A 54,028-nucleotide genomic window follows, 5' to 3' on the forward strand; every position below is an offset into this window, starting at 1 on the left:
CGGTGCGGGCCGTTGCGCTGCGGCAGGCGCGGGGGAAGGTGGCTTCACCGGCTCGGGCTGCAGCAACAGGGCCGGGATGATCTGCTCCTGTGCCGGCGGCCACGTCACCTCATGGCTGCGCGCGATCCAGAGGACCGCGATGCCGTGCAGCACAAGCACGGCGAGCAGCACGAGCGCGAGCCGGCGAGAGCGGCGTCGGCGGGTCTGCGTACGGTCGGTATTCAACGCTTCAGGCGGGGGCGGCAACGTATCCAAGATCGGCGGAAAGCTGTTGTGCGGCCAGCCGCAAGCGCCGCTCCAGCGGCCCGCTCCAACTGGTGTCGAACGTGCTTTGCGCGCCCAGGGCAATCAGGACGAGGCACAGCTGGGCATTCGCATCGAACACCGGCAGCGACATCGCGTTGATGCCCGGCAGCACGCCGCCATGAATGCGCGCGGCGCCATGTGCGCGCACTTCTGCGCAGATGGCGTCGTACGCCTCGAGCGTGCGCGGCAGCTCCGGATCGGCCTCGCGCGCGGCGGCCCGTTCCAGCTCGCGCTGGATGAACGGCAGCGTCTGCGCGCGGGGCAGGTAAGCGCCGAACACGCGGCCGGTGGCCGAATTGAGCATCGGCATGACGTCGCCCAGGCGCAGGCTGACGGTGACCGGGTGGCTGGCTTCTTCCCAATGGACGATGGCCGGCCCCAGGTTGCCCCACACGGCAAGGCCGACGGTGTGGTCGATCTCGTCGCGCAGCGCGGCGGCGGCGGGGCGTGCGCGACGCATCGGGTCTTGCCGGTTCAGGCTCACCAGGCCCATTTCGAGCGCGAAGGGGCCGAGGTCATAACGGCCTTCGGGCGTTTGCGTGACCAGGCCCAGGCGCGCAAAGCTCACCAGGTAGCGGTGCGCCTTGGCGGGGTTCATGGGGGCGGCGCGCGCCAGGTCGCGCAGCATCATCGGGCCGTTGGTGTGCGTGAGCACCTCCAGCAGCCGGAAGCCGACTTCGATGGACTGGATGCCCGAGCGCGCGGGCGCATCCGGTTCGCCATCGGCATCAGGCTCCAGGTCGAGGTCGGTGTCGGCGGGCAGCGTCGGCATGGTCGGGCGTGATGGGTCGGTTCAGCCCAGTTTAGCCGATGCTGGTGTAGCATCCGCGCAGCTTTTCTCTGCACAGACGCCCATGAAACTCGCCACCCTCAAGGATGGCTCGCGCGACGGCCAGCTCGCCGTGGTCTCGCGCGACCTGAAGACCGCTCACTTCGCCACGCACATCGCCGGCACGCTGCAGCGCGTGCTGGACGACTGGGCCTTTTACGCGCCGCAACTGCAGGAACTCTACGCGCAGCTCAACGCGGGCCGCGCGCGCCACCCGTTTGCATTCGACCCCGCCAACTGCATGGCGCCGCTGCCGCGCGCGTACCAGTGGGCCGACGGCTCGGCCTACGTGAACCATGTCGAACTCGTGCGCAAGGCGCGCGGCGCCGAGATGCCACCTGAGTTCTGGACCGACCCGCTGATGTACCAGGGCGGCTCCGATGACCTGGCCGGCCCGCACGACCCCATCGTCTGCCGCAGCGAGGCGTTCGGTATCGACTTCGAGGCCGAGGTGGCCGTCATCACCGGCGACGTGCCGATGGGCGCCGACCCGGCCGCCGCCGGCGAGGCCATCCGCCTGATCGTGCTGGCCAACGATGTGTCGCTGCGCAACCTGATCCCGGCGGAGCTCGCCAAGGGGTTCGGCTTCTTCCAGAGCAAGCCCGCGACGGCGTTTTCGCCCGTGGCGGTGACGCCCGACGAACTCGGCGACGCCTGGCGCGAGCGCAAGGTCCACCTGCCGATGACGGTGCACTGGAACAACAGGAAGGTCGGCCAGCCCGATTGCGGCACCGACATGGTGTTCGACTTTGGCCAGTTGATCGCGCACATCTGCAAGACGCGCAACGTGCGCGCGGGCAGCATCGTCGGCTCGGGCACGATCTCGAACGTGGACCGCAGCAAGGGGTACTGCTGCATCGCCGAGAAGCGCATGCTGGAGACGATCGAAGGGGGCGCACCCACGACCGAATTCATGCGCTACGGCGATACGGTCAAGATCGAGATGTTCGACGCGAACGGCGTGTCGATCTTCGGGGCGATCGACCAGGAGGTCATCGCGCCAGGCACGCAGGCGTAAGCCTTAAGCCGATTCGGGGGCGGCTTTCGCGCGGCGCCCGCGCTTGGCCGGCGCGGAGCCGGTCGTCAAGGCCTGGCCGTGGTAACCGAGGCGCAACGACAAGGCCCGCCCTGCCTCGCGCAGCAGCCGCGAGGGGGCGCCTTCCAGGCTGGAATCGAACACGCTGGACAGCCCCAGCGCCGTAATGGCGCCGGCCAGCTTGCCCTGTGAATCGAGCACCGGCACCGCCACCGAATCGATGCCGTGCACGAGCGTCCCGGCGATCCGCGCCACGCCCTCGTGCCGCACCGTCTGCCAGCGTGCGCGGCAGTTCAGCCAGTCGGTCAGCCCCGCCTTGCCGGCGCCCGGGCCGCGCAGTTCGCGGTCGATGAGCGGGACGATCTGGATTTCCGGCACCCACGCGGCGCAGGCCTGGCCCGTGGCGGAATTCAGCAGCGGCATGACCGAGCCCACCCGCACGTTCACGGTCACGGGGCGGCCGCCGTCTTCCCAGCGCACGATCACGGGGCCGCGGTTCGTCCACACCGACAGGAACACGCTTTCGTTCAGCCGCTCGGCCAGCTTGGGCAGCAGGTTGCTGCCTTCACGCACGAAATCCACGTCGGACAGCGCCGACAGCCCCACCTGCAGCGCCTGCGTGCCGAGCCGGTAGCGGGCGGAGGCGGAATCCTGCTCCACGAAACCCATGCGCTCGAGCGAGACCAGGTAGCGGTGCACCTTCGCGCGCGGCATGCCGAGCTGCCGGCCGAGTTCAGATACGGCATGCGCGCCGCCGGTGCGCGCCATCGCCGAGAGCACCGTCAGCGCAATTTCGGCGGACTGGATGCCGGCGCTGGCGCGTTCGGGCGCGGCGTCTTCCACGGGCGGTTCGTCGGGCGGCAGGCTGTCTTCGATGGCCATCTTGAAGTCTCGGATGTCGCTTTATAAGATACGCGTTACGCAAAAAGATACAAATCGGCGCGGCGGCCTGCGCGCTGAAAGGACCAGGAGACGCCATGAAGCTGTCGATCTTTTCCGTGCAGGACCACTATCCGGACCGGCATCGCAGTCTGCCGCAACTCTACGCAGACGTCATCGGCCAGGCCCGCCACGCAGAGTCGCTCGGCTACGACACCTTCTGGGTGGCCGAGCACCACTTTCACGAGTACGGCGCGGTACCGAACCCGGCGGTCTTTCTCTCGCACCTGGCCGCGCAGACGCAGCGGCTGCGTCTGGGCACCGCCATTTCGATCCTGACGTTTCATCATCCGGCCACGGTGGCCGAGAACTATGCGATGGTCGACGTGCTGTCGGGCGGGCGGCTGTCGCTCGGCGTGGGCTCGGGATACCTGAAGCACGAGTTCGAGGGCTACGACGTCGACCCCGCCGTCAAGCGCGAGCGGTTTGACGAGGCCCTGATGCTGGTGGAGCGGCTGCTCTGCGGCGAGCGCGTGCATCACGAAGGCCAGTTCCACACGCTGCGCGACGTGCGCCTCAATGTGCTGCCGGTGCAGGCCCGCGTGCCGATCCACGTGGCGATCCTGCGGCGCGAGGTGGCGTATCACATCGGCCGGCAGGGGCGGCGCATGCTGTTCGTGCCATACGCGTCGGTGGAGCGCTTCGAAGACATCCGCACGTTGATGGACGACTACCGCCGCGGCCTGGCCGAGGCCGGCATCGCCGATGCGCGCGGCATGGCGGCGGTCGCCCTGCACACGCACGTCGGGCCTACGGAAGCTGCCGTGCGCGCCACCGCGGCCGATGCGTTCGACCTCTACGTCGCCACGCGGCTCTATGCACGCCGGCAGACCTATGACGACGTGCTCGCCAGCGGCCTGTCGCTGTTCGGCACGCCCGATGCGGTGGCCGACAAGCTCGCGCGCTTGTCCGACATGGGCGTCGATCACGTGATGGCGCTGCACAACTTCGGGCTGATGCCGCAGACAGCCGTGCTCGAATCGATGCGCGCGCTGATGGAGGACGCATTGCCGCGCGCCGGCATCGCGGCGCTGGCCGCCTGAACGCCAGCTGCCCGGGCTGGCCCGCATCGCCAAACCGCTGCAAAACCGCTACGCTCTTCGCCAAACCACGGGAGACACCCATGCAGCGACAGGTTGGCGTACTGGTTGGTCTGGCTTTGCTGTCTTGCACCGCGCTGGCGGATATCCGCATCGGCGTGACGGTTTCGGCGACGGGCCCCCAAGCTTCGCTGGGCCTGCCCGAAAAGAACGCCACCACACTGTGGCCACGCGAGATCGGCGGCGAGAAGGTCGACGTGATCGTGCTGGATGACGCGTCCGACACCACGCGCGCCGTCACCAACACGCGCAAGCTGATGAGCGAATCCAACGTCGACGTGATCGTCGGCTCGTCCACCACGCCCAATACGCTGGCGATGATCGATGCGGCGGCCGAGGGCAGGACACCGGTCATCTCGTTGGCCTCGTCCGCCCGGCTGGTCGAGCCGATGGATGCGCGGCGCCGCTGGGTCTTCAAGACGCCGCATTCCGATTCGCACATGGCGTCGCTCATTGCCGAGCACGCCGCCGCGCACGGCGTGAAGACCATCGCGTACATCGGTTTTGCCAACGCGCTGGGCGAGGCGTTTCTGGCCGAGGTGCAGCGCTTTGCCGACCTCAAGCACATCCGCGTGACCGATACCGAGCGCTTCTCGCCCACCGACAACAGCGTGACGGCGCAGGTGCTGCACCTGCTGGCCGGCAAGCCCGATGCGGTGGTGATCGGCGCTTCCGGCACACCCGCCGCTTTGCCGGCCCGCGCGCTGGCCGAGCGCGGCTACACCGGTAAGATCTACTTCAACCACGGCGTCTCGAACAACGATTTCGTCAAGCTGTGCGGCAAGGACTGCGAAGGCGCGTACGTGCCGACCGGGCCCGTGATGGTCGCCGCCGAACTGCCGGATGCCGACCCGGCCAGGAAGCAGGCGCTGGATTTCGCACGCCGTTACGAAGCCGCGTTCGGCAAGGGCAGCGTGTCGATCTTTGCCGCGTACACGGGTGACATCGGCCTGCTGCTGCAGCGCGCCGTGCCCGTGGCGCTCAAGCGCGCCAAGCCGGGCACGCCGGCTTTCCGCGAGGCCCTGCGCGACGCGCTGGAACAGGTGCGCGACCTGCCGACCAGCACCGGCGTCGTCAACATGAGCCCGCAAGACCACGTGGGCCTCGACCAGCGTGCCCGCGTGATGGCGCAGATCCGCCGCGGCCAATGGCACCTGGCCGATCGTCCGAACTGACGATGCCGCGCTTGCCGCGTTGCGCGCGCGAGCGCATCCGCTATGCTTGATCCACACACGCCGATCTCATGACCTCTCTCGCTCCCCGCTTTGCGCGCTACCAGGCGCTCACGCTCGTCCAGCACGGCCCCATCCTCGAGATCGTGATGGGCGCGGCACAGTCGGCCAACCGCAAGCTGTCGACCGCTGACGCCGGCCTGCACCGTGAACTGGCCGAGATCTGGCGCGACGTGTCGGCCGAGCCCTCCGTGCGCGTGGCGCTCATCCGCGGTGAAGGGCTGGGCTTCTCCGCCGGCGGCGACCTTCACCTCGTCGAGCAGATGGCCGAAGACTTCGACGTGCGCACGCGCGTCTGGCACGAAGCGCGCGACCTCGTCTACAACGTCATCAACTGCGACAAGCCCATTGTCAGCGCCATGCACGGACCGGCGGTGGGTGCGGGCCTCGTGGCCGGCTTGCTGGCCGATATTTCCGTCGCCGCCAGGGACGCACGCATCGTGGACGGCCACACCCGCCTGGGCGTGGCGGCGGGCGACCATGCGGCGATCGTGTGGCCGCTGCTGTGCGGCATGGCGAAGGCCAAGTACTACCTGCTGCTGTGCGAATCCCTCAGTGGGGAGGAGGCCGAGCGCATCGGCCTGGTGTCGCTGGCGGTGGACCAGGCGGACCTCGTCAACCGCGCCTTCGAGATCGCGGAGCGCCTGGCCGCCGGTTCGCAGACGGCCATCCGCTGGACCAAGTACGCGCTGAACAACTGGCTGCGCCTGGCCGGCCCGAGTTTTGATACGTCGCTGGCGCTGGAATTCATGGGGTTTGCAGGCCCTGATGTGCGCGAAGGCATTGCGAGCCTGCGCCAGAAGCGTCCACCCACGTTTGATGCGACCTGACACCGATTTCGTAGGAGACACCATGTTCACCCAGATGCCCAACTTTGCCGAAGGCGGTTTCGAATTCCTGCGCAAGCTCTGGGGGGGCGGCTTTGCCGGCATGCCCGGTGCCGGGATGCCCAACATGGCGAGCTTCGCGGCGCCGCCGATGGATCTGGAGGAGCTCGACAAGCGCATTCACGATCTGCGCGCGGTGGAAAGCTGGCTGCAGCTGAATGCGAGCCTGCTGCGCACCGCGATCCAGGGCCTGGAGGTGCAGCGGGCTACGCTGGTTGCGCTGCAGACCTTCGGCGCCGCGCTGTCACCGGAAGCCATGAAGAGCGCGTTCGATGGCTTGACCCCGGCTGCATCGCCGCCGGACGGCGAGCCCAAGCCGACCTGGCCGCACACCGCCGCCACCGCCAAGCCCGCGCAGCCTGAGGCCCCCGCGCCTGAAGACAAGGCCGGAGCCGAGGCGGAAGCCCAAGCCGAAGACACCGACGACGATCAGGCCGAAGCCCGCGCGCAGAGCGCCCGCTCGGCCGAGCATGCCCAGGCCGCGGCACGTGCCGCCGCCGCGGCTCTGGATCCGTCGCCCTGGTGGAACATGCTGCAGCAGCAGTTCAACCAGATCGCCAGCTCCGCGGCTGCGGCCATGCCGATGCCGCAACACTTGATGCCGGGCTTCCCGGGCGGCTTCCCGGGGTTCGGCGGCGCACCCGGCGCGGAAGGGCTCGATACGGCGCCGGAAGACATCGAAGCGCCGTCGGCACCGGCCAAATCGAAGCAGGCGGGCAGCAAGCCGGCGCCGAGGTCGGAGGCCAAGGCGCCCGCGGGCAAGGCGGCAAAGCCGGCTGGCAAAACCGCCGCCAAGAAGGCTCCGGCGAAGGCCGCACCGCGCAAGCCGGCCAACGGCAATTCCTGATCGATGCCGATGTCGCAAGACTGCACCGCGCTCCTGATGATGGGCGGCGGCGCGCGCGCGGCCTATCAGGTGGGCGTGCTGCGCGGGATCGCCGCACTGGCGCGCGAGTACGCGCCCGGCGTGGCCCGCACTCCGTTCGACATCATCTGCGGGACTTCGGCAGGCGCCATCAACAGCCTCGGCCTGGCCCGTGGCGCGCAGGATTTCACGCAGGCCGCGGAAGCGCTCACGCAACTGTGGGGCAACCTGCATGCCGACCGCGTGTATCGCACCGACGTCGGCCGCGTGGGCTCGAGCGGCGCACGCTGGCTCACCGCGCTGGCCTTCGGCTGGATGACGGGCCGCACGCCGCGCGCGCTGTTCGACAACACGCCGCTGCGCGAGCTGCTCGACGCGCAGCACGACGGCCGGCAGGTGCAGGCTGCGTTCGAGGCCGGAGCGCTGCGGGCGCTGGCCATCACGGCGCTGTCGTACACGACGGGGCGCCACGTCACGTTCTATCAGTCTCCGCACGTGGTATTGCCGTGGCGGCGCTCGCAGCGCATTGCGGTCGCGGACCAGATCGGCGTGGCACACATGCTGGCGTCTTCGAGCATCCCGTTCGTGTTTCCGGCCGAGCCGGTGCAGATCGAGGGCAACGATGAATGGTTCGGTGACGGCACGATGCGGCAGATGTCGCCGCTGAGTCCGGCGATCCATCTTGGGGCGAGTCGCATCCTGGTAGTGGGGGCCGCATCGCGTTCGCAGCCGGGGTGGTACGACACGGTCCCGGCGTCTGGCTATCCGTCGCTTGCGCAGATCGCGGGGCAGGCGCTGGCGAGCATCTTCCTCGATGGACTGTCGGCCGACATCGAACGGCTGCAGCACATCAACGCGATGGTCAGCCGCAACCCCGAGATTGCCGACGCGCGCGACGGCTGGCGCAAGATCGAGGTGCTGGTGATGGCGCCGTCCGAGCGCATCGAGTTGATTGCCTTGCGCCACGTGCAGCGCCTGCCGGGCACGGTGCGCGCGCTGCTCAAGCCGCTGGGCGGCACGGAGGCCCGCGGCGCGGCGTTCGCCAGCTACCTGCTGTTCGAGCCCGAGTTCACGCAGGAGCTGATCGCCCTCGGCGAGCGCGACGTGCAGGCGCGCCGCGACGAGCTTGCCGCGTTTCTCTACGGCGCGATGCCCGACACCATGCGAGCGGCGTGATCAGCGCGATGCGCGTGCCGGTTCGGCGAGCAGCGCCTCGATGCGTTTGACGAGGGTCGGGTCGGTCGGCTCAACGCTGCTCGGGAACACGGCGGCCACGCGGCCGTTGCGGTCCAGCAGATATTTGTGGAAATTCCATTTGGGCGGCTGACCCGTCTGCGCCGCCAGCCATGTGTATAGCGGCGACACCCCTGCGCCCACGACGGCGGTCTTGGAAAACATCGGGAATTTCACGCCGTACGTGTTGTAGCAAAAATCGGCGATCTGCTTGCTGTTGCCGGGTTCCTGCTGGAAGTCGTTGGACGGAAAGCCGAGCACGGTCAGCCCTTTGTCGCGGTACCTCGCATACAGCGCTTCCAGCCCTTCGTACTGGTGCGTGTAGCCGCAGTAGCTTGCGGTGTTGACGACCAGCACCACGCGTCCGGCGTACTGGCAGAGGTCTTGGCGGGCGTCGTCCTGCAGCCGGTTGACGCGAAAGTTCAGGCTGGCCGGGCAGGCCGGTGCCGGGTCTTGCGCCGTGGCCGCAGCCGGGGCGGCGTGGCCCGTGCGCGGCAGCAGCAGCGCAATGACGCCGATCGCAATGATGATGGCGATCATCAGCAGCTGGTGCCGGCTCAGCACGCCGGCCATATGCCGCTGCAGGTGACGTCGGCGTGCTGGAACGATGGCGGAATACAACATCTCAGGCCTCCGAAAGCGGCAGTGCGTCGATTGTCTTCAGTCTAGGGTATAACGCCCCGGGGCCGCGGCGGCGGCCGGGCTTCCTATACTGAAGACCTCGCCGGCACCGACCGGCCCGCCCCACACAGGACGACGGCAGCGCATCGTCGATCACATCGCGGCACGCCGCGGGACAGTCGCGCGAAGCGCACGGCGCGCTAAGGGGGTCGCCAAGCCACGCCGCATGCGTGGACGGGCAGGCCTGTTGTGACAAGGAAACGGGCAGACGCAGAACTTTGCTCCGGCAAGCACGAAAAACCGGGGCAGGTCAAGCATGTCTGCTAGAATCCGCCTGCAAATTCAAAGGCTTACCATGCTCTATCCCGAATTGTTCAAGTCGTTGGAAGCGGTCCGCTGGAATATGGAAAAGGATATTCCGTGGGACCAGTTCGACGCGTCGCTGCTGACCGACGCGCAAGCGCAGACCATCAAGATGAACGCCATCACCGAGTGGTCTGCACTGCCCGCCACCGAGATGTTCCTGCGCGACAACCGCCACGACTCCGATTTCTCGGCGTTCATGAGCGTGTGGTTCTTTGAGGAGCAGAAGCACTCGCTGGTGCTGATGGAGTACCTGCGCCGCTTCCGCCCCGAACTCGTGCCGACCGAGGAAGAGCTGCACAACGTGCGCTTCGAATTCGACCCGGCCCCGCCGCTGGAAACGCTGATGTTGCACTTCTGCGGCGAGATCCGCCTGAACCACTGGTACCGCCGCGCGTCCGAATGGCACACCGAGCCGGTCATCAAGGCCATCTACAGGACGCTCTCGCAGGATGAGGCTCGCCACGGCGGCGCGTACCTGCGCTACATGAAGAAGTACCTCACGCAATTTGGCGACAACGCGCGCAGCGCATTCGCCAAGATCGGCGTGCTGATGGCCTCGGCCCGCCGCACGGAAAAGCCGCTGCACCCGACCAACCTGCACGTGAACAAGGCGCTGTTCCCGCAGGACACCGTGCAGTCGCGTCTGCCGAACCCCGACTGGCTGGAGCACTGGCTCGACGAGCAGATCAAGTTCGACGCCGGCTGGGAAAAGAAGGTCATCGAGCGCATCCTGCACAACATGGGCCTGCTGTTCGAGCGCACCTTCGAGACCGTGCAGGATCTGAACCGCTACCGCAAGGAACTGAACGCGCGCCTGCTCGGCTCGACCGAACAAGCGGCCTGATCCTTGCCATTGGCAGCCAGCGGCCCATCGATGCGATGGGCCGTTTTGTTTTCCTCTCCGATTTCGCTCTCGCCATGACCGCTCGCCAGCCCGCGCCCGCCTTTGAACAGAAGATCTGCGACCCCGCCGATGTGGAAGCTCGCGTGGCGGGGCTGCCGCGCCCGCTCGTGTTCACCAATGGCGTGTTCGACATCCTGCATCGCGGGCACGCGACATATCTGGCGCAGGCGCGCGCCCTGGGAGCGTCGCTGGTGGTAGGCGTCAATACCGATGCGTCCGTGCGCATGCTCGGCAAGGGCGACGACCGCCCGCTCAACACGCAGGACGACCGCCTGGCCGTGCTGGCCGCACTCGAATCGGTGAGCCTGGTGGTGCTGTTTGCCGAGCGCACGCCGGTCGAGCTCATCCGCCGCGTACGCCCGGACATCTACGTCAAGGGCGGCGACTACGACATCGATGCGCTGGAAGAAACGCGCGTGGTACGCGGCTGGGGCGGGACGGCGCTGGCGATCCCGTTCGAGCATGATCGCTCCACGACGGCGCTGCTCAAGCGCGTGCGCGCAACGTCCTGAGCCCTCAGCGCGACGCCGTCACCGACGCGCAGGCGCGCAGGTCTTCGGCGCCCAGCGTCTTCTTCAGGTTCGCCAGCTCGGCCGCCACACTGGATGCGGCATCGGCGGTGGCCGTCACGCGCAGCGAGGCCGGTGCGCCAAGCCGCCGGGTTTGCGTCACCACCGCGGTGCGCACGTCCTTGGCGCGCAGTTCGTCCAGCAGTTGCTGCGCCCGCTCCCTGTCGCGGAACAGCCCCAGCGACACCACAAACGTATTGCCTTCCTGCACGATGGCGGAGTCCGTCACGTTGCGGCGCTTGAGCTCGGCGATCTTGCGCTCGGCGTCTTCGCGCGTGTCGCGCGCCGGCATGTGAACCCACCAGCGGTTGTCTTCCTGGCGCGTGATGCGCTCCACCTGCACGCCCGCCATTGGCCTGAGCTGATCGAGGCCGCGCGTGGCCTGTGCGTCGGTCAGGCCGATGAGTTCGGTGCAACTGCCGGCGGTGTCCGCAGCGGCCACGGCCGTACGTTCGATGCTGGCTTGTGCACCCGATGCGGCGGGTGCCGATGCCGCGGGCGCCGATTTGGGTACGCCTGACGACGATGCCGGTGCCGGCTCGAGAATGCGGATGTCTTCGGTGCGGATCTGGCGGCGCATGCGCTCGGGTTCGCGCTCGCTCTCGAACCAGGCCTGCGAGACGTCCGGCCCGAACACGCCGGTGTTGGCTGCCAGCAGAACGCCGTTGACGAGCAGCAGGAGCAGCAGGGCGAGGCGAAGCGTCATGGTGCGTACGGACGGGGATTCAGGCGGTGGTTCGGAATGCAGGAACACGGCGACGGCAACAACGGCAAGACAACGGGGACAGGGCGGCCGTTCATGCCAGTGTTGCCGCGCCCTCCCGGTTCGCGCGCGCCAGCACCTGCAGGCCAAGCAGCACGAGATTATCGTGCATCTGAAACGGCATGCGCAGATGCGGCGCCAGTGCGGCACGGGCGCCGCCGCTCAGCACGCAGCGTGCCGGGCCGGGGTACTGGACCTGCAGCGCCTGCCACGTCTGCGCGATCGCGCCCGCCTGCGCCGTCACGCAGCCCAGCGCGATGGCGTCCTGCGTGTTGTCGCCCCAGGGCGGCGCGACCACGTCGCTGGCGCTCAGATAGCCGACATCGACTTCCGGCAACTGCGCGGTATTGCGCGAGAGCGCGCGCATCATCAGGGTGAGGCCGGGCAAGATCAGGCCACCCGCAAACAGCCCGTCGGGCGTGACGACGTCGAGCGTGGTGGCGGTGCCGGCCGTGACCAGCAGCAAGGCTGTGTCGGGCCACAGGTGGCGCGCCCCGACCGCTCCCACCCAACGATCGGTGCCGAGTTGCGTGGGCTCGCGATAGCCGTTGCGCAAACCGGCGGCGGCATCCTCCGATGCGGCAATGCGTACGCGCGCGCCATCGAAGACGCGGGCGATGCGCGCCGTGAGCGCATCACGCAGCGCCGGGCCGGCCACGGCGCTGATCCATACCTCGGGCGGGGCGACTCCGGAGGTGTGGCAGTCGCGCCAATCCTCCACCAGTTCGGCCAGTTGATCGTGCGCACGCGCGCCGGCGTGCTGCCATGGCGTGCCGCCTGGCTCTTCGGGCAGCGCATCGACGCCGCTGGCGATCCACGCCCACTTGATGCGCGTGTTGCCCGCGTCGATCAGCAGCAACGGACGCGCGGCCGCAGGAGGCGTCTTCAGGCGCGTCATGGCTGCGCGTCCTCGGCGGCGCGCAGCGACACTTCGCCACTATGGATCCATTGCACCCGGCCGCCGGATTCGATGGCGAGCCGCCCATGCGCATCGATCCCATGTGCCACGCCTTCGAGCACGACGGCGCCGTCCTGCCACAGACGCACGCGCTGGCCGGCAAAGGCGTCGCGCGCAGCAAACGGCGCCACGAAGGGCGCCAGCCCCAGCGCGCCAAACCGCTGCAGGTGCTCACCCAGCGACGTGAGCAGCGCCGAGAACACCGCGTTCGGTTCGGGCGCGTCCACCAGTTCTTCGACGCCCGAAAGGCCCCGGCCCAGCTCGGTTTCCAGCACGTGTGGCCGCTCCAGGTTCAGGCCGATGCCGATGACGGCCCAGGTCTGGCCCGGCGCGCAGCGGACGGTCTCGACGAGGATGCCGGCCAGCTTGCGCCCGGCAATCTGCACGTCGTTGGGCCATTTGAGCGCGAGGGCCTGCGCGCTGCCGCCGTGGGCTTCGGCATATGCCGCCACGGCGTCGGCAACGGCCACGCCCACGGCCAGGCTCAGACCGCCGAGCTGCGCCGGCTCGCCGGCAAAGGCGCATGCGACGGAAAAGGTCAGGCCGTGGTCGCCGCTCCACGGACGGCCCTGGCGGCCGCGGCCGGCGGTCTGGTGCTGGGCTGCCAGCACGCGCGCGCCTGCGAGCGGCGCGAGCCCGGCCTGCGCCGCATGCCCGGGCCAGGCCGCATCGCGCACGGCGGCCATCAGGTCGGCGTTGGTCGAACCGGTGGAATCGACCACGTCGATGGCCCAGGCAGCCGCGGGCCCGGTGGGCCGGATGTGTTCGCGTGACAGGCGCCAGCGCGCAGAAGGTTCGGCAAGAGACATGAACAGAGCAGGCGATCAGGTTTTTGCGCAGGAATGCGGGCATTGTACGAGCGCGGCCTCCAAACCGGGGCCCAGCGCTTGCTACAGGCGGCGCGCACGCCGCACAGTGGCCCAGAGTGTGACAGTACCGGGCGGCGCGTTGGCTACAATTCGACCGATACCCGGCATCACCGCTTACGGAGACCCGTTTGATCACCTGCCGTACACCTCAGATCGAGGTACGTGTCGTCGATGGCCGGTCCGTCGCCTTTCTGTCCGGCGACTGGACCACACTTGCCCTGGCCGAGCGTGCCGGCGTGCGCGGTGCGCGCCAGCAGATCCGCGCCGGTTTGGACAACGCAAACGCCTGGTGCCTGACCGAGGTGGGCCGCATCGACCACTTTGGCGCCCAGTTGCTCTGGCGTGCCTGGGGCAACCGCTGGCCCGAGCATCTCGACGCCCGCCCCGACCAGCGGCGCATGATCGACCGCGTGGCCAAGCTTGACCCGGGCGGCTGGAAGAAGCGCCTGGCCCCGCGCATCAACCCGGTGGCGATCCTGGGCGCCGGCATGCTCGACTTCTTCAGCCACGCGCGCGACGGCATCGCCATGGTCGGTCAGCTGGTGTTCGATTTCGGCCGCTTGCTGCGGGCGCCGCATCGCGGCCCATGGCGGGAGATTTCCGCCAACATCTACAGCACCGGCTACAAGGCGCTGGGCATCACCGCGCTGGTCGGCTTCCTGATCGGCATCGTGCTGAGCTACCTGTCGGCCAACCAGCTGCGCGTGTTCGGGGCGAGCATCTTCATCGTCAACATCCTTGGGATGGCGATCATCCGCGAGCTTGGCCCGGTGCTGGCGGCCATCCTGGTGGCGGGACGGTCGGGCTCGGCCATCACGGCGCAGATCGGCGTGATGCGCGTGACCGAAGAGCTCGACGCGATGCGCGTGATGGGCATCTCGCATGGTTTCCGGCTCATCCTGCCCAAGGTGATCGCGTTGGCGATCGCCATGCCGCTGCTGGTGGCCTGGACGGACCTGCTGGCCCTGGGTGGCGGCATCCTGGCGGCCAGGTTCCAGCTCGACATCAGCCCCGCCTATTTCATTACGTCGCTGCCCGACGCGGTGCCGGTGGCGAACCTCTGGCTCGGCATCGGCAAGGGCGTGGTGTTCGGCATGCTGATCGCGCTGGTGGCGTGCCACTTCGGCCTGCGCATCGAGCCGAACACGCAGAGCCTGGGCGAGGGCACGACCACCTCGGTGGTGGTGTCGATCACGATCGTGATCCTGGCCGACGCCGTGTTCGCCATCCTCTTCAAGGACGTGGGCTTATGACGCGGCCACGCCATTCGCACGGCGAGCATGCCGGGGCGCCATCGCAGCCGATCACGCCGGCACGCGAACGCGTGATCGAGGTGCGCAACGTCACCAAGCGATACGACAACGTCACGGTGCTCGACAACATCGACCTGGACGTCTTCCGCGGCGAGGTGCTCTCGATCGTGGGCGGCTCGGGCAGCGGCAAGACCACGCTGCTGCGCCAGGTCGTGGGGCTCGAGAAGCCGACTTCGGGCACGATCCACATCTTTGGCGAGGAGCTGACGTGCCAGGTCGGCAACGACCTGCAGTCGATGCGCAACCGCTGGGGCATGCAGTTCCAGCACGGCGCGCTGTTCTCTGCGCTGTCCGTGATCGACAACGTGGCCCTGCCGATGCGCGAGCTGCGTACGCTGCCCGATGCGTTCGTCACGCGCGTGGCGATGCTCAAGCTGCAGATGGTGGGGCTCAAGGCCAGCGACGCCGACAAGATGCCGTCGGACCTGTCGGGCGGCATGATCAAGCGCGTGGCGCTGGCGCGGGCGCTGTCGCTGGAGCCGGAGCTGGTGTTCCTTGACGAGCCGACTGCCGGGCTGGACCCGCGCGCCTCGGACGATTACGTGGCGCTCATCCGTGAGCTGCGTCGCGAGCTGGGGCTGACGGTGGTGATGGTCACGCACGACCTGGACACGCTGGTGGCGCTGTCCGACCGCATCGCGGTGCTGGCCGACCGCAAGGTGCTGGCCGCCCAGCCCATCGAGCAGATCATTCAGATCGACCATCCGTTCATCAAGGAGTACTTCCTGGGTGAGCGGGGCAAGCGGGCGCTGATGGCGCTGGGCCCGCAGATGACCGAAGCGGTGGCTGCCGCCACGCTTGCCGTGCAGGAGGATTGATGGAAAACAAAGCCCACGCATTTCTGGCCGGGCTGTTCACGATCGGGTTGGCGATCTTCGTGGCGCTGGCCGTGATGTGGTTCAACCGCGACCAGACCGTACGCGTGCCGTACGACCTGGTGACGCGCTCGACCGTCAACGGGCTGAACCCGCAGGCCGCGGTCAAGTATCGCGGCCTGGACGTCGGCAAGGTCGACACCATCCGGTTCGACGACAAGGTCCCCGGGCAGATCGTGGTGCGCGTGCTGGTCGACAAGGATGCGCCCATCACGACCACCACCTATGGCCGCCTGGCCTACCAGGGCGTGACGGGCCTGGCCTACGTGCAGCTCGATGACCGCGGCTACGACAACAGCGGCCACGCACCCAGCCCGACGCATCTGGCAACGTCTGACAAGAACCCCGCGCGCATCCGCATGGAAGCGGGCTTCCTCGATGAACTCGACAAGCGCGGCGACCAGATGCTCTCCAAGCTCGATCAGACGCTGAATTCGCTGTCGATCCTGTTCGACGATGAACATCGGCAGCAGATCACGGCGTCGCTGCAATCGTTCCAGTCCACCATGGACAGCTACAAGGCACTGGCCCAGCGGGCCGAGCCGACGGTGCGCAAGCTGCCGAAGATCGCCGACAACCTCGATGCCACGCTGCTGGCAACGCGCAGGCTGACCCAATCGCTGTCCGATCCGAAGGGGCCGCTGATGGGCACGCTGGCCGGCGCGGGTGCGGATCTGTCGGCGGCCACGCAGTCGATGCAGTCTGCCGCCAACGTGCTGACCTACGAAACGCTGCCGCAGCTCAATGGTTTCGCGCGCGAAGCCCGTCAGGCCGTGCGCGGTTTCGATCATGCCGTGTCGGATTTCAATGCCCGGCCGCAAAGCGTGCTGTTCGGCCCTGCGCCCGGCGTGCCGGGGCCGGGTGAGACCGGCTTCACCGCACCGGCCGCCCGCGTTCCGGCCCAGCCCTGAGGAGTGTTCATGCTGACGTTGCCTGCTGTATTGCGCCGTGCGATGCCCGCGGCCGCCCTGATGGCGCTGTCGCTGCTTGGCGCGTGCTCCAGCACGCCCGCAGGCCCGACCGCCCTGTACGACTTCGGGCTCGCCCCCACCGCCTCGGCCGGTGCCCGCCTGCCGAACGCGCTGCGTGTGGCCGAGGTGGCCGGCCCCGGGTGGATGGACGGCAACGCCATCTACTACCGCCTGGCGTATGCCCAAAGCCAGCGCACCGATGCGTACGCCAACAGCCGCTGGCTGGAGTCGCCCGTGAACCTCTTCGACGCCCGCTTGCGCAACGCGGCGGCCGCACGCGGGCAGGTGGTCGGCTATCCGACGCCGGACGTGCCGACGCTGCGTGTCGAGCTGGTCGATTTTTCGCAGGTGTTCGATCGACCCGATGCGAGCCGTGGCGTGGTGCGTCTGCGGGCGACGGTGTCGCTGGCGCGCACGGTGATCGGCCAGCGCGTCGTCCAGGCCGAGGCACCCGCACCGAGCGCCAACGCCGCCGGCGGGGTGGCGGCGCTCACGCAGGCGTCCGACAAGGCCATCGGCGAAGTGCTCGACTGGGTGGCAGGTCTGCCGCTGCCGGCCGGTTCTTCGGCCGCTTCGGGCGGCATGGGCACGCACCGGCGCTAAGCTATCGGCCGGATGGGAACCCTCCGTGATGTGCGGTATCGGACGCTATCATGGGCGGCTTCTCCGGGGCACGTCCGCTTCTCTTCTCCAGACTGCAGCTTCCTTCGGTGACGGACCTCCACGCGCAACCTAACCCTCAGGCCCCGCATCGCCATTCGCCGCTCGCGCGGGCGGGGCTGGGATGGTTCGTGCTGCTGGTGGTCTACGCCAGCCTCTATCCGTTTGCCGGATGGACGGACACCGGCGTGTCGCCATTCGCCTTTCTCAGCGCGCCGCTGCCGCGCTACAACACGGGCTTCGACCTGCTCACCAACGTCTGGGGCTACATGCCGCTGGGCATGCTGACCGTGCTGGCGGTGCATCCGCGCATCACCGGCTGGCGGGCGGTGTTGCTGGCCCTGCTGGCGGGGCTGCTGCTGTCGGCCGCGATGGAGGCCATCCAGACGTATCTGCCCACGCGCATTTCGTCGAACGTCGATCTGGCGACCAACACGGTCGGCGCATGGCTGGGCGGCATGGTCATGGCGCCGTTCTCGGCGCGCCTGATCGACCGGGGCGGGCTGCGGCGCCTGCGCCGGCGCTGGTTTGAGCCGCACGCGACGTTGGCGATCCTGCTGCTGCTCGTGTGGCCGTTCGCGCAGATCTTCCCGCAGGAATTCCTGTTCAGCATGGGCGGCGTGATCCGCAGCATCCTGCTCGACCCGTCGCCGGATGGCTTCATGGTGAGCCTCGTCAACGGCTGGTTTCCCGAGCTCTTCGACTGGCAGGACAGGCTGCAGGCCCACCCGGAAGCGCTGCAGCGGCAGGAATTGCTGGAGGCGCTCATCACGGCGTGCAGCTGGATCGGCACGGGCCTGCTGGCGACGGTGGCCATGCGGCGCGATGCGCCCGTGCTCCGTCTGCTGGCGGCGCTGCTGGGCGCGGCGCTCCTGGTGAAGGCGGGGGCGACCGTGCTCCAGTTCCCGCTGGGCGGGGCCTGGGATTGGCTCTCGTCCGGCGCGCGCTTCGGGCTGGTCGTGGGCTCACTCGTGCTGGTGCTGCTGGTGCGCCTGCCGCGCTGGCTGCGCGGCGCGCTCGCCATGACGCTGCTGATCGCTCTGATTATCCTGTCCAACGTTCTGCCGCCGAGCCCGTATTCGTGGGTCTCCGCGCAGGCGTGGCGGCTCGGGCGCTTCGTCCATTTCAACAGCCTGTCGCAGTGGATCGGCTGGCTGTGGCCGTTCCTGGGGCTCGGCTATCTTGCATGGCGCGCCGAGCAGGCGCAGATCGAGCGGCGTGCCAGTCGGCGTCCCGACTGAGCACTCACCCGTTCGGACGGCGCCTTGGCCGCCGTCATGCAGCCGACACGATTCCTTTCTACCTTAGCGCCTGTTGAGCGACGGGCGTGCGCTGCATGCGCAGACCGTCCCGTGTCATCAGGAGGTCATCCGTGTCTGCCAGCCGCGTTGCCGATCGCCCGTTGCGCCGCACCGCATGCCTGACGGCTGCGGCGCTTGCGCTGAGCGGCTGCGATGCCGATCCGCACGTGCCGGCCATCGTGCGCGCACCGGCCCCAGCGCCGGCACCGCCTGCGGCTTCGGCGCAGCCCATGGCTGCACCGAATGGCCTGGCACCGCCCGTCCTGCACACCGTCGACTGAACGTCGTCCGCGCATTCAGCCGCCGCTGCACCGTGTTGTTCCCCCAACCCCCCAGCACAGACACCAGGTAGAGAACATGACCTCCAAGAGCCGCCGTGGTTTTCTCCGCTCCGCCGCCCAACTCGCTGCCGCGTCCGCTGCGATGGGAGCCGTACCGCAGGGCATCCGCCAGGCGCTGGCGATACCGGCCCACAACGCGCATCGCAGCATCCAGGACGTGCAGCACATCGTGATCCTGATGCAGGAGAATCGCTCGTTCGACCACTACTTCGGCACGCTGCGCGGCGTGCGCGGGTACGGCGATACGCGCACGATCACGCTGCCCAGCGGCAAGAGCGTATGGCATCAGCCGCTGGCCGGCGGGGCGGGCGAGGTCCTGCCGTTCCGGCCGGGCGCGCCGGATCTCGGCATGCAGTTCCTGCAGGACCTGCCGCACGGCTGGAACGACACGCACGGCGCGGTCAACGGCGGCCGCTACGACGGCTGGGTGCCGCACAAGGGCACGACGACGATGGCGTATCTCACGCGCCAGGACATCCCGTTCCACTACGCGCTGGCCGACGCCTTCACCATCTGCGATGCCTACCACTGCTCCACGCCCACCTCGACCGACCCGAACCGCTACTACATGTGGACGGGCTACGTCGGCAACGACGGCGCGGGCGGCGGCCCCGTGATCGACAACGCGGAAGTCGGCTACGGCTGGTCGACGTATCCGGAGGTGCTCGAAGCTGCCGGCATCTCGTGGAAGATCTACCAGGACATCGGCACGGGCCTCGACGCAGCGGGCTCGTGGGGCTGGACGAGCGACCCCTACATCGGCAACTACGGCGACAACTCGCTGCTGTACTTCAAGCAATACCAGAACGCGCAGCCCGGCAACCCGCTGTACGACAAGGCCCGCACCGGCACCAACGTGTCGGCCGGCGACGGCTACTTCGACATCCTCAAGCGCGACGTGCAGAACGGCACGCTGCCGCAAGTCTCGTGGATTGCCGCGCCGGAGGCGTTCTCCGAGCACCCGAACTGGCCGGCCAACTACGGCGCGTGGTACATCGATCAGGTCCTGCAGATCCTGACGTCCAACCCCGAGGTGTGGAGCAAGACGGCGCTGTTCATCACGTACGACGAGAACGATGGCTTCTTCGACCACCTCGTGCCGCCTTTCGCGGCATCGGGCGGCAACGGTCTGTCGACGGTCGACACCACGGGCGAGTATTTCCCGGGTAATGCCAAGTACGGCGCGGGCAGCTACGGCCTGGGCCAGCGCGTGCCGATGCTCGTCGTGTCGCCGTGGTCCAAGGGCGGCTTCGTCTGCTCGGAAACGTTCGACCATACGTCGATCATCCGCTTCATCGAGCAGCGTTTCGCGCGCACGCACGGTGTCAGGTCACCGAACATCTCGAAGTGGCGCCGTGCGGTCTGCGGCGATCTCACATCGGCGTTCAACTTCGCCACGCCCAATGACGTGGTTCCCGCGCTGCCGAGCACCGCTGCCTACGCCCCCAAGGATCGCCAGCGTCATCCCGATTACGTCCCGCTGCCGCCGCTGGTGCAGGCCGTGCCCAAGCAGGAGCGGGGCGTGCGCCCGGCGCGCGCGCTGCCGTATGAACTCTTCGTGCGCGGCCGCCAGGATGAGGCGGCGGGCAAGTTCCAGCTCGACTTCGTCAACACCGGCGACGTGGGCGCGGCGTTCCTCGTCTACACCGCGGGCAGCGTAGATGCGCCGCGCACGTACACAGTGGAGGCCGGTAAGCGCCTGTCGGACAAGCTGCCCGTGGCGGCGGGCGGCGCGTATGACTTCACGGTGCACGGCCCGAACGGCTTCCTGCGCCGCTTTGTCGGCAGGCTCGCCTTGTCAGGCCTGCTGCGTCCGCACGGTCGCGCACTGGAGGTCAAGGAGGGCTACGACGTGGCCAACGGCAATCTGCAACTGCGCCTCATCAACCACGGCCGCACGTCCACGGTGTTCACGGTGAAGAGCGCCTATACCGGCGAGGCCGTGCAACGTGAAGTGCGCGGCAGCGACGATGCGTCGCTGTACCTGGACCTGCGCAGCCAGCACGCGTGGTACGACGTCACAGTCACGGCCAGCACCGATGCCGGCTTCGAGCGCCGCCTTGCCGGCCACGTCGAGACGGGCCGCGCCAGCGCATCCGACCCGGCACTGGGCGCCTGAGCCGCGCGCAAGGAGACGGCGGGTTCACCGGCCCGGGCATCGAAGCCGCCCAATGGACGCCGCGCCATCGTGCGCGGCTTTTCTTTGCCTGAAAGCGGGGAGCGCCAAAGGACGTCCCAGGCGAGGGGGCTCGGTGTGGCATCGCCAGACCGTCTGTGTACATGTGACGGCACATTGACGTTGCGGCGATCAATTGTTGGTTATTGGGGAACAGTCTTTTCTTCGAATGATCATTTATTCGTATCAGACAACGATCTATTCTGGTCTCAAGCGCAACGAACCCAGCGCAACCGAACATCAAGACAAAGGAACCGATCATGAACGCCAATCTCGCAACCGCATTCTCCCGTCGCAGCCTGCTGGCCCTCGTGGCTATGGTGTCTGCCTCTGCCGCGCTGCTGTCGGCTCACCCGGCAGCTGCCGCCGTGCAGGGCAGCGCAGATCCGTACACGCAAGGCGCCGTCGCCAAGTACGACGTCTACACGCAGGGCGCTGACCGGCAGGCCGACACCTATGGCTACCTGTCGTGGAAGAACGACCGCTTCGATCCGTACACCCAGGGCGCCGCTGGTAAGGCCGATGCATACACCGACGGCGCACTGGCCAAGGCAGACCCGTACACCGATGGCGCTGCCGGCAAGTTCGACGTCTACACGCAAGGCGCCGACCGCCAGGCTGACACCTACGGCTACCTCTCGTGGAAGAACGACCGCTTCGACCCCTACACACAAGGTGCCGCAGGCAAGGCTGACCCGTACACCGACGGCGCCATCGCGAAGGCCAACCCGTACACGGACGGTGCCGACCGCCAGGCCGACACCTACGGCTACCTCTCGTGGAACGGCGATGCCTCGTATCCGAAGGACGCCGCTTCGCAAGCCTGATCGGGCCGCGCCAAAGCAAAAGGGCCTTGGGTTCTACCCCAAGGCCCTTTTTGTTTCCACGGCGCTCCGGCTGTAATCAGACCACGCCGGCCTCGTGCGCCTGCTGGTCGGCGTGGTACGAACTGCGCACCATTGCACCGACTGCGGCGTGGGTGAAGCCCATTTCGTACGCCTTCTCTTCGAACATCTTGAAGGTGTCCGGGTGCACGTAGCGCAACACCGGCAGATGGTGGCCCGACGGCGCCAGATACTGGCCGATGGTCAGCATGTCGATGTCGTGCTCGCGCATGTCGCGCATGACTTCGAGGATTTCCTCATCGGTTTCGCCCAGACCGACCATCAGGCCCGACTTGGTCGGCACATTCGGGTTGCGGGCCTTGAAGTCCTTCAGCAGCTTGAGCGAGTGCGCGTAGTCGGCGCCCGGGCGGGCCTGCTTGTACAGGCGCGGCACGGTTTCGAGGTTGTGGTTCATCACGTCCGGCGGGCAGGTCTGGAGGATGTCCAGCGCCTTCTCCAGGCGGCCGCGGAAGTCCGGCACCAGCACCTCGATGCGCGTGCCCGGCGACAGCTCGCGCGTGCGCGAGATGCAGTCGACGTAATGCTGCGCACCGCCGTCACGCAGGTCGTCGCGGTCGACGCTGGTGATGACGACGTAGTTGAGCTTGAGCTGCGCGATGGTCCTGGCCAGGTTCTCCGGCTCGTTCACATCGAGCGGGTCCGGGCGGCCGTGGCCCACATCGCAGAACGGGCAGCGGCGCGTGCACTTGTCGCCCATGATCATGAACGTGGCGGTGCCCTTGCCGAAGCACTCGCCGATGTTCGGGCAGCTGGCCTCTTCGCACACCGTCACGAGGTTGTTGGCGCGCAGGATGTCCTTGATTTCGTAGAACCGCGAGTTGCCCGTCGCCGCGCGCACGCGAATCCACTCCGGCTTCTTCAGCTTCTCGGCCGGCACGATCTTGATGGGAATGCGCGCGGTCTTGTCGAGAGACTTCTGCTTGGCCGTCGCGTCGTACGGCTTGTTCGTCAGGGCGGGAGCGGCAGCGCTCTCGGTATGGGCGGCGGCTGCGCCGGTGGCGGAATCGGTCATCGTGTTCTCCGCACGAGCCTGGGGCGCGTGCATGTCGGTACGGCGTGCCGGCTGCTAGGCGATAGCGGCTTCGGCGGATTGCGCTTGCGCGCGTTGCTGCAGTTGCGCGACCAGGGCGTTGGCCAGTTCGCGGGAAACGGGTTGCCAGTCGTCCGCACTGAGCGCACGTCCGGATGGGTCACGGGCGCCGGCGGTCACCATGTCGACGGTCTCGAGGCCGGCATAGCCACACGGATTGATCTGCGTGAAGGGCGAGAGGTCCATCGCGAGGTTCAGGCTCACGCCGTGGTAGCTGCAGCCGTTGCGGATCTTCAACCCCAGCGCGGCGATCTTCGCCCCCCGGTGCGGCCCGTCCGACAGGTAGATGCCGGGGGCGCCAGCCTTGCGTTCGGAGGCGACATTATACGTGGCGAGCGTGTCGATGACGGCCGCCTCGATGGCGTCGACGAGCGCCTTCACGAAGAGCCCGCGGCGGCGCAGATCAAGCAGGAGATAGGCGACGACTTGGCCGGGGCCGTGATAAGTGATCTGGCCGCCACGGTCGACTTTCACCAGGGGGATGTTGCCCGGGGCCAACAGATGTGCCGGGTCGCCGGCCAGCCCGAGCGTGAACACCGGCGGGTGCTCGACCAGCCAGATGGTGTCGGGGGTGTCGGGTCCGCGCTGCGCGGTGAACGTCTGCATCGCGTCGAAGCAGGTGGCGTAGTCCTGCAAACCGCGTTCGACGATGTCAATCGGAATCATGTCGCGAAGTGTAGCGCAGGGCCGCCGACGTCGCCCGGCGCCTTTGCCGCAGTCGCTTGCAGGGTCTGGCAAAAAAAACGATGCCGGCGCGATGGGAGGCATCGGCGCCGGCATCGGGCTTTTGCGGCGCGCCGCAAAAGGAGGCTGAAACAGATTCGCGCTTCTGCGCGCCGGTCAGGCCGCCACGACGGGGGTATCGGCGTGCTCGTTCCAGCCGAGCGCGGCGAGCGTGTGGCGCCAGCCGTCGGCGAGGTGCCACGGTTTGCGCGGCATGTGGCCATCGGCGGCTTCCACGGCCAGCGCCACGGGGCCGCGGGCCTTCGGGTCCACCGAGACGACGATTTCCTCGCCGCGCTTCACGGCGACGCTGCCGCCCGCGTGCAGCCATTCATCGCCGGCCTTGTTCTCGTGTGTGATCCAGACGTCGCGTCCGTGGGCTTGCTCGACGCGCAGGTTCTGGTTGGCAGGCATGCGCAATGCCACCACTTCGCCGGGCTGCAGGGTGAATACAATTTTTGTTAGTACAGCTTTCATGATCGGCTCCTTCACGGCATCGGGATGGGCCTTGCCGTGAAAGGAAGTCTAGGCGCTTGGTTGCCTGGTAACAAACGATATATATTGCGCTTCTTGATAGTGCTGTTCACATAAGACGCCACGAAAAACCGGAGGGAAATGATGACGGAGACCCGCGAACCGATGCGCCTGCCTTCACTCGGGGCGTTAAGGGTGTTCGAGGCGGCGGCCCGCTATGAGAGCTTCTCGCGCGCGGCGACGGAGCTGTTCGTCACGCACGGTGCGGTCAGCCACCAGATGCGCACGCTGGAGGAAGAACTGGGGGTGCCGCTGTTCGAGCGGCGCGGCAAGCGCGTCACGCTCACACATGCCGGCCGCGCCTATGCCGAGCGGGTGCGCGAGGCTCTGGACCAGATTGCCCAGGCGACGCATCAGCTGCGCGCGGGCAACCGCGACAACCGACTGGCGATCAGCACCATGCCGTCGTTCGCCGCGCGGTGGCTGACACCGCACATCGGCACGTTCATCGAGAAGCATCCCGAACTCGAGGTGGAGCTGTTCTCGAGTCCGGCGCTGGTCGACTTTGCCCGCGAAGAGGTGGACGTGGCGCTGCGCATGGGCTCGGGCAACTATCCGGGGCTGTATGTCGAAAAGCTGCTCGACGACGTGTTCTTTCCGGTCTGCAGCCCGTCGTTCAACGGCGGGCGCCTGCCGCGCACGTTGGCCGAGATGGCGGGGATGACGCTGCTGCGCAGCGAGGGCGAGGCGTGGAAGCCATGGTTCGACGCGGCCGGCATGGAAGGCTTCGTGGAGCCGCGCGGCGGCTTGATGTTCCAGGATTCGTCGCTGCTGCTGCAGGCGACGGCTGCCGGCCAGGGCATTGCGCTGATCCGCCCGACGCTGGCCTTCAACGATCTGATGACCGGCCGCGTGGTGCGCCTGTTCGAGACGACGATCCCGTGCCCGTGGAATTACTACTTCGTCTGTCCGCACAGCGCGCTGCAGACACCGAAGATGCAGGCGTTTCGCGCCTGGCTGCTGCCCGAGATCGCGGCGTTCAAGCTCAAGCTCGAGCGATTGATGGCCGACAACAGCGTTTGCCTCGGGCACGTGGCCAAGGGGTGATGCCGCCTCGGCGCGCCATGCAAAAACGCCCCGGCAGGACCGGGGCGTTTTCCTCGCGATGCGCGAGCGCGCTTCAGAGCACGATCTTGACCATCGGATGGCTCGTCAGTGCCTGGTAGAGCGCGTCGAGCTGTTCGCGGCTGGTCGCGCGCACGATGACGGTCAGGCCCAGGTAGTTGCCGCTCGAGGACGGCCGCTTTTCCAGGCGCCCCTCGTGAAACTCGGGATCATGCTGGCGGACCACCTCGATGATGGTCGCGGCAAAGTCGTCGTGCATGGGCCCCATCACCTTGATGGGGAAGTCGCTCGGGTATTCGATGAGCGATTGTTCGGGCGGGATGTGGCCCGGCGGGGTGGAGTTCGAAGAGGTCATGTCGAAGTAAATGGGGTCGATTACTTCTTTTTAAACCACAGCTTGACCGTGTCGATGGCACGGCCGATGAAGCCGGCCTCGGGCACGCCATCGAGCGCGACCACCGGGAATTCCGACACCACGGTCGAGCCGTCCATCACCTTGACCGTGCCGAGCTGCTGGCCTTGCGCGATCGGGGCGACCAGCGGGTCCTTACGCTCGAGCACCGGCTTGAGGCGGCTGCCGGCGCCCTTGGGTACGGTGATCCACTTGTCTTCCAGCACGCCCAGCTTCACGCTCTTGGCCTGGCCCTTGTACACGTCGGGCGTCTGCAGCGCTTCCTTGGCCGGGTACAGGCGCACGGTGTCGAAGAACTGATAGCCGTAGTTCAGGACCTTCAGGCTTTCCTGCGTGCGGACCGCGTCGCTCTTGGTGCCGATGATGACCGACAGCAGGCGGCGGCTCGCGCCCGGCACATCGGGCAGCGGGCGGTTGGCCGATGTGACGAGGCAGTAGCCGGCCGACTTGGTGTGGCCCGTCTTGCCGCCATCGACGGTCGGGTCCAGCCACAGCAGGCGGTTGCGGTTGGGCTGCTTGATGTTGTTATAGGTGAAATCCTTCTGCGAATAGAACTTGTAGTCCTGCGGGAAGTTCTTGATCAGCGACGCGGTCAGGATCGACAGATCACGTGCGGTGGAATAGTGGTTCGGGTCGGGCAGGCCCGCGGCATTCATGAAGTGCGTGTTCTTCATGCCCAGGCGTTCGGCTTCGCGATTCATCAGCATCACGAAGTTGGTCTCGGTGCCGCCCACGGCTTCGGCGAGCACGAGCGCGGCGTCGTTGCCCGACTGCACGATCAACCCCTGCGTCAGGTCGCGCACCGACACGGGCTTGCCCGGCTCCAGGAACATGCGCGATTCGTCGGTCTTGACGCTGCGCACGGTCTCGGTGGGCGTGATCATCTGGTCGTACTTGAGCTTGCCGTCGCGCACGGCCTCGAACACGAGATACGCCGTCATCAGCTTGGTGAGCGAGGCGGGCTCGATGCGCTCGTCCATGTTCGCGCCGCCGAGCACCTGGCCGCTCGTCACGTCGGTCAGCATCCATGCGCGCGCGGCGACCTGCGGCGCGGGCACGGGCTGCGCGGCTGCCGGCAGCGCCGTGACGAGCACTGCCGCGGCCACGGCGGTGACAGCGGCGGAGTGGAGGGCGGAAGCGGTGAAACGGGTCTGCATGTCGGGTCCTGCGGTCTGCTTGGGTTCAATGACGCCACGCGCCGGGGGAGGCGCGGCATCCGGAAAATCGAAAAGGGAACGTTACGGCCGTGGCGCCCATGCGCCGGTAATGAGCTGCTTGATCAGATGCAGCTTGCGGTGGAAGAAGTGATCGGCGCCCGGGATGACGATGACCGGCAGCTCTTGCGGCCGCGCCCAGTTCAGCACGTCGATGAGCGGCACGGTGTCGTCCTGTTCGCCGTGGATGATGATGGTGTCGGCCGGCACCGGCGCGACATCCCAGCGGGAAGTGGCGGTGCCCACCAGCGCCAGGCGCTCGGCGGGCGTGCCGGCTTCGGCCAAGCGGCGCGCCACGTGCGAGACGACAAAGCTGCCGAATGAGAAGCCGCCCATCGCGAGCGGCAGCGTGGCCACGTCGGCCGACCATTGCGTTTGCGTGCGCATCCAGTCGAGCACGGCCAGCATGTCGTCCTGTTCGCCGATGCCGTTGTCGTGCGCGCCCTCGGTCTTGCCCACGCCGCGGAAGTTCAGCCGCACCGTCACGTAGCCGAGGCTGACAAAGGTGCGGGCGAGCGTCTGCGCGACCTTGTTGTCCTTGGTGCCGCCAAACAGCGGATGCGGATGGCCCACCAGGGCGAGGCCGCGCGGCGCACCCTCCGGTTGGTCGATGGACAGGTCGATCTGCCCGACCGGACCAGGGATCAGGCGTTCTTGGGTATGCACGTTCATGGGAATGCGGGTCGCGTCAGGCTCAGGCGGGGCGATCGACCATCAGGCGCTCGACCGGTTTGCCTTCGATCAGATGGCTCTGGATGATCTCGTCGATGTCTTCCTTGTCGACAAAGGTGTACCAGACGGCCTCGGGGTAGACCACCATGACCGGACCGAGTTCGCAGCGGTCCAGGCAGCCGGCCTTGTTGATGCGCACGCGGCCTTCGCCGTTGATGCCAAGCTCCTTGCAGCGCTTCTTGGCGTATTCCTGCATGGCCTTGGCGCCGAAGTCGGCGCAGCAGCGCGAGCCATCCTCGCGTTCGTTCAGGCAGAAGAAGACGTGGTGCTTGTAGTGGCTGCTCATGGGCGACTGCGCGGGCGGTGATGATGGCGCGCGGGCAGGGCGTGGAAGAGTCCAGGCGCCGCGCACACATGTGGATTTGCGTAACGAGCCGGCATTATACGGCCCCGGCCCGGCGTCCCAGCGCCATGTGAGCGGGCGGTGCTGCGTCGCAACACGTTTTCCGGATGTCTGGACGGGGCTGTGCGCGGATTCCGGGATTGACGACGCATGAGCCGGGTGCCATCGTAGTCACACCCAGCCGGCACAAGGGTTGGCGCGGCGTCGACACGGAAATTTCACATTGGCATAGCCCTTGCAATAAGGAGCGACCTGCCACGGGAGCCGCCGGAAACATCGGCGTAGCGAGGCAGGAGAGAGACCACATCAGGGCGGGTCGGACCGGGCGAGCAACCGAGCGCACGGCCGGTCTGTGACACTCGAGGAAGACATGAAAAAACCGTTCTACAAAATCCTGTACGTACAGGTGCTGGCGGCTATCGTCATCGGCGTTCTGCTCGGCCATTACTCGCCCGCGCTCGCCGTGAAGATGAAGCCGCTGGGCGATGGCTTCATCCAGCTCATCAAGATGGTGATCGGGCCGATCATCTTCTGTACGGTCGTCTCCGGCATTGCCGGCATGCGCGACATGAAGAAGGTGGGCCGCGTGGGCGGCAAGGCGCTGATCTACTTTGAGATCGTCTCGACCTTTGCGCTGGTGATCGGTCTGGCCGCGGGCCACATCTTCAACCCGGGCGCGGGCTTCAACGTCGATGTCAACACCATCGATGCCAAGGCCGTGGCGCAGTACGCCGCCAAGGCGCAGTCGGCCAGCACGGTGGACTTCCTGCTCAACATCATCCCGAGCACGGTAGTGGATGCGTTTGCCAAGGGCGACATCCTGCAGATCCTGCTGATCGCGCTGCTGTTCGGCGGTGCGCTGTCCGCCATGGGCGAGCGCGCGCAGATCGTGACCGACTTCATCGACCAGATCGCGCACGTGTTCTTCCGCATCGTGCACGTCATCACCCGCGTGGCCCCGATCGGCGCGTTCGGCGCGATGGCGTTCACCATCGGCAAGTACGGCGTGGTGTCGCTGGTGCCGCTGCTCAAGCTGATCGGCACGTTCTACCTGACGGCCGTCATCTTCGTGGTGGTGGTGCTGGGCATCATCGCGCGGCTCACGGGTTTCAGCATCTTCCGCTTCGTTGCGTACATCAAGGAAGAGCTGCTGATCGTGCTGGGTACGAGCTCGTCGGAATCCGCGCTGCCGCACCTGATGGAAAAGATGGAGAAGCTGGGCTGCTCGAAGTCGGTGGTGGGCCTGGTGGTGCCGACCGGCTATTCGTTCAACCTGGATGGCACGAACATCTACATGACGATGGCGGTGATCTTCATCTCGCAGGCGCTGAACATCGAGCTGACCTGGACGCAGCAACTGACCATCTTGGCGGTGGCGATGCTGACCTCCAAGGGCGCTTCGGGCATCACCGGTGCAGGCTTCATCACGCTGGCCGCCACGCTGGCGGTGGTGCCGACGATTCCGGTGGCGGGCATGGTGCTGATCCTCGGTATCGACCGCTTCATGAGCGAGTGCCGCGCGCTGACCAACATCACCGGCAACGGTGTGGCCTGCGTGGTGATCTCGGCCTGGGAGCGCGAACTCGATCGCGCCAAGCTGGCCCGTGTGCTGTCGGGCGACCGCAGCGACGAAGGCGTGCCGGCCACGCCGGCGGCCTGATCGCTCGCCACGGGGACTGCCTGCGGGCGCCCCCGACTGAAAGCGTATGATTGCGGGGCCTGTCCTTCCAGACGGCCCCGCTTCCATTTGGAGCGCCTCGTGACACGCACGACGGCCGGCGCGGCAGCGGAAGACATGGCGACAGTGTCCGCCCAGCTCCCGCCGATGTCCGATCCCGATTTCTCGTTCACCAGCGCCCCCGGCTCCCGACGCGGGTTCTGGTGGCTGGTAGCGCTCGCGCTCGTGGTGGTGATGGCGCTGGTGTGCGCGACCACCTTTGTGGTGACGTGGAACCGCGGCCTGGCACAAGCGCAGCAGGCCGCCGGCGGCCGGGTCGACCGCTACGCTGCCAACCTCAAGAGCACGCTCGACCGCTACGAATACCTGCCGGCGCTGGTGGCGCTGCATCCGTTCATCCACGATCTGCTGGCCGATCCGACGCCGGCCAACGTCGACCGCGCGAACCGCTATCTGCGCGAAGTCAACGACCGCGCGCACGCGACCGCCACGTACGTGATCGACCCCAGCGGCAAGGCGCTGGCCGCATCGAACTACAACCAGCCCGACAGCTTCGTGGGCGCCGAATATCTGTTCCGGCCGTATTTCCAGCAGGCGGTGGCGGGCCATGTCGGCCGGTTTTACGGCATTGGCATCACCCGCGAGGAGCCGGGGTATTACATCTCGCAGCCGGTCATGCAGGACGGCCGCGTGATCGGCGTGACCGTGGTCAAGCTCAACCTCGAATGGTTCGGGCGCGCGAGCCACGATGCCTCCGAACCGGTGATGGTGGCTGACGAGAACGGCGTGATCTTCCTGTCGTCCGTGCCGGCGTGGCAGTACCACACCGTCGAGCCGCTCACGCCCACGCTGCAGGCGCAGCTGAAGGCCACGCGCCAGTATTTCCGCAAAGAGATCAAGCCGCTGCCGCTGCAACCTGAGGCGCCGGGTTTCCTGAGGCTGACGGGGCAGTTGCCCGAAGGCGCCGAGCTCATCCGCATCGGGGAGCGCGCGAATGCGACGCGCTATCTGCAGGTCTCGCGCGACCTTGTCGAGCCCGACTGGACGCTGATGTACCTCACGCCCGTGGACCCGGTGATGAGCGCCGCGCGCAGCGCCACCGTGGCCGCTGCCTTCGCCTTCGCGTTTGCGTGCCTGCTGCTGTTCTACTGGCGCCAGCGTCGCCTGCGCATGATGGAAATGCTGCGCAGCCGCCGCCTGCTGGAAGCCGCCTACGACCAGCTCGAGCGTCGCGTCGAAGACCGCACGGCCGATCTGATGGCCACCAACGAGCAGCTGCAGCACGAGATCGTGGACCGCACGCGCGCCGAGGCCGAACTGCGCGCCACGCAGGATGAGCTCGTGCAGGCCAGCAAGCTCGCGGCCCTCGGCCAGATGGCCGCCGGCATCACGCACGAGCTGAACCAGCCGCTGGCGGCGCTGCGCACGTTCTCCGACAACACGCGCATCCTGCTCGAGCGTGGGCAGCACGCCGCCGCGACCGACAACCTGCAGGCCATTGCCGACCTGACCGAGCGCATGGGCAAGATCACCGCGCAGCTCAAGCTGTTCGCGGGCCGCACGCGCCGCAAGGTGGGGGATGTGCAGGTGCGCGTGGCGCTCGATCACACCCTGGCGCTGCTGCGTCCGCGCCTGAGCGACGTCGCGGTGGAGCTGCATTGGCGCATCCCCGAAGCGCAAGCGGTGGTGCGCGCCGATGAACTGAAGCTCGAGCAAGTGCTCATCAACCTCGTCGGCAACGCGCTCGACGCGATCGGCGCCAACGAACCGGCCTGCCCGGGCCGCATCGACATCGACGTCGGGCCTGCCGAGGGCGCGCCGTCACAGCTGAGTATTGCGGTGCGCGACAACGGCCCGGGCATTCCGCCTGACGCCATGCCGCACCTGTTCGAGCCGTTCTTCACCACCAAGGAGATCGGCCAGGGGCTGGGCCTGGGCCTGGCCATCTCGACGAGCATCGCGCGCGACTTTGGCGGTTCGTTGTCGGCCACGAATGTGCCCGGCGGGGGCGCGCAATTTACGCTGACACTGGTACGCGCCGAGATCGCCTGCGCGGCATCCACCTGATTTTTTCTTGCGAACACGACCCATGTCCGAAGGCTTGACCGTTCTGTTCATCGAAGACGACCCGCCTGTGCGCCAGGCCACCGCGCAGAGCCTGGAGCTGGCCGGCTTCAACGTGCAGGCGTTTGGCAGCGCCGAAGAGGCCGTGGGCAAGATCGACGCGAACTTCCCCGGCGTGGTCGTGAGCGACCTGCGCCTGCCGGGCGCCAGCGGCCTCGATGTGCTTGCGCACTGCCAGTCGTTTGGGACGGGGATCCCCGTGGTGCTCGTCACCGGCCACGGCGACATCACCATGGCCGTGCAGGCCATGCGAGACGGCGCCTTCGACTTCATTGAAAAGCCGTTCCCCGCCGAGCGCCTGACCGAGACCGTGCGCCGCGCCGTCGAGCGCCGTGCGCTGGAGCTGGAAAACCGCGCGCTGCGCCGCGAACTGGCGGGCCCCGCAGCGGGCACGCGCATCATCGGGCGCTCGCCTGCCATGGGCGCGGTGCGCGCGCTGATCGAAAACGTGGCGGCGACCGACGCGCCGGTGCTCATCAACGGCGAAACCGGCACGGGCAAGGAGCTCGTCGCCCGCAGCCTGCACATGCTGTCGCCGCGCCATGACAAGCCCTTCATCGCGCTGAACTGCGGTGCCGTGCCGGAGCAGATTTTCGAAAGCGAGATGTTCGGCCACGAAGCCGGCGCCTTCACCGGCGCGGGCAAGCGGCGCATCGGCAAGCTCGAGCACGCCTCGGGCGGCACGCTGTTCCTCGATGAAATCGAGAGCATGCCGATCGCGCTGCAAGTCAAGCTGCTGCGGGTGTTGCAGGAAGGCGCGCTGGAACGCCTGGGGTCGAACACGTCGGTGCGCATCGACGTACGCATCGTGGCAGCCGCCAAGGGCGACATGGAAGCGCTGATCGAAGCGGGCGGCTTCCGGCGCGACCTGTACTACCGCCTGAACGTGGTGGCCATCGACCTGCCGCCGCTGCGCGAGCGCCGCGAAGACATCATCCCGCTGTTCGAGCACTTCCTTCTCGAAGCCGCGGTGCGCTACCAGCGTCCGCTGCCGATGCTGGCCGAACGCCAGCGCCATGAGCTCATGCAATCGAACTGGCCCGGCAACGTGCGCGAACTGCGCAATGCGGCGGACCGGCTCGTGCTCGGCGTCGGCCGCACACCCGTGGTGACCGATGCATCGGAAGACGGCATGCCGCTCAAGGAGCGCGTCGAGCGCTACGAGCGCACGGTGATTGCCGAGACGCTGGCGCGCACCGGCGGGTCGGTGCACCAGGCGGCGGATATCCTGCAGGTCGGCCGCGCGACGCTGTACGACAAGATCAAGCGCTACGGCCTCTGAACGGCGTCGCAGAAAAGAAAACGTCCCGGGCGTTTTTGCTGTGCGCTGACGGCTCAGGCCTGCTTGGCCAGCGTCTGCTTGAGCAGCGCATCGAACGACGACCATTCCGGCTCGCCGACGTAGCGCTTGAGGATGCGCCCGTCGCGGTCGACGAGGAAGGTAGTCGGCGTGAGCTGCACGTCGCCAAAGGCCTTGGCCGCAGAGCCGTCGGCGTCCATCGCGACCTTGAACGGCAACTGGCGCGTCTGGCTGAAGTTCATCACGTACATCGGCGCGTCGTAGCTCATTGCGACGGCCACGTATTCCAGGCCCTCGCCCTTGTACTTGTTGTACGCCTGGACCATGTTGGGCATTTCCTTGACGCACGTGGCGCAGCTGGTCGCCCAGAAATTGACCAGGTAGACCTTGCCCTTGAGGTCTTGCGTGGACAGCTTCTGCCCATCGAGCAGCGTGAACGTGGCGGCAGGGACCTGCTGCGACGGCGAGAATGCACGCCAGCCGAACCAGCCGGCGACGGCCAGCGCGAGCAAGGCAACGGGCAGCAGCCAGCGACGGCCACCGGAAGCGGCGGGCGCGGCATGGGCGGAGGAGGTCAGGGGCGAGGCCATGTTGGCAACGGCTCCGGAATCAGTCACAGACGGCTATTGTAGGCCCGGCGCGCGTGCGCCGCATGCCGGCTGCGACAATCCGTGCATTGCGGTTCCTGCGTCACTTTTCTGCAGCGAGCGCTGCCTCATACAGGGCGAGGTCGGCGGCCGAAAAGCAGCAGAACGTGATCGCATCGAGGCCGGCGCCATGCTCCCGCGCGGTGCGCACGGCAATCGGCGCGGCCAATTCGGGGGGAAATCCGTACACGCCCGTGCTGATGCACGGAAATGCCAGGGTGCGCACCTCATGACGGCGGGCGAGTTCGAGGCTGTTGCGATAGCACGCCGCCAGCAGTTCGGCTTCCTGCCGGCTGCCACCGTGCCAGACCGGCCCGACGGTATGAATGACGTATCGCGCGGGCAGGCGAAAGCCTGGCGTGATCTTGGCTTCACCGGTACGGCAGCCGTGCAGCGCGCGGCACGCTTCGAGCAGTTCGGGCCCGGCTGCGCGATGAATGGCCCCGTCGACACCGCCGCCGCCCAGCAATGTGCTGTTGGCGGCATTCACGATGGCATCGCAGTCCAGGGTCGTGATGTCGGCGCGGACGGCAATGAGGCGGGGACTGGGCATGGCAGGCATCCGGAAGCGGGCGGGCGTCTCTGTCCGATAATAGTCCGCTCCAAAAGACGCAGAACGACGAAGGAGGCGATGTGACCATCACGGCAAAGGCGGTGAGGATGGGTTTGGGTACCGCGCTGTGTGCGCTGCTGATGGCCTGCTCGCCCAAGTACGACTGGCGCACCGTGCATTCCAGCGAGGGCGCCTACGCGGTGGACTACCCCGCCAGGCCCACGACCGACGCCCGCCCCGTTGCCGTCAACGGCCAACGGCTGCCGATGACGATGCAGGCCGCCAGCATCGAGGGCACGCTGTTCGCCATTGGCGTGGTCGAATTGCCAGCGGACGACCCGGTCTGGCGCCAGCACGCCGTGGAGGCGCTGCGCAGTGGGCTCGCAGCCAACCTGAAGGGCCGCGTGGAGGTGCGCGACATCGCCGTGAAGACAGCCGCGCAACCGCCGCTGTCATTGCCGGCGGTCGAGTTGATCGCGCAGGGCGCCGGCGGTGATGACCCCGCCCCGCGCCGCCTGACTGCGCGCGTGGTCGCCACCGGCAAGCGCGCGTACCAGGCCGTGGTGCTCGAATCGGGCGACGCCGCGCGCGATGCGCGCCAACAGGAACAGGTCGACCAGTTCCTGGCGAGCTTCCACCCGTATTAGCGGGCCCAAGCGAGCTGCCGCACGCCGGTGCACAATCGTCGTTCTCGTCCATACCAACATCACGGGGAACCACCATGACGTTGCAAGTCTGGCTGGCCTTTTTGCTGGCCTCCTGGGTGATTGCCATTTCACCAGGCTCGGGCGCGATCCTGAGCATGACCCACGGCTTGACGCATGGCGTGCGCCGGACGTCGGTCACCATTGCCGGGCTCGAGGTCGGCCTCGTGGTGATCCTGTTCATTGCCGGAGCCGGGCTCGGCGCGCTGCTGGTGGCGTCGGAGCATGCCTTTACGGCCATCAAGATCATCGGCGCGCTGTACCTGATTTACCTGGGCATCGTGCAATGGCGCACGCCCATCCAGATCGGCAAGCCGGCGGACGGCGAAGCGGTGCGGCGGGCGGGCAGCGGGATGCGGCGCTTCCTGGCGGGGCTGCTGACCAATCTGACGAACCCGAAGGGCATCCTTTTCATGGTGGCGGTGCTGCCGCAGTTCATCGATCCGGCCCGGCCGCTGTTGGCGCAGCTCGGCATCCTGGCGGTGACGATGGTGTTCGTCGACCTGATCGTCATGCACGGTTATGCGCTGCTTGCCTCGCGTGCGCAGCGCCTGTTCCGCAACCCGCGTGCGCTGCGTTGGCAGAGCCGCTTCTTTGGCGGCATGTTGATGAGCATCGGTGCGGCGCTGTTCTTCGTGAAGCGGCAGACGGCCTGACGCGCACCATGACAGCCGGATCGCCTTAGTCTGCCTTCACCCCGCGGCGATACTGGATCGCCTCGCCCACGTGGCCTGCGTCGATCTGCTCGTCGCCTGTGAGATCGGCGATGGTGCGGGCGAGCTTCAGCACCCGGGCGTACGCGCGGGCAGACCACGAAAAGCGTGTCATCGCATGCCGCAGCAGGCCGTCTGCTGCATCGGTGCGAGCGCAGTAGAGGTCGATCTCATGGCCGGCCAGTAGCGCATTGCGTTTGCCCTGCCGCGCAAGCTGCCGGGCATGGGCGGCCGACACGCGCTGGGCCACACTCGCGGTCGGCTCGCCGGGCGGGCCATCGAGCAGTTCTTCCTGCGATGGCGTCGGCACCTCGATCTGCACGTCGATGCGATCGAGCAGCGGCCCGGAAATGCGTGCCTGGTACCGCTCGACCTGATCGGGCGTGCAGCGGCACGCGCGCAACGGATGCCCGCGGTAGCCGCACGGGCACGGGTTCATCGCGGCAATCAGCTGGAAGCTGGCAGGGAAGTCGGTCTGATGCGCCGCGCGCGAGATCGTGATGTGGCCGGTCTCCAGCGGCTCGCGCAGGACTTCGAGCACGCGGCGCTCGAACTCGGGCAGCTCGTCGAGGAACAACACGCCCTGGTGGGCCAGCGAGATCTCGCCCGGCCTCGGCGTGTTGCCGCCGCCGACCATCGCCACCGCCGAGGCGGTGTGATGCGGCGCGCGGAATGGCCGGACCTTCCAGCGTTTGGCGTCGAAGCCGCGCGTGGTCAGGCTCATCACGGCGGCGGCGGAGAGCGCTTCATCGTCGCTCATGTCCGGCAGCAGGCCGGGAAAGCGCTGCGCGAGCATCGACTTGCCCGTGCCCGGCGGGCCGATCATCAGCATCGAATGGCCGCCCGCTGCAGCGACCTCCAGCGCACGGCGGGCCTGCGGCTGGCCGCGTACGTCGGCGAGGTCTGGGTAGCGCACATCGACATCCACAGCGGCCGGCACGGCTGGCACCAGCTTGCGGTCCGGCGCGCTCAGGTGGTCGCACACCTCGATGAGCGTGCGCGCAGGCAGCACCTTGGTGCCGCGCACGAGTGCGGCTTCAGCAGCGTTTTCGGCAGGCAGCACGAAGGCGCGGGCAAGCGGCGCCTCGCCGTCAGCCGCGGCGGGGTGGCGTGACAGCGCATACGCCATCGCCAAGGCGCCTCGGATCGGCCGCAGGTCGCCAGACAGCGACAGCTCGCCCGCAAACTCGTGCGCATCGAGGTGCGTGTGCGGAATCTGCCGGCTCGCGGCGAGGATGCCCAGCGCGATTGCCAGGTCGAAGCGGCCGGATTCCTTGGGGAGGTCCGCCGGCGCGAGGTTGACGGTGATGCGACGCGCCGGAAACTCGAAGCGACTGTTCTGGATGGCTGCGCGCACCCGATCCTTGCTTTCCTTCACCTCCGTGTCGGGCAGGCCGACGATGGTGAACGACGGCAACCCGTTGGCCAGGTGCACCTCCACCGAAACGGCCGGTGCATCAATGCCCGACAGCGCGCGCGAGCGCAGAACGGCGAGGCTCATCGCGCCGCCCTCCGGCAGAGATCACGGGCGTGGTGCGGGACAGAACATCGAAACATGGCGTGACGGTGTGCGACGTAAGACGAGCCCGTCACTGTGCCAGCCGGCCCGTGCCGCCGTATCGCAATGCATCCAAATTTGACGATCGGGGCGCATAAAAAAACCGGAGCCTCGGCTCCGGTTCGGTTTGTTGGCAGATCGGCATCAGGGGAACGCTGGCATAGCCGTGTCCTCCCCGCTGAAGTGGCCCTCGGGATGCGTCTTCTGCAGCAGCGCGCGCACTTCGGGCACGCGCGAGCGCGGCACATCAACCATCAGCAGGATCTGCCCATCCTCCACCGCTTGCCTGAACGGCTTGAGCCGGCTGTTGGGCACGGAGCTGCCGATCATGCTGGAAGCCCAAGCGCCGAACAGCGCGCCAACCACCGTGGTGATGCCCACCATGCCCCACTGCGGCCCCTCGCCGATGATCGGGAAGAGCGCGGCCACCACGCCCGCCAGCACGCCCGCACCACCGCCCACCACCAGCCCATTCTGGGTGGCGTGGACAATGTCGGAGGTCTGAAGCAGGTTGGCCTCATGCAGGCCGGTGAGGTCGGCGCCTTCGCGGGCGACAAAATGGATGTGGCGCTCGGTGATGCGCGCCAGCAGCAGGTCGTTCATCACGCGCCGGGCGCTGGCCACGTCCGGCAATAGAAAATAAAGGCGATGCTGCATGATCTTTCTCCTCAAGCGTCAGCCTTACAGGAGTTCTAGATCAGTTCGCCAGCCGCAACAAGGCGGTTTTCGCTGTGCGCCGCAACAGGGTGAGCCTGCGGGCACAGCGGCGCGCCGCAGGCGCGCTTGGCGCACCACCGGCCGGGCCCCAGCGGTTCACTGGTCGGCAGGCGCGGTCGACTTGAGTTGCGCTTCGAGCGCCGCCACGCGGGTTTCCAGTTCTTCGAGGCGGGCACGTGTGCGTGCCAGCACCTGTGACTGGATGTCGAACTCTTCGCGCGTGACCAGATCGAGCTTGGAAAAGCCCTGCGTCATCATCGCGCGCACGTTCTTTTCGATGTCGGCGGCCGGCGAATTGCGCAGCGCCTCGTTCACGCGGTTCTGAAAGTCGGTAAAGAGGTCGGTGGGTTTCATGTTGGATGCTCCGTGGATCGTGCTGGCTGCGCCAAGCCGGTGCATGCACCGCGACTGTGCGGAAGACATGCTGTGCCGTGGTGCGAAAGCCCGGGTCTGGCGCCTGGTTTTGGGGTCGCCGGCCTGGATGGTACCGGGTGTGCGCCCTGAACGGCACACCGCCCAGCAAATCTCGCTGCGATGCGGCATCGGCGTGGCCGGCCAAACGGGGACAGAGCCAGTCCCTGCCGCCCGGAACCGCGCTTGCGGGCGCGTCGCACAGGACTGAAATCACTCTATCACATGGCTTTTATCGCGCCATGTCCGCAAGCGGCCTGATGGGCTGAACCCGCCTGGGAGGCGCATCGGCGGGGAGCGCTCCCCCCGTCGGCGGACCCGTCCCCGATTTCCCTGCGCCCGCATGTCGCCATTCGTGGTGGCGCTTCGCGCCACCGCTCGGCCCATCCGCCCTGCTCAACATGGCATGACAGTTGCAGAACCGGTGCGATTTTTTTTCCATTGCCGTTGCGACTTTCTAAAGGGGGAGAGCCGTCATGAAGACGTTTGCTTATGCAGCCAGTCTGGTGCTGCTGACCGGTGCCGCTGCCGGTGTGTGCCAATCCGCCGTGGCCCAGACCGCTCCGGCGGCCGATGCTCCGGCTGCCGCGCCGGCGCCGGCCGCGCTGACGGCCAACGTCACGCTGGCCAGCCAATACCGCTACCGCGGCATCATGCAGACCAACAACAAGCCTGCCATCCAGGGCGGCTTCGACTACGCGATCCCCGGCGGCGTGCTGCCCGAGGGCTTCTACGTCGGCAACTGGAACTCGTCGATCAGCTGGCTGAGCGATTCGAATTCGAACGTCTCCGCGCCGATCGAGATGGACTTCTACGCCGGCTACAAGACCGAGATCATCAAGGACGTGCCCATCGATGTGGGCGTGCTGCAGTACTACTACCCGGGCAGCTACCCGAGCGACTACACCCGCCCGCACACCACCGAAGGCTACGCGCAGATCGGCTACGGGCCGGTCACGTTCAAGTATTCGCATGCGTTCTCGAACCTGTTCGGTACGCCCGATTCGCACCACAGCCAGTACTTCGATCTGTCGGGCAACTTCGATACCGGCTTCTGGGGCCTGACGCTGAACCTGCACGTCGGCTACCAGCAGGTGCCGCACCAGACCGTGCGCGCTTCGTACGCCGACTGGAAGGTCGGCGTGACGAAGGACTTTGGCGGCGGCTGGGCGGCCTCGCTGGCCTACATCGACACGAATGCGTCGCGCGCGTTCTATACCAACACACGCGGCAACTACATGGGCAAGGCCACGGCCTTGCTGTCGATCACCAAGACTTTCCAATAACGATGCGTGGCGGCGCCTCCGGGTGCCGCTGTCCGAGGAGGAATCCAGCATGAAACTCATCATGGCCATCATCAAGCCGTTCAAGCTCGACGAGGTCCGGGAGGCGCTGTCCGAGGTAGGGGTCTCGGGCATCACCGTGACGGAGGTCAAGGGCTTCGGACGCCAGAAGGGCCACACCGAGCTTTACCGCGGCGCCGAGTACATCGTCGACTTCCTGCCCAAGGTGAAGATCGAAGTGGCCGTACCCGACGACGTGCTGGAGCGCGCCGTCGAGGCCATCGAAAAATCGGCCCGCACCGGCAAGATCGGCGACGGCAAGATCTTTGTGGCCGACGTCGAACAAGTCATCCGCATCCGCACCGGCGAGACCGGTGGCGACGCGCTGTAAGCCCCCATCTGCCAAGGAAGAGGTCAAAACATGAAAACCTGGTTCACTCGATTCCTGACGGCTGGGGCCGTTGTCGCGGTGCTTGCGGGCGCCGTGAGCTCGGCACCGGCCGCTGCGCAGGACAAGCCTGCCGCAGAAGCCTCGGCACCGGCCGCGGCTGCCGCCCCCGCTGCAGCATCCCAGGCCGCAGCGCCGGCGCCCGCCGCCCCCTCTGCCGCTGCCGCACCGGCTGCCGCTTCGGCGCCGGCGGCTGCCGCGCCTGTGCCCAACAAGGGCGATACCGCGTGGCTGCTGGTCTCCACCGCTTTCGTCATCCTCATGACGCTGCCGGGCCTGGCTCTGTTCTACGGCGGCCTAGTGCGCAAGAAAAACATGCTCTCGGTGCTGATGCAGTGCATGGGCATCTTCTCGCTGGTCATCATCCTGTGGGCGCTCTACGGCTACAGCTTTGCCTTCACGGAAGGCAACGCGTTCTTCGGCGGGCTCGATCGCCTGTTCCTGAAGGGGCTGACGCCGGACTCAGTGGCCGCTACCTTCAGCAAGGGCGTGGTGGTGCCGGAGTACGCGTACTTCGCATTCCAGGGTGCCTTTGCGGCGATCACCTGCGCGCTGATCATCGGCGCCTTCGCCGAGCGTGCGAAGTTCTCGGCCGTGCTGCTGTTCGTGGTGCTGTGGTTCACCTTCAGCTACCTGCCGATCGCGCACATGGTGTGGTTCTGGCCGGGCCCGGACGGCTTCACCGATGCCAAGGCGGCTGAGGTGATGACGGCCAAGTCGGGCTGGCTGTTCCAGAAGGGCGCGCTCGATTTTGCCGGCGGTACCGTCGTGCATATCAACGCCGCCGTGGCAGGCCTGGTGGGTGCCTTCCTGTTCGGCAAGCGCATCGGCTTCGGCCGTGAGGCGCTCAAGCCGCACAGCCTGACGCTGACCATGGTGGGTGCCTCGCTGCTGTGGTTCGGCTGGTTCGGATTCAACGCCGGTTCGGCCCTGGAAGCCAACGGCAGCGCCGCCCTGGCTTTCGTCAACACGCTGCTGGCCACCGCCGCTGCCGTGCTGTCGTGGAGCTTCGGCGAATGGTTCGGCAAGAGCAAGCCGTCGATGCTGGGTGCTGCTTCGGGCGCCGTGGCGGGCCTGGTCGCCATCACTCCGGCCGCTGGCTTTGTCGGCCCCATGGGCTCGATCGTGCTGGGCCTCATCGCCGGCCTGCTGTGCCTGTGGGGCGTGAATGGCCTCAAGCGCATGCTGGGCATGGATGACACGCTCGACGTCTTCGGCGTGCACGGGGTGGGTGGCATCCTCGGCGCGCTGCTGACCGGCGTGTTCGCCGCGCCGAGCCTGGGCGGCACCGGCATCTACGACTACGTTGCCAACAAGGTGGCCGATGATTACTCGATCGGCGGCCAGTTGTGGATCCAGCTACAGGGCGTGCTGACCACCGTCATCTGGTCGGGCGTGGTGGCCTTCATCGCCTACAAGATCGTGGACGTCATCGTCGGCCTGCGCGTGCCGGAAGAGGAAGAGCGCGAAGGCCTGGACATCACGTCTCACGGCGAAACGGCTTACGAAGACTGACCGTCCGCGCATCTCCAGAAGACCCGGCCATGTGCCGGGTCTTCCTCATTGCAGCGCGCTCTACACCACTGGACGGGGGCTTTGAGCCGTTCCCGGGCCGGCGCGTCCTTAATTCCGATGTAAAAAACCTTCAATTGCCTGTCGTTATGCGCGCGCTTACATTGCAGACGTGGTTTCCTCCACCTGCAGAACGCTCCCCGTATCTGTCAGGCTATTCCCCAAGCGCGGCAGCCCCGCGCTTTTTTTTTGTCCGCGTTTTTGTGTGGCTTTGCGCACTGCCGCGGACTGGCTCTTGCGAATCCCCCTCCCGGCCGCATATCGATAGCCCGCTATCGTCTGCAAGCTATTGCCTATTCCTCTACAATCGGAGTGGGCGATAAATAACATCAATAGGAAGGGTATGGTTCCGCACTTGATCACCGCGCTGAACGGGCCGCTGCTGGAGCTCGAGCAGAAGATTCTTGACGCCACGCCCGCCATCGAACGCTGGTTCCGCCTCGAGTGGCAGGAACACACGCCGCCGTTCTACTGTTCCGTCGATTTGCGCAACGCCGGCTTCAAGCTCGCGCCCGTCGACACGAATCTCTTCCCGGGCGGGTTCAACAACCTCGCGCCCGAGATGCTGCCGCTGGCCGTACAGGCCGCCATGGCCGCGATCGAAAAGATCTGCCCCGACGCCAAGAACCTCCTGCTGATCCCCGAGCGCCACACGCGCAACATGTTCTACCTGCAGAACGTGGCGCGCCTGTCGCAGATCATGCGCCAGGCCGGGCTCAATGTGCGCCTCGGTTCGCTGTCGGACGACATCACCGAGCCCACGCCGATCGATCTGCCCGATGGCCAGCGCCTCGTCGTCGAGCCGCTCAAGCGCATCGGGACCAAGGGCCGCCGCCTGGGCATGGACGACTTCGACCCGTGCTCGATCCTGCTGAACAATGACCTGTCGGCCGGCGTGCCGCCCATCCTCGAGAATATCAACGAGCAATACCTGCTGCCGCCGCTGCACGCGGGATGGTCGCAGCGCCGCAAGACGAACCACTTCGGCGCCTACGACGAGGTGGCCAAGAAGTTTGCCAAGCTGATCGACATTGATCCGTGGATGGTCAACCCGTATTTCACCAAGTGCAGCGGGCTGGACTTTCACGAGCGCGCGGGCGAGGAGGAACTCGCCCACGCCGTCGAGACGGTGCTCAAGAAGACGGCCAAGAAGTACAAGGAATACGGCGTGACCGAGACCCCGTACGTGGTGGTCAAGGCCGACGCCGGCACCTATGGCATGGGGGTCATGACCGTGCGCGATCCGTCCGAGGTCAAGGGCCTGAACCGGAAGGAGCGCAACAAGATGAGCGTGGTCAAGGAAGGCCTGGAGGTCTCCGAGGTGATCGTGCAGGAAGGCGTGCACACCTTCGAGAAGATCAACGAGGCCGTGGCCGAACCCGTCGTCTATATGATCGACCGTTATGTGGTGGGCGGCTTTTACCGGGTACACACGGGCCGCGGCGTGGATGAAAATCTGAACGCGCCGGGCATGCATTTCGTGCCGCTGCCGTTCGCGTCGACCTCGCTGCCGGACAGCCACGCCAAGCCAGGCGCCGGTGAGCCGAACCGTTTCTACATGTACGGCGTGGTGGCGCGCCTGGCCTTGCTGGCCGCGTCGCTCGAGCTCGAGAAAACCGATCCGAACCCGCTGATCTGATCAGCGACCACGCTGTAGAAGGAACCGCCATGCGCCTCCTGTTCATCGTCGATCCGCTGTCGACGTTCAAGATCTACAAGGATTCCACCTTCGCGATGATGCGCGAGGCCGCGGCGCGCGGCTATGCCATATACACGTGCCTGCAGTCGCAGCTCACGCTGTCGGGCAACGTGGTGGAAACCGTCGCGACGCCCATCGCGCTGACCGGCAATGAAGACGACGGGCACGACTGGTACCGCGCCGGCGATGCGCGCCTGCTGCCGCTCACCGGCTTTGACGCCGTGCTGATGCGCAAGGATCCGCCGTTCGACATGGAGTATGTCACCAGCACGTGGCTGCTGGAGATTGCCGAGCGGCAAGGCGCGCGCATCTTCAACAAGCCGCAGGCGATTCGCGACCATTCCGAAAAGCTCGCGATTGCGCAGTTCCGCGAGTTCACCGTGCCGACGATCGTCTCCCGCGACGCAAAGCGGCTGCGCGACTTCCACGCCGAGCAGGGCGATGTCATCTTCAAGCCGCTGGACGGGATGGGCGGCACGGGCATCTTCCGCGTGGGGCCGGACGGCATGAACCTCGGCGCCGTCATCGAGACGCTCACCCACAACGGCGCCCGCACGATCATGGCGCAGCAGTACATCCCGGCCATCCGCGAGGGCGACAAGCGCATCCTGCTGATTGGCGGATCGCCCGTGCCGCATTCGCTGGCGCGCATTCCGATGGCGGGCGAAGTCCGCGGCAACCTCGCCGCCGGTGGCACGGGCAAGGCACAACCGCTGTCCGAGCGCGACCAAGTGATCGCCCATGCGCTTGCGCCGGTGCTGTGGCAGCGCGGCCTGTTGCTCGTCGGGCTGGATGTCATCGGAGACTATCTGACCGAGGTGAACGTCACGAGCCCGACGTGCTTTCAGGAAATTACGCAGCAGACGGGCTTCAACGTGGCGGGCATGTTCATCGACGCGCTGGAGCGCGCGGTCGGCAAGGCGAGCGGATTGGCGCGCAAGCCGGCCTGAAATCGCTGGCGGGCCGCACGATCGGCTCGAGGGGCCCTGATACAATCGGATTCACACCGATTCGCATTTCCATCATGGCAGGGATTCTGATCATCGCGCACGCGCCGTTGGCTAGCGCCTTGCGTGATTGCGCTGCACACGTCTATTGCGGCCAGCCCGAACGGCTGGGTGCGATCGACGTCCTGCCCGATGCCGAGCCGGCTGCCGTGCTGGCGCAGGCGCGCGAAAAGCTCGCCGAGCTCATCGAAGGCAACGGCGCGCTGGTGCTGACCGACATCTTCGGGGCGACGCCCGCCAACATCGCCTCGCGCCTGGCCGATCCGGGCCGCGTCCGCGTGCTGGCCGGCGTGAACCTGCCGATGCTCGTGCGCGCCATCTGCTACCGCTCCGAAAAACTCGAACAACTTGCCGCCAAGGCTCTGGCCGGCGGCGCGCAAGGCGTACTGCAGGTCGGCTCGACAGCCGTCCAGAACCAGGTTGCCAACCATCCGGACAAATATGCTGCAGAGGGATATCACCATCATCAATAAGCTGGGGCTGCACGCTCGCGCCTCCGCCAAGCTCACGCAGCTCGCCAGCAAGTTCGACAGTCAGATCAAGATGTCGCGCAACGGCCGCCAGGTCGACGCCAAGAGCATCATGGGCGTGATGATGCTGGCCGCAGGCATCGGCTCCACCGTCACGCTGGAGATCGAGGGCCCCGACGAGCAAGCCGCCATGGACGGCCTCGTCGCCCTGATCAACGATCGCTTCGGCGAAGGCGAATAGCCCGCCGGTCCAACTCCACGCCGCCATCCGGCCAGCGCTCTATGCCCTTTACCCTGCACGGCATCCCGGTCTCGCGCGGCATCGCCATCGGCCGTGCCCACATGCTGGCGCGTGCGGCGCTGGACGTGTCGCACTACCTTGTCGATGAAGACAAGCTCGACGCAGAGGTCGAGCGCCTGCGCAGTGCCCGCGCGACGGTGCGCGCCGAACTGATCGCGCTCAAGCGCGACCTGCCCGCCGATGCGCCCGAAGAGATGGGCGCCTTCCTCGACGTGCACGCGATGATCCTGGATGACGCGCTGCTCTCCCAGGTGCCGGAGACGCTGATCCGCCAGCGCCGCTACAACGCCGAGTGGGCGCTCACCACACAGCTCGAAGAGTTGATCCGCCAGTTTGGTGAAATCGAAGACGAATACCTGCGCGAGCGCAAGGCCGACATCGAGCAGGTCGTCGAGCGGATTCTCAAGGTGTTGGCCGGTGCGCCCGCGCTGGCGCCGGCGCCGGTGGCAGCCGGCTGCGATCCGGATGCCGGCATGATCGTCGTCGCGCATGACATTGCGCCGGCCGATATGCTGCAGTTTCGCGGCCAGACCTTCGCGGGCTTTGTCACCGATCTCGGCGGGCGCACGTCGCATACGGCCATCGTCGCGCGCAGCCTTGACATCCCCGCGGCCGTCGGCGTGCACAACGCGAGCACGCTGATCCGGCAGGACGACATCGTCGTCATCGACGGCGACAACGGCATCGTCATCGTCGATCCGAACGCCTCCATCCTCGAGGAGTACCGGCACCGCCGCAGCGAAGGCGAGCTGCAGAAGAAGCGCCTGGAGCGCCTGCGCCACACGCCCACCGTCACGCTCGACGGCACGCAGATCGACCTGCTGGCCAATATCGAGATGCCCGAAGATGCCGCCGCGGCCGTGAAGGCGGGTGCCGTCGGCGTCGGGCTGTTCCGCTCCGAATTCCTCTTCATGAACCGCCGCGGCGCGCTGCCCGACGAGGAAGAGCAGTTCCTCGCGTACCGCACGGCGGTCGAATCGATGAAGGGTTTGCCTGTCACGATCCGCACGATCGACATTGGCGCCGACAAGCCGCTGGACATCCGCGACGACCTGTTCGAGACGGCGCCCAACCCCGCGTTGGGTTTGCGCGCGATCCGGTGGTCGCTGTCGGAGCCGGCGATGTTCCTCACGCAGTTGCGCGCGCTGTTGCGGGCCTCGGCGTTCGGGCCGGTGAAGATTCTCGTGCCGATGCTCGCGCACGCCCGCGAGATCGACCAGACGCTGGAGCTCCTGGCGCGCGCGAAGGCCTCGCTCGACGCCGAGGGCCTCGCCTACGATCCGACCGTCAAGGTTGGCGCCATGATTGAAATTCCGGCGGCGGTGCTGATCCTGCCGGTGTTCCTGCGGCGCATGGATTTCCTCTCGATCGGCACGAACGATCTGATCCAGTACACGCTCGCCATCGATCGCGCCGACAACGCGGTCGCGCATCTGTATGACCCGCTGCACCCCGCCGTGCTGCAGCTGATCGCGCGCACGATCCGCGAAGGGCATCAGGCCGGCAAGCCCGTATCGGTGTGCGGCGAGATGGCCGGCGATGCCGCCATGACGCGCCTGCTGCTCGGCATGGGGCTCACCGAGTTTTCGATGCATCCGTCGCAGCTCCTGAGCGTCAAGCAGCAGATCCTGCGCGCCGACCGCCCGCGACTCATGCGCGAGGTCGACCGCCTGCTGTGCACGTGCGAACCCGCCGAAATCCAAGACGCGCTGGGCGCCCTGGCGCGGGCCTGAACGGCCAGGGCCAGCGGCGGCGGCCGTTGTGCCGCCGCATCGCCTGTCCTGCGGTCATTGTTCCCTAAGTGATTGAAATTCCACGTCTTTCATCTAAAAGACGGCTTGCGCGCACCCCCAAGACCCCGCCTGCCGAATGGGGTCGAACAAGAATTGTTCTCATTACCATTCTCTGTTATTCTGGCCTGACAGCGCGTTGTGAGCGCTGCGGAGGAGCCCCGTGTACGTCTGCATCTGCAACCAAGTGACCGACCGCGAAATCCATGGCGCCGCCCGTCTGGGCGTATCGACCCTGGACGAACTCGCCGAGACGCTCGGCGTGGGCACGTGCTGCGGACAATGCCGGGACTGCGCCAAGCAGGTGCTCGCCGAAGCGGTGAGCTGCATCCCCGTCGATCAGGTGTTGGGCCGTGCCAGCACGCATGCCATAATCGAGCGTCGCGACGAGCCCGTCGCCAATGACCAGGCCATTGCGGCCAAGGCGTTGGCTGCCTGATCCTTGCCTTTTTACCGCCGCGAACTGCCGCCCGGGCCTGAGCCTCGGCGGCATTTGTTGCTTGCTGGATCAGAACGCGGGCTCGTCTTGAACGGACGCCGGCGCGCGTCCCTCACCAGCAGGAGCCCCGAGAATGAAAGGCGATAAGAAGGTCATCCAATATCTGAACGCCCAGCTCAAGAATGAGCTGACCGCAATCAACCAGTACTTCCTCCACGCGCGCATGTATGGCCACTGGGGGCTCAAGCGCATCGGGGACCACGAATACAAGGAATCGATCGGCGAGATGAAGCATGCCGACCGCCTGATCGAGCGCATCCTGATGCTCGACGGCCTGCCCAACCTGCAGGACCTCGGCAAGATCTTCATCGGCCAGGACACGAAGGAAATCATCGAGTGCGACCTGAAGCTCGAGCGTGCCGCGCACGGCACGGTGGTCGAAGGCATCGCCTACTGCGAATCGGTCAAGGATTACGTCAGCCGCGAGATCCTGGTCGACATCCTGGACGACACGGAGGAGCACATCGACTGGCTCGAAACGCAGCTGGAGCTGATCGACAAGGTTGGCATTCAGAACTATCTGCAATCGCAGATGGAGCCCGAGGGCGAGTAAGACTCGACGGACGGCAAAAAGAAGGAGGCCTCAGCCTCCTTTTTTTATTGCGCGTGCTCGGCGCATCAGTGCGCGTCGCCGCAGACCGGACACGACGACTGCCGCCCGATGCGCATCGTCGTCCATTCCATCGATAGACCGTCGAGCATCAGCAGACGGCCAGCAAGCGAACGGCCGATGCCGGCGACGAGCTTGAGCGCCTCGGCCGCCTGCACCGTGCCCACCATCCCGACCAGCGGCGAGAACACGCCCATCGTCGCGCACGCCACCTCGGGCGCCGGCTCGTCGGGCGGGAACAGGCAGGCGTAGCACGGTCCGCCTGCGCGGCTGTCGAAGACGCTGATCTGCCCGTCGAAGCGGATGGCGGCTCCCGACACAAGCGGCACGCCTGCCCGTACGCAAGCGAGGTTGGCGGCCTGGCGCGTGGCAAAGTTGTCCGAACAGTCCAGCACCACGCTGACGCCGCCGAGAAGCGCGCCGATGGCATCCGCATCGAGCCGGCGCTGCACGGCATTCACGCGCACGTCCGGGTTCAGCCGCGCGATGGCTGCCTGCGCCGACGCCACCTTGGGCTGCCCGACCGACTCGGTGGTGTGCAGGATCTGGCGCTGCAGATTGGTCAGGTCGACCGTGTCGTCGTCGACGATGGTCAGCGTTCCAACCCCGGCCGCCGCCAGGTAGGGCAGGGCTGCGGCGCCGAGCCCGCCCGCCCCGATGACCAGCGCGTGCGCCTGCAGCAGGCGCGTTTGCCCTTCGATGCCGATTTCGTCGAGCAGGATATGGCGCGAATAGCGCAGCAGTTGATCGTCGTTCATGGCGGTGCAATGAAAAAGGCCGTGCAGTGCACGGCCTCGTAAGTTTGCCAGTGTTCGCCGGGTTGCGTGTCAGCGGGCGCCGGTGGGTTCCGGGGCCGGCTGCACGCTGCTTGCCGGGCCGCTGGGCTTGGGCGCAGCCGGCTCGGAAGCCGGCGCCGCCTTGCCCTTGGGCAGCTTGGCGGGCTGGCTCGATTCCTTGGCGGCCGGCGATTTCACGGCCTTGTCCGGCACGGTCGCGGCTGCGCTTTCCAGCACCGACTTCGAACGCTTGACCGGCTGGCCCTTCAGGTCGGCAATGGCCTGCTGCAGCATGAAGTCGTCGGCCGAGCCGAACTCGATCGGCTTCTTGTTGCGTTCCTTCTCGCGCTGCTCCGGCGTCTTCTTGGCGTTTTCTTCTTCCAGGCGGCGCAGCTCTTCGACGCGGCGCTTTTCGCGCTCCGTCATCTCCGCTTCTTCCGACTCTTGCTTGTTGTGCAGGTGGCGCTCGGTATCGATCTCGCGGGTGATGAGCGCGTCGTCCGGATCGCCTTCCGGATTCTGGTCGACCGGGATATCCGGGCGGATGCCCTTTGCCTGGATCGACTTGCCCGATGGCGTGTAGTAGTACGCGATGGTCAGCTTGATGCCGGTGTCGTTCGACAGCGGGCGCACCGTCTGCACCGAGCCCTTGCCGAAGGTCGTCTTGCCCATCGTCTTGGCACGGTGGTGATCCTGCAGCGCGCCGGCCACGATTTCCGAAGCGGAGGCCGTGTACGCGTTGGTCAGCACGATGATCGGCACGGTCTTGAACTCGGGGTCCAGATTGGCGAGCGGATCGGAATCGAAGTTGCTCAGGCGGTAGTTGGCGAACGTCGTCTTGTACGTGCGCTTCGCGTCCGGCACCTGGCCGTTCGTCGAGACCACCGTCACGTCCGGCGGCAGGAACGCGGCCGACACACCCACAGCGGCCTGCAGCACACCGCCGCCGTTGTTGCGCAGATCCAGGATCAGGCCCTTGAGGTGGCCGTCCTGCTTGGCCAGGTCGTTCAGCTTCTTGGCCAGGTCCGGCACGGTGCGTTCCTGGAAGCTCGTGATGCGCACCCAGGCAATGCCGTCGCCGAGCAGCTTGGCCTTGACCGACTGCACCTGAATTTCAGCGCGGGTGATGGTGAGCGGGAACGTGCGCTCTTCCTTCTTGCGGTAGATGGTCAGCGTGACCTTGGTGCCCGGCGCGCCGCGCATGCGCTTGACGGCTTGCTCGAGCGGCATGCCGCGCACCGGCTTGTCGTCGATGCGGGTGATCAGGTCGCCCGGCTGCACGCCGGCGCGGAAGGCCGGGGTGTCTTCGATCGGGTTGATGACCTTGACAAGACCTTCCTCCTGCGAGATCTCGATGCCCAGGCCGGCAAAGCGTCCCTGGGTGCCCTCCTGCAGCTCCTGGAAGTCCTTCTTGTCGAGGTAGGCCGAATGGGGGTCGAGGCTGGCGACCATGCCCTTGATGGCTTCGGTCAGCAGCTTGTCGTCGTCCACCGGCTCGACATACTCGCGCTTGATCTGGCCAAAGATGTCGGCCATGAGCCTGAGCTTCTCCAGCGGAAGCGGCCCGACCGTCGCATTCTGCGCGGTGGCGGAGAGCTGAAGCGTCGCCAGTACCCCGGTAACGAGGCCGATGGCGATCAAGCTGATGTTCTTGAGCGAAGTTCGCATGTGTCGGGAGCGGACGGTGGGACGGTAGATAAACATGACCCGGGACGGCTTGCGCACATCCCGGGTGTCAGGCTTTGACAGTATAAAGGCGTTGAGGTGCCGCAGCGCCCGTTACGGATTATTTGGACTTGCCCTGGCTGGCCACCGCCGCGAGCGACGCGGCAATTGCTTCCTGGTCGCCCAGGTAGTAATGGCGGATCGGCTTGAGGTTGGCGTCCAGCTCATACACCAGCGGCGTGCCGTTGGGGATGTTCAGGCCGACGATGTCGGCGTCGGAAATGCCGTCGAGGTACTTCACCAGCGCGCGGATGCTGTTGCCATGCGCTGCAATGACGACACGCTTGCCGCTCCGGATGGCCGGCGCAATCGACTCTTCCCACAGCGGCAGCACGCGCGCCACGGTGTCTTTCAGGCATTCGGTCAGGGGCACCTGCTCGCGCGTGAGGCCGGCATAGCGCGGGTTGCCGAAGGCGTCGTTCTCGGCCCCGGGCTCGAGGGCGGGCGGCGGCGTGTCGTAGCTGCGGCGCCAGATCAATACCTGCTCGTCGCCGAACTTGGCGGCCGTCTCCGCCTTGTTCAGGCCCGACAGCGCGCCGTAGTGGCGTTCGTTCAGGCGCCATTCGTTGCGGGTCGGGATCCACATCAGATCCATTTCGTCCTGCACATGCCAAAGCGTGCGTATCGCGCGCTTGAGCACCGAGGTGTAGGCGAGGTCGAAGGTGAAGCCGGCTTCGCGCAGCAGTTTGCCGCCTTGGCGGGCCTGGGCGACGCCCGTATCGGTGAGGTCGACGTCGACCCAGCCGGTGAAGCGGTTCTCGAGATTCCACGTCGATTCGCCGTGGCGGATGAGGACGAGCTTGTGCATGACTGCCATGATGAGAAGTGAGAAAACCTGCGCGCGCGGCCTGCGGCGATCTGTCGACGCCTTGACGTGCGACCGCTGAAACCGGCTATTTTATAATGCCGCCGGCATTGGCTCTCCGAACCGTTCGGACGAGGCCCGACCGACCCATCCCAGGAAACCGATACCGTGAAGTTTTTCGCCGATTACAACAACCTCGCCCTGCTTGCCATCGCCATCGTTTCGGGCGGGCTGCTGGTCTGGTCGTCCGTCCAGCGCCGCATTGCCGGCGGGGGCGGCGCCAAGGTCAGTGCCTCGACGGCCACGCAGCTCATCAACCGCCGCAACGCCGTGGTAGTGGACGTGCGCGAGAGCAGCGAGTACGCCGCCGGCCATCTCCCGCAAGCCAAGCATGCGCCGCTTGGCGAACTCGAAGGCAAGGCGGCCGGCCTTGCAAAGAACAAAGAGACCCCCATCATCCTCGTATGCCAGACCGGCCAGCGCGCCGGGCGGGCGCAAGCAGTGTTGAAGCAGGCCGGTTACAGTGAGGTCTATTCGCTCGAGGGCGGATTGGCCGCCTGGCAGCAGGCAGGCCTTCCGGTCGTGAAGTAACGAAAAGACAACGAGGTTTGATGTTATGGCGCACGTGGTCATGTACAGCACCACCGTCTGCCCCTATTGCGTGGCAGCGGAACGACTCCTGAAGCAGCGCGGCGTCGAGCAGATCGAAAAGATCCTGATCGACCGCGAACCCGGCAAGCGCGAAGAGATGATGGCGCGCACGAACCGCCGCACCGTGCCGCAGATCTACATCGACGATCGACACATCGGCGGCTTTGATGATCTGTCCGCGCTGGACCGCGAAGGCGGCCTGGTGCCGCTGCTGGCCGCCTGACCTGGCGACGCGCTTGCCACACAGAACGCCCGGCCTTGACCGGGCGTTGTATTTTTAGGTGTCCTCGCAATGGCCTGCACCATTGCCTCATGTACCATACGCGTCTTGCACGGCGGACGCGTTCCGCCAAGCACTGACCACATCCATTTTGAAGGCGAGTCATGAGCGACCAGCAACAACAGCAACCGGGCCAGGATGGCCAGCCGTTCTTCAACATTCAGCGCGTCTACCTGAAGGATCTGTCGCTGGAGCAGCCCAACTCGCCGCACATCTTCCTCGAGCAGGAACAGCCGACCGTGGAAGTGCAGGTGGACGTGTCCGCTTCGCAACTGGCCGAGGGCGTGTTTGAAGTGGTCGTCATCGGCACGGTCACGACCAAGGTCAAGGAAAAGGTCGCCTTCCTGGTGGAAGCCAAGCAAGCCGGTATCTTCGACATCCGCAACGTGCCGGCCGAGCAGATGGACCCGCTGCTGGGCATCGCCTGTCCGACCATCGTGTACCCGTACCTGCGCTCGAACATTGCCGACACCATTGGCCGCGCCGGCTTCCAGCCGATCCACTTGGCCGAGATCAACTTCCAGGCGCTGTACGAGCAACGCCTGGCTGCCGCGATGGAAGAGGCGCAAGCCCAGGGCGGCGGCGCCGGTCTGGTGATGCCGGACGGCTCGAAGGCCACGCACTGAAGACGAGGCGCACCGCGCCTGAAGCCCGCGCCGGCCGCACGCTCGCGCGGGTATTTTTTTGCCTGACCGATGTTGAACACGCGCATGCGAATTTCCGTTCTGGGTGCCGGCGCCTGGGGCACCGCCCTCGCCAGCCATGCCGCGCAATCGCACGATGTCGTGCTGTGGGGCCGCGATGCCAGCCTCGTTGCGCAGATGGCCGCCACGCACGTCAATGCAACGTATCTGCCGGGCATCGCGCTGCAGGCAATGCTGCGGTTTTCCGATGACCTGCAAGCGGCGCTCGACCACGCAGCGGGTGACGACGCACTCGCCGTCATTGCATCGCCCGTGGCGGGCTTGGCCGATCTGACGCGTGCCGTTGCCGAGCATGGCGGCGTGAGCAACGTCATCTGGCTGTGCAAGGGCTTCGACCCCGAGACGGGAGCATTGCCCCACGCCATCGTTGCAGAGGTCCTTCGCCAGACCGGGCGCAGCGATCTGGCAACCGGTGTGCTGTCCGGCCCCAGCTTCGCCAAGGAAGTCGCACAGGGCCTGCCGTGCGCGATGACCGTCGCATCGACCAACGACACGCTGTGCAGGTTCACGCAGCGCGGCTTTCACCATCACGCCATGCGCGTGTATGCAAGCGACGACCTGGTCGGCGTGGAGGTGGGCGGCGCGGTCAAGAACGTGCTCGCGATCGCCACTGGTGCCGCGGACGGCCTCGGCCTGGGCCTGAACGCGCGCGCCGCGCTGGTCACGCGCGGGCTGGCCGAGATGACGCGCCTTGGGCTTGCGCTTGGCGGCCGGCCGGAGACTTTCATGGGACTCACCGGCATGGGCGATCTGCTGCTCACCGCCACCGGTGATCTGTCACGCAACCGGACAGTCGGGATGCAGCTTGCGCAAGGCCGCACGCTCGACGACATCCTGCACAGCCTCGGTCATGTTGCCGAGGGCGTGCGTT

57 protein-coding genes and 1 pseudogene (1 of these 58 cut by a window edge) are annotated in these 54,028 nt (G+C 66.9%); 36 read left to right on the plus strand and 22 right to left on the minus strand.

Going from position 1 to position 54,028, the window contains the following annotated elements; genetic code table 11:
- Positions 1-255 (minus strand): annotated as a pseudogene (locus tag A6M56_RS11115) (DUF3108 domain-containing protein); the annotation flags it as partial.
- Positions 230-1,078 carry an IclR family transcriptional regulator gene (locus A6M56_RS11120; protein ID WP_045785638.1) on the minus strand — a complete coding sequence of 283 codons (849 nt, stop codon included), beginning with the start codon at positions 1,076-1,078 and terminating at the stop codon, positions 230-232. The pseudogene A6M56_RS11115 and the gene A6M56_RS11120, both read right to left, overlap by 26 nt.
- A gap of 82 nt (positions 1,079-1,160) precedes the next feature.
- Here A6M56_RS11120 and A6M56_RS11125 point away from each other — a divergent pair, with 82 nt between their 5' ends.
- Entirely contained in the window at positions 1,161-2,153 is a 993-nt protein-coding gene (locus A6M56_RS11125; protein WP_102080676.1) for a fumarylacetoacetate hydrolase family protein, read from the plus strand.
- Positions 2,154-2,156: 3 nt separating this feature from the next.
- On the opposite strand, the gene A6M56_RS11130 is transcribed toward A6M56_RS11125, so the two are convergent.
- Positions 2,157-3,053, minus strand: coding sequence for an IclR family transcriptional regulator (locus tag A6M56_RS11130; protein WP_045785640.1), 897 nt, complete (start codon positions 3,051-3,053; stop codon positions 2,157-2,159).
- 95 nt (positions 3,054-3,148) lie between these two features.
- Between A6M56_RS11130 and A6M56_RS11135 the strand changes: the two genes are divergently transcribed.
- The 5 genes from A6M56_RS11135 to A6M56_RS11155 all read left to right on the plus strand — a co-directional run bounded on the left by A6M56_RS11135 (position 3,149) and on the right by A6M56_RS11155 (position 8,370).
- On the plus strand, positions 3,149-4,153 hold the full coding sequence (locus A6M56_RS11135) for an LLM class flavin-dependent oxidoreductase (RefSeq protein WP_102080677.1): 1,005 nt from the start codon (positions 3,149-3,151) through the stop codon (positions 4,151-4,153).
- Positions 4,154-4,233: 80 nt separating this feature from the next.
- The gene (locus A6M56_RS11140) at positions 4,234-5,385 is read left to right on the plus strand and encodes an ABC transporter substrate-binding protein (protein WP_102080678.1); all 1,152 of its coding nucleotides are present in this window, start codon (positions 4,234-4,236) and stop codon (positions 5,383-5,385) included.
- A 68-nt stretch (positions 5,386-5,453) separates the two neighbouring features.
- Positions 5,454-6,272, plus strand: a complete 819-nt coding sequence (locus tag A6M56_RS11145; protein WP_045785643.1) for an enoyl-CoA hydratase/isomerase family protein — start codon at positions 5,454-5,456, stop codon at positions 6,270-6,272.
- Between the two features lie 22 nt (positions 6,273-6,294).
- On the plus strand, positions 6,295-7,176 hold the full coding sequence (locus A6M56_RS11150) for a PhaM family polyhydroxyalkanoate granule multifunctional regulatory protein (RefSeq protein WP_102080679.1): 882 nt from the start codon (positions 6,295-6,297) through the stop codon (positions 7,174-7,176).
- Between the two features lie 9 nt (positions 7,177-7,185).
- Positions 7,186-8,370, plus strand: coding sequence for a patatin-like phospholipase family protein (locus tag A6M56_RS11155; RefSeq protein WP_045787745.1), 1,185 nt, complete (start codon positions 7,186-7,188; stop codon positions 8,368-8,370).
- On the opposite strand, the gene A6M56_RS11160 is transcribed toward A6M56_RS11155, so the two are convergent.
- Complete coding sequence (locus A6M56_RS11160) at positions 8,371-9,051, minus strand: glutathione peroxidase (RefSeq protein WP_102080680.1); 681 nt, start codon at positions 9,049-9,051, stop codon at positions 8,371-8,373.
- Between the two features lie 352 nt (positions 9,052-9,403).
- On the opposite strand from A6M56_RS11160, the gene A6M56_RS11165 reads away from it, so the two are divergent.
- Positions 9,404-10,258, plus strand: a complete 855-nt coding sequence (locus A6M56_RS11165; RefSeq protein WP_045785646.1) for a ferritin family protein — start codon at positions 9,404-9,406, stop codon at positions 10,256-10,258.
- A 74-nt stretch (positions 10,259-10,332) separates the two neighbouring features.
- Positions 10,333-10,830, plus strand: a complete 498-nt coding sequence (rfaE2, locus tag A6M56_RS11170; protein WP_045787746.1) for a D-glycero-beta-D-manno-heptose 1-phosphate adenylyltransferase — start codon at positions 10,333-10,335, stop codon at positions 10,828-10,830.
- 4 nt (positions 10,831-10,834) lie between these two features.
- Here the strand turns inward: rfaE2 and A6M56_RS11175 are convergent, their stop codons facing one another.
- The 3 genes from A6M56_RS11175 to A6M56_RS11185 all read right to left on the minus strand — a co-directional run bounded on the left by A6M56_RS11175 (position 10,835) and on the right by A6M56_RS11185 (position 13,417).
- Positions 10,835-11,593, minus strand: coding sequence for an SPOR domain-containing protein (locus A6M56_RS11175; protein WP_062738672.1), 759 nt, complete (start codon positions 11,591-11,593; stop codon positions 10,835-10,837).
- 91 nt (positions 11,594-11,684) lie between these two features.
- Positions 11,685-12,548 carry a type III pantothenate kinase gene (locus tag A6M56_RS11180; RefSeq protein WP_102080681.1) on the minus strand — a complete coding sequence of 288 codons (864 nt, stop codon included), beginning with the start codon at positions 12,546-12,548 and terminating at the stop codon, positions 11,685-11,687.
- Entirely contained in the window at positions 12,545-13,417 is an 873-nt protein-coding gene (locus A6M56_RS11185) for a biotin--[acetyl-CoA-carboxylase] ligase (protein ID WP_102080682.1), read from the minus strand. The genes A6M56_RS11180 and A6M56_RS11185 overlap by 4 nt, the downstream gene beginning before the upstream one ends.
- Positions 13,418-13,605: 188 nt before the next feature.
- Here A6M56_RS11185 and A6M56_RS11190 point away from each other — a divergent pair, with 188 nt between their 5' ends.
- From A6M56_RS11190 to A6M56_RS24290, 8 genes are all read left to right on the plus strand, one after another.
- Positions 13,606-14,730, plus strand: coding sequence for an MlaE family ABC transporter permease (locus A6M56_RS11190; protein WP_045785650.1), 1,125 nt, complete (start codon positions 13,606-13,608; stop codon positions 14,728-14,730).
- Entirely contained in the window at positions 14,727-15,608 is an 882-nt protein-coding gene (locus A6M56_RS11195; RefSeq protein WP_102080683.1) for an ABC transporter ATP-binding protein, read from the plus strand. Before A6M56_RS11190 ends, A6M56_RS11195 begins: the two co-directional genes overlap by 4 nt.
- The gene (locus A6M56_RS11200; RefSeq protein WP_045785652.1) at positions 15,608-16,576 is read left to right on the plus strand and encodes an MlaD family protein; all 969 of its coding nucleotides are present in this window, start codon (positions 15,608-15,610) and stop codon (positions 16,574-16,576) included. The genes A6M56_RS11195 and A6M56_RS11200 overlap by 1 nt, the downstream gene beginning before the upstream one ends.
- 9 nt (positions 16,577-16,585) lie before the next feature.
- A complete protein-coding gene (locus A6M56_RS11205) occupies positions 16,586-17,239 on the plus strand; it encodes an ABC-type transport auxiliary lipoprotein family protein (protein WP_045785653.1) in 654 nt (217 codons plus the stop codon).
- 50 nt (positions 17,240-17,289) lie between these two features.
- Positions 17,290-18,537: a VanZ family protein gene (locus A6M56_RS11210; RefSeq protein WP_045785654.1), complete on the plus strand. Its 1,248-nt coding sequence runs from the start codon at positions 17,290-17,292 to the stop codon at positions 18,535-18,537.
- A 131-nt stretch (positions 18,538-18,668) separates the two neighbouring features.
- Complete coding sequence (locus A6M56_RS11215; protein ID WP_102080684.1) at positions 18,669-18,878, plus strand: hypothetical protein; 210 nt, start codon at positions 18,669-18,671, stop codon at positions 18,876-18,878.
- Positions 18,879-18,954: 76 nt separating this feature from the next.
- Positions 18,955-21,057: a phosphocholine-specific phospholipase C gene (locus tag A6M56_RS11220; RefSeq protein ID WP_102080685.1), complete on the plus strand. Its 2,103-nt coding sequence runs from the start codon at positions 18,955-18,957 to the stop codon at positions 21,055-21,057.
- A 599-nt stretch (positions 21,058-21,656) separates the two neighbouring features.
- The gene (locus tag A6M56_RS24290; RefSeq protein WP_373995177.1) at positions 21,657-21,941 is read left to right on the plus strand and encodes a hypothetical protein; all 285 of its coding nucleotides are present in this window, start codon (positions 21,657-21,659) and stop codon (positions 21,939-21,941) included.
- Between the two features lie 76 nt (positions 21,942-22,017).
- Here the strand turns inward: A6M56_RS24290 and lipA are convergent, their stop codons facing one another.
- From lipA to A6M56_RS11240, 3 genes are all read right to left on the minus strand, one after another.
- Positions 22,018-23,031, minus strand: a complete 1,014-nt coding sequence (lipA, locus tag A6M56_RS11230; RefSeq protein ID WP_045785658.1) for a lipoyl synthase — start codon at positions 23,029-23,031, stop codon at positions 22,018-22,020.
- A 54-nt stretch (positions 23,032-23,085) separates the two neighbouring features.
- Positions 23,086-23,775 (minus strand): lipoyl(octanoyl) transferase LipB, encoded by a 690-nt coding sequence (gene lipB / locus A6M56_RS11235; protein WP_045785659.1) that lies wholly within the window; start codon positions 23,773-23,775, stop codon positions 23,086-23,088.
- 174 nt (positions 23,776-23,949) lie between these two features.
- Positions 23,950-24,309: a DUF2917 domain-containing protein gene (locus A6M56_RS11240; RefSeq protein ID WP_045785660.1), complete on the minus strand. Its 360-nt coding sequence runs from the start codon at positions 24,307-24,309 to the stop codon at positions 23,950-23,952.
- A gap of 141 nt (positions 24,310-24,450) precedes the next feature.
- Between A6M56_RS11240 and A6M56_RS11245 the strand changes: the two genes are divergently transcribed.
- On the plus strand, positions 24,451-25,413 hold the full coding sequence (locus tag A6M56_RS11245) for a transcriptional regulator GcvA (RefSeq protein ID WP_045787747.1): 963 nt from the start codon (positions 24,451-24,453) through the stop codon (positions 25,411-25,413).
- A gap of 73 nt (positions 25,414-25,486) precedes the next feature.
- Here A6M56_RS11245 and A6M56_RS11250 read toward each other — a convergent pair whose 3' ends face one another.
- The 4 genes from A6M56_RS11250 to A6M56_RS11265 form a co-directional block, all read right to left on the minus strand.
- Positions 25,487-25,786, minus strand: coding sequence for a YbeD family protein (locus tag A6M56_RS11250; RefSeq protein WP_045785661.1), 300 nt, complete (start codon positions 25,784-25,786; stop codon positions 25,487-25,489).
- A gap of 20 nt (positions 25,787-25,806) precedes the next feature.
- The gene (locus tag A6M56_RS11255; protein ID WP_102080686.1) at positions 25,807-27,000 is read right to left on the minus strand and encodes a D-alanyl-D-alanine carboxypeptidase family protein; all 1,194 of its coding nucleotides are present in this window, start codon (positions 26,998-27,000) and stop codon (positions 25,807-25,809) included.
- Between the two features lie 81 nt (positions 27,001-27,081).
- Complete coding sequence (locus A6M56_RS11260) at positions 27,082-27,729, minus strand: alpha/beta hydrolase (RefSeq protein WP_102080687.1); 648 nt, start codon at positions 27,727-27,729, stop codon at positions 27,082-27,084.
- Positions 27,730-27,751: 22 nt separating this feature from the next.
- Positions 27,752-28,075 (minus strand): (2Fe-2S) ferredoxin domain-containing protein, encoded by a 324-nt coding sequence (locus tag A6M56_RS11265; protein WP_045785664.1) that lies wholly within the window; start codon positions 28,073-28,075, stop codon positions 27,752-27,754.
- A 427-nt stretch (positions 28,076-28,502) separates the two neighbouring features.
- On the opposite strand from A6M56_RS11265, the gene A6M56_RS11270 reads away from it, so the two are divergent.
- From A6M56_RS11270 to A6M56_RS11280, 3 genes are all read left to right on the plus strand, one after another.
- Complete coding sequence (locus tag A6M56_RS11270; protein WP_045785665.1) at positions 28,503-29,792, plus strand: dicarboxylate/amino acid:cation symporter; 1,290 nt, start codon at positions 28,503-28,505, stop codon at positions 29,790-29,792.
- 135 nt (positions 29,793-29,927) lie between these two features.
- The gene (locus A6M56_RS11275) at positions 29,928-31,877 is read left to right on the plus strand and encodes a sensor histidine kinase (protein WP_102080964.1); all 1,950 of its coding nucleotides are present in this window, start codon (positions 29,928-29,930) and stop codon (positions 31,875-31,877) included.
- Between the two features lie 22 nt (positions 31,878-31,899).
- Positions 31,900-33,216, plus strand: a complete 1,317-nt coding sequence (locus A6M56_RS11280; RefSeq protein WP_045785666.1) for a sigma-54-dependent transcriptional regulator — start codon at positions 31,900-31,902, stop codon at positions 33,214-33,216.
- Between the two features lie 53 nt (positions 33,217-33,269).
- Here A6M56_RS11280 and A6M56_RS11285 read toward each other — a convergent pair whose 3' ends face one another.
- Together A6M56_RS11285 and A6M56_RS11290 are read right to left on the minus strand one after the other, a co-directional pair.
- Positions 33,270-33,824 carry a TlpA disulfide reductase family protein gene (locus A6M56_RS11285; protein WP_045785667.1) on the minus strand — a complete coding sequence of 185 codons (555 nt, stop codon included), beginning with the start codon at positions 33,822-33,824 and terminating at the stop codon, positions 33,270-33,272.
- Between the two features lie 100 nt (positions 33,825-33,924).
- A complete protein-coding gene (locus A6M56_RS11290; RefSeq protein WP_373271742.1) occupies positions 33,925-34,434 on the minus strand; it encodes an O-acetyl-ADP-ribose deacetylase in 510 nt (169 codons plus the stop codon).
- Between the two features lie 107 nt (positions 34,435-34,541).
- Between A6M56_RS11290 and A6M56_RS11295 the strand changes: the two genes are divergently transcribed.
- A complete protein-coding gene (locus A6M56_RS11295) occupies positions 34,542-35,081 on the plus strand; it encodes a hypothetical protein (RefSeq protein ID WP_045785669.1) in 540 nt (179 codons plus the stop codon).
- A gap of 74 nt (positions 35,082-35,155) precedes the next feature.
- Positions 35,156-35,794 carry a LysE family transporter gene (locus tag A6M56_RS11300; protein WP_045785670.1) on the plus strand — a complete coding sequence of 213 codons (639 nt, stop codon included), beginning with the start codon at positions 35,156-35,158 and terminating at the stop codon, positions 35,792-35,794.
- A gap of 25 nt (positions 35,795-35,819) precedes the next feature.
- Here A6M56_RS11300 and A6M56_RS11305 read toward each other — a convergent pair whose 3' ends face one another.
- The 3 genes from A6M56_RS11305 to A6M56_RS11315 all read right to left on the minus strand — a co-directional run bounded on the left by A6M56_RS11305 (position 35,820) and on the right by A6M56_RS11315 (position 38,480).
- Complete coding sequence (locus tag A6M56_RS11305; protein WP_045785671.1) at positions 35,820-37,352, minus strand: YifB family Mg chelatase-like AAA ATPase; 1,533 nt, start codon at positions 37,350-37,352, stop codon at positions 35,820-35,822.
- Positions 37,353-37,553: 201 nt separating this feature from the next.
- A complete protein-coding gene (locus A6M56_RS11310; RefSeq protein ID WP_045785672.1) occupies positions 37,554-38,066 on the minus strand; it encodes a hypothetical protein in 513 nt (170 codons plus the stop codon).
- 156 nt (positions 38,067-38,222) lie between these two features.
- Entirely contained in the window at positions 38,223-38,480 is a 258-nt protein-coding gene (locus tag A6M56_RS11315) for an accessory factor UbiK family protein (RefSeq protein WP_045785673.1), read from the minus strand.
- 533 nt (positions 38,481-39,013) lie between these two features.
- On the opposite strand from A6M56_RS11315, the gene A6M56_RS11320 reads away from it, so the two are divergent.
- The 10 genes from A6M56_RS11320 to bfr all read left to right on the plus strand — a co-directional run bounded on the left by A6M56_RS11320 (position 39,014) and on the right by bfr (position 48,159).
- Positions 39,014-39,823, plus strand: a complete 810-nt coding sequence (locus tag A6M56_RS11320; RefSeq protein ID WP_045785674.1) for a TorF family putative porin — start codon at positions 39,014-39,016, stop codon at positions 39,821-39,823.
- A gap of 49 nt (positions 39,824-39,872) precedes the next feature.
- Positions 39,873-40,211 carry a P-II family nitrogen regulator gene (locus A6M56_RS11325; RefSeq protein WP_045785675.1) on the plus strand — a complete coding sequence of 113 codons (339 nt, stop codon included), beginning with the start codon at positions 39,873-39,875 and terminating at the stop codon, positions 40,209-40,211.
- A 30-nt stretch (positions 40,212-40,241) separates the two neighbouring features.
- On the plus strand, positions 40,242-41,783 hold the full coding sequence (locus A6M56_RS11330) for an ammonium transporter (protein WP_045785676.1): 1,542 nt from the start codon (positions 40,242-40,244) through the stop codon (positions 41,781-41,783).
- Between the two features lie 400 nt (positions 41,784-42,183).
- Positions 42,184-43,479 (plus strand): glutamate--cysteine ligase, encoded by a 1,296-nt coding sequence (gene gshA, locus A6M56_RS11335; RefSeq protein WP_045785677.1) that lies wholly within the window; start codon positions 42,184-42,186, stop codon positions 43,477-43,479.
- A 29-nt stretch (positions 43,480-43,508) separates the two neighbouring features.
- A complete protein-coding gene (gene gshB, locus A6M56_RS11340) occupies positions 43,509-44,489 on the plus strand; it encodes a glutathione synthase (protein ID WP_045785678.1) in 981 nt (326 codons plus the stop codon).
- Positions 44,490-44,563: 74 nt separating this feature from the next.
- Positions 44,564-45,019 carry a PTS sugar transporter subunit IIA gene (locus tag A6M56_RS11345; RefSeq protein ID WP_045785679.1) on the plus strand — a complete coding sequence of 152 codons (456 nt, stop codon included), beginning with the start codon at positions 44,564-44,566 and terminating at the stop codon, positions 45,017-45,019.
- Positions 44,988-45,257, plus strand: coding sequence for an HPr family phosphocarrier protein (locus tag A6M56_RS11350; RefSeq protein WP_045785680.1), 270 nt, complete (start codon positions 44,988-44,990; stop codon positions 45,255-45,257). Before A6M56_RS11345 ends, A6M56_RS11350 begins: the two co-directional genes overlap by 32 nt.
- Before the next feature lie 41 nt (positions 45,258-45,298).
- Positions 45,299-47,050: a phosphoenolpyruvate--protein phosphotransferase gene (gene ptsP / locus A6M56_RS11355; RefSeq protein WP_045785681.1), complete on the plus strand. Its 1,752-nt coding sequence runs from the start codon at positions 45,299-45,301 to the stop codon at positions 47,048-47,050.
- 220 nt (positions 47,051-47,270) lie between these two features.
- A complete protein-coding gene (locus A6M56_RS11360) occupies positions 47,271-47,546 on the plus strand; it encodes a (2Fe-2S)-binding protein (protein ID WP_045785682.1) in 276 nt (91 codons plus the stop codon).
- Positions 47,547-47,679: 133 nt separating this feature from the next.
- Positions 47,680-48,159, plus strand: coding sequence for a bacterioferritin (gene bfr / locus A6M56_RS11365; protein WP_004637092.1), 480 nt, complete (start codon positions 47,680-47,682; stop codon positions 48,157-48,159).
- A 65-nt stretch (positions 48,160-48,224) separates the two neighbouring features.
- On the opposite strand, the gene A6M56_RS11370 is transcribed toward bfr, so the two are convergent.
- The 3 genes from A6M56_RS11370 to gpmA form a co-directional block, all read right to left on the minus strand.
- Positions 48,225-48,974 carry a HesA/MoeB/ThiF family protein gene (locus A6M56_RS11370; RefSeq protein WP_045785683.1) on the minus strand — a complete coding sequence of 250 codons (750 nt, stop codon included), beginning with the start codon at positions 48,972-48,974 and terminating at the stop codon, positions 48,225-48,227.
- A 69-nt stretch (positions 48,975-49,043) separates the two neighbouring features.
- Positions 49,044-50,660, minus strand: coding sequence for a S41 family peptidase (locus A6M56_RS11375; protein ID WP_045785684.1), 1,617 nt, complete (start codon positions 50,658-50,660; stop codon positions 49,044-49,046).
- Positions 50,661-50,778: 118 nt separating this feature from the next.
- Positions 50,779-51,525 (minus strand): 2,3-diphosphoglycerate-dependent phosphoglycerate mutase, encoded by a 747-nt coding sequence (gpmA, locus tag A6M56_RS11380; protein ID WP_045787749.1) that lies wholly within the window; start codon positions 51,523-51,525, stop codon positions 50,779-50,781.
- A gap of 165 nt (positions 51,526-51,690) precedes the next feature.
- Here gpmA and A6M56_RS11385 point away from each other — a divergent pair, with 165 nt between their 5' ends.
- The 4 genes from A6M56_RS11385 to A6M56_RS11400 form a co-directional block, all read left to right on the plus strand.
- Positions 51,691-52,113 (plus strand): rhodanese-like domain-containing protein, encoded by a 423-nt coding sequence (locus tag A6M56_RS11385; protein WP_045785685.1) that lies wholly within the window; start codon positions 51,691-51,693, stop codon positions 52,111-52,113.
- Positions 52,114-52,138: 25 nt separating this feature from the next.
- Positions 52,139-52,396 carry a glutaredoxin 3 gene (grxC, locus tag A6M56_RS11390; protein ID WP_045785686.1) on the plus strand — a complete coding sequence of 86 codons (258 nt, stop codon included), beginning with the start codon at positions 52,139-52,141 and terminating at the stop codon, positions 52,394-52,396.
- A 161-nt stretch (positions 52,397-52,557) separates the two neighbouring features.
- Complete coding sequence (secB, locus tag A6M56_RS11395; RefSeq protein ID WP_045785687.1) at positions 52,558-53,079, plus strand: protein-export chaperone SecB; 522 nt, start codon at positions 52,558-52,560, stop codon at positions 53,077-53,079.
- Positions 53,080-53,163: 84 nt separating this feature from the next.
- Positions 53,164-54,028: the 5' portion of an NAD(P)H-dependent glycerol-3-phosphate dehydrogenase gene (locus tag A6M56_RS11400; RefSeq protein ID WP_045785688.1), read on the plus strand. The gene runs 152 nt beyond the window's last position; only the first 865 of its 1,017 coding nucleotides appear in the window; it begins with the start codon at positions 53,164-53,166; its stop codon lies off the right edge, out of view.

Source organism: Ralstonia sp. RL (assembly GCF_001683835.1).
GTDB classification, from domain to species: domain Bacteria; phylum Pseudomonadota; class Gammaproteobacteria; order Burkholderiales; family Burkholderiaceae; genus Ralstonia; species Ralstonia mannitolilytica.

What these genes read in the sequence shown, in the direction of transcription:
- A6M56_RS11280 (WP_045785666.1), top strand. Translation starts at nt 31,900, where the DNA reads ATGTCCGAAGGCTTGACCGTTCTGTTCATCGAAGACGACCCGCCTGTG.
- A6M56_RS11325 (WP_045785675.1), top strand. Translation starts at nt 39,873, where the DNA reads ATGAAACTCATCATGGCCATCATCAAGCCGTTCAAGCTCGACGAGGTC.
- A6M56_RS11200 (WP_045785652.1), top strand. Translation starts at nt 15,608, where the DNA reads ATGGAAAACAAAGCCCACGCATTTCTGGCCGGGCTGTTCACGATCGGG.
- A6M56_RS11300 (WP_045785670.1), top strand. Translation starts at nt 35,156, where the DNA reads ATGACGTTGCAAGTCTGGCTGGCCTTTTTGCTGGCCTCCTGGGTGATT.
- gshA (WP_045785677.1), top strand. Translation starts at nt 42,184, where the DNA reads ATGGTTCCGCACTTGATCACCGCGCTGAACGGGCCGCTGCTGGAGCTC.
- grxC (WP_045785686.1), top strand. Translation starts at nt 52,139, where the DNA reads ATGGCGCACGTGGTCATGTACAGCACCACCGTCTGCCCCTATTGCGTG.
- bfr (WP_004637092.1), top strand. Translation starts at nt 47,680, where the DNA reads ATGAAAGGCGATAAGAAGGTCATCCAATATCTGAACGCCCAGCTCAAG.
- gpmA (WP_045787749.1), bottom strand. Translation starts at nt 51,525, where the DNA reads ATGCACAAGCTCGTCCTCATCCGCCACGGCGAATCGACGTGGAATCTC.
- gshB (WP_045785678.1), top strand. Translation starts at nt 43,509, where the DNA reads ATGCGCCTCCTGTTCATCGTCGATCCGCTGTCGACGTTCAAGATCTAC.
- A6M56_RS11255 (WP_102080686.1), bottom strand. Translation starts at nt 27,000, where the DNA reads ATGCAGACCCGTTTCACCGCTTCCGCCCTCCACTCCGCCGCTGTCACC.
- A6M56_RS11310 (WP_045785672.1), bottom strand. Translation starts at nt 38,066, where the DNA reads ATGCAGCATCGCCTTTATTTTCTATTGCCGGACGTGGCCAGCGCCCGG.
- A6M56_RS11180 (WP_102080681.1), bottom strand. Translation starts at nt 12,548, where the DNA reads ATGACGCGCCTGAAGACGCCTCCTGCGGCCGCGCGTCCGTTGCTGCTG.
- A6M56_RS11125 (WP_102080676.1), top strand. Translation starts at nt 1,161, where the DNA reads ATGAAACTCGCCACCCTCAAGGATGGCTCGCGCGACGGCCAGCTCGCC.
- A6M56_RS11120 (WP_045785638.1), bottom strand. Translation starts at nt 1,078, where the DNA reads ATGCCGACGCTGCCCGCCGACACCGACCTCGACCTGGAGCCTGATGCC.
- A6M56_RS11375 (WP_045785684.1), bottom strand. Translation starts at nt 50,660, where the DNA reads ATGCGAACTTCGCTCAAGAACATCAGCTTGATCGCCATCGGCCTCGTT.
- A6M56_RS11260 (WP_102080687.1), bottom strand. Translation starts at nt 27,729, where the DNA reads ATGAACGTGCATACCCAAGAACGCCTGATCCCTGGTCCGGTCGGGCAG.
- A6M56_RS11290 (WP_373271742.1), bottom strand. Translation starts at nt 34,434, where the DNA reads ATGCCCAGTCCCCGCCTCATTGCCGTCCGCGCCGACATCACGACCCTG.
- A6M56_RS11140 (WP_102080678.1), top strand. Translation starts at nt 4,234, where the DNA reads ATGCAGCGACAGGTTGGCGTACTGGTTGGTCTGGCTTTGCTGTCTTGC.
- A6M56_RS11175 (WP_062738672.1), bottom strand. Translation starts at nt 11,593, where the DNA reads ATGACGCTTCGCCTCGCCCTGCTGCTCCTGCTGCTCGTCAACGGCGTT.
- A6M56_RS11210 (WP_045785654.1), top strand. Translation starts at nt 17,290, where the DNA reads ATGGGCGGCTTCTCCGGGGCACGTCCGCTTCTCTTCTCCAGACTGCAG.
- A6M56_RS11320 (WP_045785674.1), top strand. Translation starts at nt 39,014, where the DNA reads ATGAAGACGTTTGCTTATGCAGCCAGTCTGGTGCTGCTGACCGGTGCC.
- A6M56_RS11305 (WP_045785671.1), bottom strand. Translation starts at nt 37,352, where the DNA reads ATGAGCCTCGCCGTTCTGCGCTCGCGCGCGCTGTCGGGCATTGATGCA.
- A6M56_RS11345 (WP_045785679.1), top strand. Translation starts at nt 44,564, where the DNA reads ATGGCAGGGATTCTGATCATCGCGCACGCGCCGTTGGCTAGCGCCTTG.
- A6M56_RS11315 (WP_045785673.1), bottom strand. Translation starts at nt 38,480, where the DNA reads ATGAAACCCACCGACCTCTTTACCGACTTTCAGAACCGCGTGAACGAG.
- A6M56_RS11295 (WP_045785669.1), top strand. Translation starts at nt 34,542, where the DNA reads ATGGGTTTGGGTACCGCGCTGTGTGCGCTGCTGATGGCCTGCTCGCCC.
- A6M56_RS11160 (WP_102080680.1), bottom strand. Translation starts at nt 9,051, where the DNA reads ATGTTGTATTCCGCCATCGTTCCAGCACGCCGACGTCACCTGCAGCGG.
- A6M56_RS11285 (WP_045785667.1), bottom strand. Translation starts at nt 33,824, where the DNA reads ATGGCCTCGCCCCTGACCTCCTCCGCCCATGCCGCGCCCGCCGCTTCC.
- ptsP (WP_045785681.1), top strand. Translation starts at nt 45,299, where the DNA reads ATGCCCTTTACCCTGCACGGCATCCCGGTCTCGCGCGGCATCGCCATC.
- secB (WP_045785687.1), top strand. Translation starts at nt 52,558, where the DNA reads ATGAGCGACCAGCAACAACAGCAACCGGGCCAGGATGGCCAGCCGTTC.
- A6M56_RS11150 (WP_102080679.1), top strand. Translation starts at nt 6,295, where the DNA reads ATGTTCACCCAGATGCCCAACTTTGCCGAAGGCGGTTTCGAATTCCTG.
- lipB (WP_045785659.1), bottom strand. Translation starts at nt 23,775, where the DNA reads ATGATTCCGATTGACATCGTCGAACGCGGTTTGCAGGACTACGCCACC.
- lipA (WP_045785658.1), bottom strand. Translation starts at nt 23,031, where the DNA reads ATGACCGATTCCGCCACCGGCGCAGCCGCCGCCCATACCGAGAGCGCT.
- A6M56_RS11145 (WP_045785643.1), top strand. Translation starts at nt 5,454, where the DNA reads ATGACCTCTCTCGCTCCCCGCTTTGCGCGCTACCAGGCGCTCACGCTC.
- A6M56_RS11240 (WP_045785660.1), bottom strand. Translation starts at nt 24,309, where the DNA reads ATGAAAGCTGTACTAACAAAAATTGTATTCACCCTGCAGCCCGGCGAA.
- rfaE2 (WP_045787746.1), top strand. Translation starts at nt 10,333, where the DNA reads ATGACCGCTCGCCAGCCCGCGCCCGCCTTTGAACAGAAGATCTGCGAC.
- A6M56_RS11195 (WP_102080683.1), top strand. Translation starts at nt 14,727, where the DNA reads ATGACGCGGCCACGCCATTCGCACGGCGAGCATGCCGGGGCGCCATCG.
- A6M56_RS11135 (WP_102080677.1), top strand. Translation starts at nt 3,149, where the DNA reads ATGAAGCTGTCGATCTTTTCCGTGCAGGACCACTATCCGGACCGGCAT.
- A6M56_RS11185 (WP_102080682.1), bottom strand. Translation starts at nt 13,417, where the DNA reads ATGTCTCTTGCCGAACCTTCTGCGCGCTGGCGCCTGTCACGCGAACAC.
- A6M56_RS11250 (WP_045785661.1), bottom strand. Translation starts at nt 25,786, where the DNA reads ATGACCTCTTCGAACTCCACCCCGCCGGGCCACATCCCGCCCGAACAA.
- A6M56_RS11330 (WP_045785676.1), top strand. Translation starts at nt 40,242, where the DNA reads ATGAAAACCTGGTTCACTCGATTCCTGACGGCTGGGGCCGTTGTCGCG.
- A6M56_RS11165 (WP_045785646.1), top strand. Translation starts at nt 9,404, where the DNA reads ATGCTCTATCCCGAATTGTTCAAGTCGTTGGAAGCGGTCCGCTGGAAT.
- A6M56_RS11220 (WP_102080685.1), top strand. Translation starts at nt 18,955, where the DNA reads ATGACCTCCAAGAGCCGCCGTGGTTTTCTCCGCTCCGCCGCCCAACTC.
- A6M56_RS11205 (WP_045785653.1), top strand. Translation starts at nt 16,586, where the DNA reads ATGCTGACGTTGCCTGCTGTATTGCGCCGTGCGATGCCCGCGGCCGCC.
- A6M56_RS11245 (WP_045787747.1), top strand. Translation starts at nt 24,451, where the DNA reads ATGACGGAGACCCGCGAACCGATGCGCCTGCCTTCACTCGGGGCGTTA.
- A6M56_RS11370 (WP_045785683.1), bottom strand. Translation starts at nt 48,974, where the DNA reads ATGAACGACGATCAACTGCTGCGCTATTCGCGCCATATCCTGCTCGAC.
- A6M56_RS11270 (WP_045785665.1), top strand. Translation starts at nt 28,503, where the DNA reads ATGAAAAAACCGTTCTACAAAATCCTGTACGTACAGGTGCTGGCGGCT.
- A6M56_RS11130 (WP_045785640.1), bottom strand. Translation starts at nt 3,053, where the DNA reads ATGGCCATCGAAGACAGCCTGCCGCCCGACGAACCGCCCGTGGAAGAC.
- A6M56_RS11350 (WP_045785680.1), top strand. Translation starts at nt 44,988, where the DNA reads ATGCTGCAGAGGGATATCACCATCATCAATAAGCTGGGGCTGCACGCT.
- A6M56_RS11275 (WP_102080964.1), top strand. Translation starts at nt 29,928, where the DNA reads ATGGCGACAGTGTCCGCCCAGCTCCCGCCGATGTCCGATCCCGATTTC.
- A6M56_RS11155 (WP_045787745.1), top strand. Translation starts at nt 7,186, where the DNA reads ATGTCGCAAGACTGCACCGCGCTCCTGATGATGGGCGGCGGCGCGCGC.
- A6M56_RS11265 (WP_045785664.1), bottom strand. Translation starts at nt 28,075, where the DNA reads ATGAGCAGCCACTACAAGCACCACGTCTTCTTCTGCCTGAACGAACGC.